Raw genomic sequence first — 41,210 nt, 5'->3', positions numbered from 1 at the left:
GAAAACATCTCACCAGAGCTGAGTGATCTGCTCGACTCGCTCTCCAGCCCCCTGGCCGCCGCCGTGGGAGGACAGGGCACACGGATTACCTACGACGGGCCGATAATGTCCGGATCCTGGGAGAAGACGTTCTACTTCGTACCACCGGCGGAAAGCAGCTTCGAGGACGTCCGGGAGCGGGCCCGAGGCGTTCTCGACTCGATCGCGACCAACCGCGCGGCGGGAACGCCAGTCTCGTTCCCCGGGAGGGACGGCATCGATGCCACAGCCTTCCGGGCCTTCTTCGCCGCCACCCGCGCCCTGGAGTCGATCTCGCTCGTGATCGGTCCGCTGGTCACGGCCCGGGTCGGGGACGAACTCCGGGGCACGGTCCTCACCGCCGAGGAACTGCCGGACGCCGACGAGACGTACCCCCCACGCGAGGCCACGACAATAGTCACCCGAATCCGGGAACGCGCCTCGGAACGGGAACGCACTCCGGAGCGGGACCTGTCAGAATGGATGCGGGCGACGCGCTCGGCCGCCGACCTTTTCCCTGATATTCCAGAAATTCCCGCCCCACGGGACGACGAACGAGGGCCGGACGAACGGCCGTGACGGATACTCCGGATCACTGTTCGCGCCACTCCCGGAGAAGGCCCGCAGCCGTCCGCGTCCACGGATGGTCATGGCCAAGAACTTCCTGGCAGCGCACAAACGCCTTCTCAGCGGCCGTTCGGGCCGGCCTCCGGTCATCGTGGGCGTACAGGTCCATCGCCGTGTTGATGGCGGAGGCGAGCGTGTCGGGATGATGGTCACCGAGAACCCGGCGCCGGCGCTCCCAGACATCCTTGTTCAGGCGCAGCGACTCCGGGTGGCCACCGAGCAGGTAATGGCATCCAGCAAGGTTCGCCGCGCTGGAAAGGGTATCCGGGTGGTCATCGCCGAGAACCCGCCGCCGACGTTCCCACGTGTCCAGAGCCAACATATACGCCTCGTCGAAACGGCCCAGGGCACGCAGATCCATGACAATGCTGTTGGCTGACGCCAGGATGTCGGGATGGTCGGCCGGAAGAATCCGCCGCCGCCGACTCAGGATATCCTGGTCCAGCTCGTAGGCCCTCTGGTGGTCGTCCCTCTTCAGGGCGAAGAGAGCACGGGCCAGATGATGACCCGCGGCCAGGGCGTCGAGGTGGTCGGGGCCGAGCACCGGTAGCCAGTGGCGGCGGGCACGTTCGGCGAGGTCACGGCTCTCGCCGAACCGCCCCCGCGCGTAGTGGTAACGACAGAGGTCGAGAAGAAGACGACGGAATTCAGGCGGTTCGCCGGCCGTCGCGGCAAGCCGGCCGGCAACGGCCAGGACGTGGGGGGCCGTGGCACGAGAGACCAGAGCCTCATATGCGGGCCAGTTGGCCGGCTCGCCGGGACCGCCGGGGTTCTCGGTTCCCAGGCGGCGGAGCTCGTCGGCGTCCCGGCCACCGTCGAGATCCGTGCGCGTCCCCACCCGGGTACGGCCAGAACATGTGGCCGGTTTCGAGGACGGAATGCCCGGAAAAGTCGAGGGCGCATCGCCTCCGGCCCCGCCTCCAGTCCCCGCCGGGGCGATATCCGCATCGTTCGACAGCCCTGACCCGGGCCCCGGAGCTCCCCGCTCGGTCGCGCGGGCTACCCGTTCCGGGAACGGCATCGGACCTGCCGGTCTCAGGCGGCCTGCCGTGGCCTGTTTCCGGACCGGTAACGTGGGCGGGCTGTCCGGCCTCCTCCGCCCAGCCTGTGCGTCCCGCAGCCCGTCGAGCAGCCGGATCCGCGCCACCTGTTCATCAGCCGGCCCCGACAGATCCGTCAGGTCGATCCGTCCGCGTGTCCCCAGCATTCCGAGGCTGCCCGGAGCACAGGTTTCGATCATAATCGGGACCAGCCGCCGGGTATCTCCTTTCAGGTCCGATTCCCGTACCGCCTGCCACTGCGCGCCGCCGTCATCCGACTCGAGATAGGCCGGTGTCACCACCGCCAGCAGCCGGCTCGCTCGGCGCAGGCCCTCCTGTTCGAGAGCGGACCAGACAGTCCCCGGGACGGACTCCCATGCCCTGATCAGAACCCGGTACCCGTTCTCCTCCAACGTCCAGGCGAGCCACTCCGCCCATTCACGATCCGCCTCGGCATACGAGACGAAGAAGTCCCAGCGGCCCTCATCGGCGCCCCCGTCGGTCACGTGCCCAGCATCCCACCAACAACGGATGGGGAGCGTAGGTGGTTTCCGTCGCCATAACGACTATTTCCACCCACGGCTTCCACGTCTGTAGGTGGAAAGCGCCGTCATACCGGCGGTTGCCACCTACACCTTCCGCTAATCTGAAGCAGATGTCACTGCCACCAGCGGAGTTCTATGCGACGCTCCCGCGCTCGATCGCCGGGGCCAGCGCCCTCTTCCATGATCCCGATGGCCGGATCCTGCTCGTCCAGCCGTCCTACCGCACCGACTCCTGGCTCCTGCCCGGCGGTCACATGGAGGAGGGAGAGTACCCGTGGGAGACCGCACGACGGGAAATCAAGGAAGAGCTGGGGCTGGACCTGCGGCCCGGACGGCTGTTGGCGGTCGACTGGATACCGCCCCAGGACAACGGACGGCCAGCGCTGGCCAACTTCGTCTTTGACGGCGGGGTGCTCACCCTCGATGACGCCGAGCGACACCTGCGCCTACAGGCCGACGAGCTGATCGCATGGCGGCTGTGTACCCCCGCGGAACGCGACCAGCTTCTCGCGCCATACATCGCCCGACGCGTCCACGCCTGCGCTGACGCCCTGCACACCGGCCAGACCGCCTACCTCCAGCACGGCCGGCCCCCGACGGCCGCACCCGGCTGACCGGCCGCACACCCGTCAGGACGATCGGCCACCGGTTCGCACGCACCCCGACGATGGCCGTCCTGGTCCGGCTCGAACGCGACGGCCGTCGACCTGCCCGCCCCTGGCCGTATACCCGTGCGGGGCCACCCACACAAACCATGATCTGGACAAGTTCGCCGCTGTGCGCGCTTTTCCGCTCCTCACCGGACCGCCCCGGCCAGGGCGCCCGGGCTCCCCCTCGATGCCCTTGGCCGCCGCCCGCGCCACCGGCCGCCCACCAACCCCACCGGACCGGCCACACATCCTGTTTCCTGACCGGCGAGCGGGAACGAGGGTGCGAAAGAAGAGCCCGCGAACGGAGCGGTGACGTGGTTTCCGCTCCCCCTCACCCCCGCGTTCTCGACGCCGCGGCTCCGTTCGCGGGCACTGCCGGCCGCGCCCCGCCTGCGACGTTGTCGCACCTGCGGATACGGTCATCTACGGGGAATCCGTATCTGCGTATGGCGGTGTGGTGCGCCGTCGCAGCAATGATCCTTTCGTGGCAGCGTACGGGTATGGCGCATGAACAGCGTGTCCCGGACGCCAGCGGTCACCCTCGTCCTGACGATGCTCATCCCCGCGACGCTCATTCTCGCGACGCTCGCCATCCTCATGACGCCAGTGGTCACCGTTCACATGACGCTGATGGTCACCGTGACTGCGGTGACCATGCTTCCCATGGTCACCGTTCCGCCCACAGCGACCACCCCGCCCATGGTCACCGTTTCGTCCGCTTCATCCACAGGGACCGTGGCGACCGTTCCCGCGGTGACCGTAAGCAGTACCACGGTGACCATAAGAATGGTCGCCGTCATGACCACGGCCACGGTGGTGGCGGTGATCATGAAGGTAGTGGCGGTGGTGGCGACAGCGGTGGCCACGGGCATGGCGGCGGTGGGCGCGGACGCGGACGCGGAAACAGTCGTCACGATGACCACCATCACGGTCATGGTGACAGTGGCGCCGGGGACGGCACGGTACACACGCATGACGTGTGGCGGCGACGACTGCCTCACTGGCTGGTGCCGCACTCCCATGATTCGGTGAACCGGGTGGACTCGGCGGTGGAGACGTCCGCCGCAGGGATCCGTGCGCTGTGGATATCGCTGGCCGTGCTCGGGACGACCGCTGCTCTTCAGATGGTCATCGTCATGCTGTCCGGATCGGTGGCGCTGCTCGGGGACACCATCCACAACGCGACGGACGCGCTGACCACGCTGCCCATCGGCGTCGCGTTCGTCCTCGGCCGACGGCCGCCCACCCGCCGCTACACCTACGGTTACGGCCGCGCCGAGGACCTGGCCGGCGTCGCCGTCCTCGCGACGATCGCCGCGTCCGCGGGCTTCGCCGCCTACGAAGCCGTCGACCGGCTGCTGCATCCCCGTGTGGTCACCCATCTGCCGGCGGTGGCCGCGGCCGGGCTGGTCGGGTTCGCCGGCAACGAGTTGGTGGCTCGACACCGGATCCGCATTGGCCGGCGGATCGGGTCGGCGGCGCTGGTCGCGGACGGGCTGCATGCCCGCACCGACGGGTTCACCTCGCTGGCCGTGCTGCTGGGCGCCGCCGGTGTGGCCGTGGGCTGGGACACCGCCGACCCGGTCATCGGCCTGGTCATCACCGTCGCGATCCTCGCCGTGCTCCGCGACGCCGCCGGCGAGGTCTACCGGCGCCTGATGGACGCCGTCGACCCGGATCTGATCGACGCGGCCGAGGCCGCGCTACGGGCCACCCGGGGTGTCAGCGCCGTCGGCCGGGTCCGGTTGCGCTGGATCGGCCACCGCCTGCACGCCGAGGCCGACATCGTCGTCCCCGGGGAGCTCACCGTCGTCGACGCGCACGCGATCGCCATGGCCGCCGAGCGTGCCCTCACCCACGCCGTGCCGCGGCTGATCAGCGCGACCGTCCACACCGACCACCCAGCGGCACACGAACCGGCAGCGCGCGACTTGGCAATGTATGACCTTCATGATCCGTATGACACGCGTGACGCTGACCACCGGTGTGCACTGTTCGCCCGTCACGGCGTTCTCGCGCACTCCCGCACCGGTGACACCAGCCAGTGAGACGCCAGCTCGTAGGACACCCGTGGACGCCAACCCACAGGGCACCAGCCTGTGAGGCGCTCCCGGGGCAGCCGGCGGCACGCGGTACGGCGAGAGTTGTCCACAGCCCACCGGGCCACCCGGCGTACCCGCGCGGCCAGCGGGCCGACGGCAATGGTCAGCGTCGCGTCGATGGATGCCGATCATGACCTGTGTGGATGGTTGCGGACGGGATTCGCGCTACTTGGCCAGCGCTCAAGGCGCTTGCTGCGGCCGCGTTACCTGGTGCGGTCGCGTGCCGTGAGCAGGTCCGGCAGTGAGGCGGCCGGATCTGCGCCGGGCTCGGCGCGGGCCCAGGCCAGCAGCCGCGCGAGGTCAGGCTCGTCTCCGGCCCCGGTCGGGGCCACGACGGGCAGCACGCCCCCGAACACCTCGCCCGCGGCGGCGTCCACGGTCACCTCGGTGCCCGCCAGGCCCATCAGCGTCCCGGTGCCGCAGCCGACCACGCAGGGCACGCCAAGCTCGCGGCTGACCACCGCGGCGTGCGACGTCGCGCCACCGAGCTCGGTGAGGATCGCCGCGACAGCCGACATCGCCGGCACGTCCTCGGGGTCGGTGGTCGGGCGGGCCAGCACGACGGCCTCACCGGCGTCGGCGCGGTCCTGAGCCGCCTCGGTGTCGCAGACCACGACGCCGCTGACGACCCCCGGGCAGGCGGGACGTCCCGAGGCCAGCACGCGTGCGGCCGCGCGCGCGTGCGGCTCGACGTGCGGGCGCAGCACGGCGGCGACCTGTCCGGGAGAGACCCGGTCCAGGGCCTCGCGCTCGCCGATGAGCCCCTCCTCCGCGAGCGCGACGGCAAGCCGCACGGCGGCGGCCGGCGAGCGTTTCGCGGCACGGGTCTGCAGCAGCCACAGGCGCCCGGACTCGACAGTGAACTCGATGTCCTGCACGTCACGGCACTCCCGCTCGAGCGTCGCCGCGAGCGCCATGAGCTCGGCGTGCACGGCGGGCTGCGCCCGCGCCAGCTCGGTGAGGCGCAGCGGGTCGTGGGTGCCCGCGACCACGTCCTCCCCCTGCCCCCGCGGCAGCCGCTCCCCGAAGGGCTCGGGATCCCCGGTGAGCGGGTCGCGGGTGAACAGCACACCCGTCCCGGACGCGTCGTCGAGGTTGCCGAACACCATGGCCTGCACGGTCACCGCGGTGCCCGCGTCGTCGTCGAGTCCGCGTTCGCGCCGGTAGGCCAGGGCGCGGCGCGAGTCCCACGAGGCGAACACGGCGCTCACCGCGGCCTCGAGCTGCGCGGCCGGCTCGGCGGGCGGCGCGACACCGACGACCGCCTCGAACTGGCGGGTGAAACGCCGGGCGGTGTCGGCCGCGAACCGGGCGTTGCCTGTCGAGACGGCCAGCGCCACCTGCACCCGCGGCGTCATCCCCAGGTTCAGAACGGTGTCCATCATTCCGGGCATCGAGACGGCCGCGCCCGAGCGCACCGACACCAGCAGCGGCGTGGGCCCGCAGCCGAAGGTGCGGCCGGTGGCCTCCTCGAGGTACGCGATCGCCGCGGGCAACGCCGCGCGCACGTCGGCGGGCAGCCGGCCGCCGACGACGCGGTGGCGCGCGCACGCCTCGGTGGTCACGACGAAGGCCGGCGGCACCGGCACCCCGAGCGCGAGCATCCGCTGGATGCCCCACGCCTTGCCGCCCAGCAACGCGCGGTCGCCGTCGGGGTCGGGGACGAGCGGGCGCACCGCGGTGGTGATCGTGGTCATCCGGTCGTGGCCTCCTCGCTCGCCCGGTCGCGTCCGGTCGCGCCGTAGAGTTCCTCGTGCAGCTCGTGGAAGACCGTGTGGTAGCTGTCGACCATCGGATGCGTCAGGAAGCGCCGGTCGCCGCCGTGCAGCCGGACGAGCGCCATCTCCAGCCGGCCGGGATAGCGGCGCAGCCGGGGGACGATGGCGGCCGCCCGCGTCGCGAGACGGCTCACATCGCCGTGCAGCGCCTCGACCCGGGCGATGATGGCGGCGTCGTACGCCGCGTCGGAGTGGTCGTTGGGCTCCTCGTCGCGCAGCTGCCAGTCCCGCAGGATGACCTTCAGCCTGTGGTCGTGCGCGCTGAACTCCTCCCAGACCAGGTCGAGCGCGGTCACGTCCAGGCCCGCGCGCTCGGCGGCCAGCGCCACCCGCAGCATGTCGCGCCCGCCGGGCATGAGCCGATAGCGGCCGCGGCGCTCCTGGACGTGCCCTGCCACCACAAGCGACTCGAGCGAGCGGCGCACGGCGGCCTCGTCGCCGCCGGCCAGCCAGATCACCGTGGACGCGTCCGCCAGCCCGCCCTTCAACCGCACCGCCTGCAACACCGCGAGATCCATCAGGCCACCTCCTCGGATGGAACTGCTGCCCGCTCGGACGGGGCGCCGGGCCGCTCGAACGAAGCGCCGGCCCGCTCGGGCGGGGCCACGGCCCGGCCTCGCGGGCTCCCACCGGCCTCACGCGCTCCCACCTCACGCGCTTCCGGCTCGCCCGTGCGGCCGTCCAGCGGATCGAGGGTGATCCGCACGCCGGCTTCGACCAGCGCCCGGCGCACCTGCCGCGGGCTTTCGTACAGGACGCCGACCATCCCCAGGTCGCGCGCGGGCACGAGGTTCTCGGGGAAGTCGTCGACGAAGGCCACCTCCCGTGGCCCACGGCCGAGCATCGCCAGGAGCCTGCGGTAGATCGTGGGATCGGGCTTGCGCAGCCCCAGCTCCGACGAGTCGCCGTAGACGTCGATCGTGCCCGCGGGCAGCAGCGTGTGCAGCCAGTCACGCCGCTCGGCGAAGATGTTCGTCAGCAACGCGGTCTGGTAGCCGGCCGCCTTGACCTCGACGACCAGCGCGACCATCTCGGGCCGGACGCTGTCGCCCATGCACGCCCACAGCATCGCGTCCAGACGCTGCGCCGGCACATCGACATGATGTTTCTCGGCGATCGCCGAGGAGCACCGGCGGTAGAACTCGGCGATCGACATCCGCCCCGTCTCGCAGCGGGCGAACAGCTCGCCGCCTCGGACGAAGGACATCACCGTGCCCGCCGGCAGGCCGTACTCGGCGTCGACCTTCTCGAACTCTCCGACGGGACTCGGGCACAGGACCCCGCCCACGTCGAAGACGACCGCCCCGATCATGCCCGGCGGGGCGGCGAGCCCGCGTGGACGAACTGCGTGCCACGGAACACGTCGACCTTGTGGATGTAGCCGTTCTGGGTGAACAGCGGGAACTCCCGCCCCTCGGGGTCAACGAAGATCGCGTAGTAGTCCTGCATCGTGGCGGCCCAGTTGGGAGCCTCCGGCCCGACCTCGGCCTCCTGCATCGCCACCGCGACCCGCCCCGTCGGACGCACCAGGTCACCGGCGATGCGGTGCCCGTTGGAGAACTCGAGCTCGTAGTGCTTCGGGCAGGCGGTCGCCTCCTTGTGGTAGACGCCGCCCACGCAGGGGACGAGCGTGTGCGCGTCCGACCACCAGCCGGCGACCGGCATGGGAGCCGGCTCGGGCAGTTCGTGGCTGCGCAGCGCGATGACCGAGAAGACGCTGTCGTCCGGCAGGATCGCCGACAGGAGGTCCCAGCCGGTGTTCCACATGAGCTGGGTCTTGCGCCGGCCCCAGCCGCGGTCGCGCCAGCCGAAGCCGGAGAACGCAAGCTCCGGCCCGCCGCGCCAGCGCATCGTCCCGTTGGCCGTGACGACCTGTTCGGTGTGGCAGTAGACCTGCCCGCTCTCCCCGGTGGCGTAGTAGCCCCTGAACATGGTGTCCCACAGGGGCGCGAAGTGCTTCCCCTTCAGCGTCAGGTCGAACTCGACCTCGTCGAGGCTGCCGACCCACCGCAGCTCGTGGTTGGAGTCCCAGGAGAGGTTGACCATCTCCAGCCGCGCGAGCTCGTTGCCGACCTGCCGGTCGTTGTGCGTCCCGTCGGTCCGCAGCACCTGGATGACCGATTTGTTGCCCTGCGCAACGCCGATGGCGCACCGGGTGTTCGGCGAGCGGTTGGCGCTGACCGTCATGTGCATGTTGATGTTCGCGTTGAGGGCATCATCGCGGACGGTGATGAAGAAGGTCTCCTTCCACGGTAAGGACTCGTCGCCGAAGGGCTTGTGTAACAGCTCGTCCTCGGGGCGGGGCAACCATTCCGCCGGGACGCCGCGGGACGACACGGTGGCCGTGCCGGTGGTCGCACTGGTGGCCGTGGGAGTGCTCATGCGGTGCTCTCCAGTTCACTGTCACGGGTCACACTGCCACTTTCTGTGCTGCCACTTTCTGTGCTGCCACGGGTCACGCCATCGCGGTCCGTGCCTTCCGCGGCCCGCCTGAGGATCTCCACCGTTCCCTTGTTGCCGTCGACCCGGACGCGGTCGCCGGTGCGCAGCACCCTGGTGCCATTGCCCGTACCGATGACGCACGGCACCCCGACCTCACGCGCCACCACGGCGGCGTGGCTGAGCAGGCCGCCGATGTCGACCACCAGGGCCGAGGAGAGGAACAGCACCGACGCCCAGCTCGGGTCGGTGGTCACACACACGAGCACCTCGTCGGGCTCGATGTCGTTGAAGGTCGGGTCGTGGACCACGCGTACGAAGCCCTCGACGATCCCGCCGCTGGCACCGATGCCACTGACAGCGGCCTGCGCGGCCTGCGCGGCCTGCGCGGCCGAGGCGCCAGACGTGTCGTCCGCGGGCGCCAGCTCGAAGGGCGCGGGCCTGCCCTGCCAGTGCGTGGGGATGTCGTAGCGCAGGAAGTCCGCGCGCTGGGCGCGCCGCCGGGCGGCGATCTCTTTCGCCCCGGCGGGTAGCCCGTCGACGAGATCGGAGACCTCGAACAGGAACACGTCCTCGGGATCGTCGAGACGCCCGTCCGCGGCCAGCAGTGTGCCCAGCCTCCGAGCGGCTCCGCGGGCGACGTCGAGAGCCTGCAGGTAGGCGGCCTTGGCCACCCCGCGCAGCGGGATCCGCGACACCGCCAGCTTCAGCACGAGTTTCGCCCCCGGCCGCTGCGCGGCGGGCAGCCCGGCCAGCAGCTCACGCTCGGCCCGCTCGCGCGCCCGGGTCCGCTCCGCGGCGGCCAGCGCCGGGTCCTGGGTGTCGTCGCGCTCGCCGTACTGCGCGGCGAGGCGGAGCACCGGCGTGGGGTCCTCGCGCCAGACCCGCCCGGAGACCTCGCCCTCGCGGGGTCCGTGATAGCCGTGCCTGGCAAGAAAGGCGTCGAGATCCAGCTCCCCACGCCCCATCCGCCACAGGTCGAAGATGATGTCGGTCTCGGCGTGCGAGCCCTGGCCGGCGACGAGCGCGTTGGCCTGCGCGTGGTCTAGGCCCGCCTTCTCGATGAGGGTGAGCAGCTGGTCGTACACCGCCTGCACCCCGATGAACACGCCACCGGCCTGCACTCGGATCATCTCCGTGAAGCGGTCCCGGCCCTCGGCCAGCGCGTGCCGGGCGCCGGCCTCGTCGAGGGTGTCGAAACGCGGTACCCACGCCTGCCACCAGGCCTTCGTCGGCCCGGTCCGCGCAATCACGTCCCGGCGGATGGTGGCCAGCGCGTAGGGCATTCTGACCGCGACGAACGGCAGACGGCGCCTGGAGCGGGCCAACGGGATGCCCGCCGGGACCTCGCCGAGCAGCTGGCGCGCGATCGCGTCCGGCCCCGAGCCGGGCAGCAGCCCACCCATCTCACAGAAGAAGTTGACGTTCAGGGCGGCGCGGCCGTAGAAGACGGCGGCGACGGCGTCGTTGGGATCGTCCTGTACACGGACATCACCGGACGCGAGCGCGCCCATACGCGCGAAGCAGTCACGGACCCCGACGTCGACCGCGGGGCCCCACAGCGACCAGCCCAGGGGTGTCGCCACGCCCGGGAGTGCCTCCCCCACGTTCGTCGTGCTCCAGAAGCGTTCAGGTCGTGACTGCGTGTGTAAAGGACCGCTCGGGTCCACGTTGATGGTCATGCGGCTCCTCTCCTGGTCTGGTCTCCCGCTCCGGCCCCGGCCCCGGCCAACAAGGCGGTGAGGCTGCCTGCTCGTCGGGTGCAGTCAGCGTTTACAAACAAGTGTTTGTTGTCAAGAGAGGGCTCGTCGGATGCGCACGAAAACAACCGACAGACACGGGTGGAGCTGGGGAACGGCGGATGGGTGAGCCGGGTGCGCGGGGCGTACCCGGCGGCCAAGCTGGCGTTCGAGCCGGGCCGGGCTGTGCGGGAACCGCGCCAGCGGCGCGGCTGGCGCCAGGCTGAGCTGGCCCGCGCGGCAGGCATGACGCAGCCTGGGCTACACGCACCACGTGACCCCCGCCTGTGTGGCGGGGGTCATCTCGATCGTGACACGCAGGGCGGCTGAAGCGGTACACGGCCAGGCACAGAACTCCAGACCGCCCTGCTCGAGGCCCCGGGGAGGCCCCGAGTAGGCCCTTACCTGGGGCTTCCCTGCTTCCCGACAAAGATCGGACCGGGCCGGGTCTCGGGGGCCGGGATGGCCCCGTCGACAGAGGCCGTCCCGTTCACCGGCACCGTCGGGTTCGGCGCGACGGCCCTGGTTGCCGGAACGGTGCCGGTCTCGCCGTTGACCGAGACCCCCGCAAGCGCGGTGCTCTTTGCCCCGCCGTTCGAGCCCGTCCAGCCCTCCGGCGCCGGATCACCCCAGCGCCAGCCGGGGATGATGTGGCGTCGGTAGAACTGCCGGAACTCACGGATGGCCGGGCCGTCTGGCTTGACCAGCAGAGGTTTGGCCGGTGGATTGCGCATCCACTTCAGGACTTCCATGTCGGAGTAGTAGTTCCAGCGAACCAGGAAGAACATGAAGCGGGCGAACGCCTTGTTCAGTGGCATGAAATAGCGGTCCGGACCGATCTTGCGGACGGCGATGCGCCAGGAGAAGGTGAACAGGCCCTCGCGGATCGGGGTCGCGGCGGTGAGCACCGTCAGCAGCGGGGTCTTCCTGTTGATTTTTGTGCTGGTCTGGGTTCGATAGACGCCGATACACGGGGCGGCCATCTCACCGAAGGCGTGGGTGCTGATCGCCTGAAGTCGGGCGTCTCCGGCGTTGCTCAGTGGGTGGAGCTGGAATTCGAACCGGTTTCCCTCGTTCGCCAGCACGGAGTACTCGACCGGCACTTTGATTTTGTGGCTGTACGGGAAGTGATAGGAATCGACAATGTGTTCCGAAATACGTTCGGGGTCGCCACGGCCGATGTATATCTGACCCTTGACGTTCTCGAACCGGTCGGATTCGAAGTGTGACAGGTCGACGAACGCGCGGACGGGTTCCGGGCCGTACCAGAAGTAGATGTTCCCGGCCCGTTCGATCACCGGGATTGAGCGCTGTCGCGCTCGGGCCGGAATCTTGTCCGCCGGCACACGCGACATGGATGTGCAGCGGCCGTCGGTCTCGAACTCCCAGGCGTGGTATCCGCAGGCCAGCCGGTCCTCGGTCACCCAGCCGGATCGGGCCAGGTCGGCGCCGGCGTGGCAGCACAGGGAGTCGATGATGCCGACCTTGCCGCTCTTGGTGCGAAACAGCGCCCACTGGTGTGACATCAGCTCGAGCGGAACGACGTCGCCCGGCTTGAGATCCTCACCGTAGCGGGCGAAGTACCAACCGACCGGGTAGTCGGTGCGCTGTTCCTCACTGACGGGCTGGTTCGCCAGCAGGCGTCGGTCATAAGCCTTCAGCCGTCGTCGCCGAGCCGACACAGGGCCTCCTCTGGATTGTTACCAAATCAATAATGACATCGCTTGGTCGGGTCGTTCCCATCCGGTGCACGGGAATGCCGCGCCATCTGTAGCACCCTGCTTTTCAGGTCAGATGGCTCAGGGGAATCGCACCCCTGGGCTCCCGCAGAACGGAGCGTGACAGTCTCCCGTTGCTCCGCTCCTGCCACCCTCATCAGCCCTCGCGCGACATACCCGGCACGCAGGCCAATATGAAGACAGAATAGTGTCTTCTCCGCGTCGGTCAGAGCAACCTTCATCTCTGACAGATCTCCGTGACGTGAAAAAACCGCTGCCTTCCGGAGGATCTCCCGTTCTTCCCACAGCTGCCGATTCTCCTTCTGGAGCCGGTTCGGCTCGTCGCGCTCCGCGGCGGCCAGCCCGTCGGACCGAATCCCATCCGCGCGTTCGTCCTGGTGTACCCGGTCACGGATTGACTGACCCGACGGGCCATATTCCGCCACCGGCTCCTCAGGTGATCTTCCGGCTCGGACGAGCTCGATCATCTGCCGGCGGAACTCGGCGGTGTAGGGCGGTTCTGATCTCGGCACCTGCGATCCTCCTCGAAACCACTGTCCCAAAGAGCCCAGGTGCGTATGAAATCGGGTCAACTTCACGTGCACCAGATCGCTGGATGCGGCACTGGGTGAGCTGCGGACGGCGGGCTGACCAGCCCCGAAAGACCCCGACGTGGGCGAGGACGTCGAACTGAACGGCACAGACAGCATCGCTAACGTCCCCCGCCCGGCCGGGCGAAGCCCGGCACCGGGGGTTCCAGGGGGTCGCCCCCTGGACAGACATCGCGGCCCCGGCGAAGCCGAACACAGTTCGGCAAGCACGCTAAACAAGCCCGTGGACCTGGGTGGACTTGAACCACCGGCCTCTTCCTTATCAGGGAAGCGCTCTGACCGACTGAGCTACAGGTCCTTGCTGGGCTCCACAGTACCGGATGCGCGGGATGTTCGGGGCAGGCACCCGGGCTGGAAGCCCGTCACGGTCGACGTGTCGCGGCTAGTCGCCCAGGGTGACTTCGATGCCGCCGACCATCTCGGTGCACAGGTTGTAGAGCAGCGCGCCCAGGGTCGCCAGGGCCGTCATCAGGATCACGTTGATCGCGCCGACGAGCAGGCCGATCTCCATGGCTCTGGTGAACGACAACCAGGCGCGTACGCCGCCGTTGCTGCCGTCGGTGAGCGTGTCCGCCGCTTCCACGACGCTGTCGAAGACGCCGATCGAGTTCAGTACGAACCACAGCACGGCAGCGGCAATCATCAGTACGACGAACACGCAGAGGGAGAACGCGAACGTCAGCTGGGCCACCGACAGGGGGTTGACCCGGGTGATGCGCAGCCGGGCCCGCCGTCCCTGCCCGGGTGGGCGCATCGCGGACGGCCCGGTGGCGGTGCCTGTCATCGGCCCGGTGGCCGCCGGCTCCTTCACTCCGCCCCGTTCCCGTACGGGGATCTGGGAGGTGCCGGACGCGCCCGCGCCGGTGGGGTCGGTCGGCCGCTTCACGAGGGGATCCCGAGTACCTGTGGTCCCACCGCGCACCAGCGGGCCTGTTGTGGCACGACGATTAGACGATGCGGGCGTAGCCCGATCGTCACTGTGTGGATGTCCACCGTCCACCCGTTTGAAGGCCTCCGTCTCCGAAGCCTGCGCCGCCGCGGCCGCCGGTCCACGTTTCGACTGTCCCACACCACCGGCATCCCCGCCCGGCGCGCCGCGCGTGACCTGGCCGTCAGTTGCCGGGCGGGCGGCCGGCGATGCACCGGTACCGGTTGAACCGCCGATTTTCTTCGCCGGGCGGCGCAGCGAGATCGTGTCCGAATCGAGCCGGGGCCGCCCGCCGGTGGATGTCGAAGCGGATGCCAGGGCGATGGCTTCCGTGTCGACGCTGTCGGTCACGGTGGGAGATCCTGCCGCTTGACGCGGCGCGGCCGGGTCGCCGGACGGGGTGCCGGCCGTGGTCGGATGTGGCCCGCGCGTCCCCGCCGACGTGCTGGTGGCAGGCCCGGCCGAGCCTGTCGAGCCGGTGGCGGCTGACGTCGGTGATGTCGCCGACGTGGACGATGTGGACAATGCGCCCGGCCGTGGGCCCGCGGCACCCGCCGGGGTGGTTGGGGAGCTCACGGGCCGGCCCGGGGTCGGGCGCCTGGAGGAGGCGTTCGAGCCCGTGGTCGCGGCTTTCCCGTCCGCCCGGCCGGGCTGGGAGCCGGTGTCCGCCTTCTTCGGCGTGGCCGGCCGGGGGGACGGGGATGCCGATGAGCTGGGGGCCGCCCGCTGCGAGGTCCTGGCACCACGGGTGTCACGGGCCTCCCGTGGCATCCGCAGTTCCCGGAGCACCGAGGCCGGCTTCTGCACCTGCGTCCCGTCGTCGTTCGGCCCCGGGCTCGCCGTGGAGCCTGCCCCGGCACCGGAGCCTGGTGACGTTCCCGACACCGATGGTGTCGGGAACGTCGGGGGGGTGGAGGGTTTCGCGGCTCCCGGGCCAGAACGGTCCTGGCCCGGGGCGGCGCGCTGTTCGTTACGGGGTTCCCCGACCCGTCCGGGCGGTTGTTCCGGCCGCGGCGGAGAAGATCCACGGAAGGCCGGTGACCGAGTGGTCCGGTCGTCGTCGCTGTCGCTCACGGTCCATCTCCCGCCTTGCCGCCCGGCCGCCGGTCATCCGTTCTCAGGCTGGGTTTCCCCCGCCGGGAGCGGCTGTCGGACCGCCGTTGGCGTTGTCTTCCGCATCGGCATTACGTGCTACTCCGACGACCTGTACGCCGGCTTCAAGATCGATGAGACGGACCCCCATGGTCTGCCGCTGGGCCCGGCGGACGTCGCGCGCGACCGTCCGCAGCACGCCACCGTTGGACGTGATCGCGTAGAGCTGGTCGTCCGGGCTGACCACGAGGGCGCCGACCAGGCCACCACGGGTGGAGACGATCTTCGCGGTGAGGACGCCCTTGCCGCCGCGCCCCTGCACCGGGTACTCGCCCAGCGACGTCTGCTTGGCGTATCCGCCGCTGGTGGCGACGAGCAGGTTCGCCTCCGACTCCGGCGGGACGACCTCCATCGCGAGCAGTTCGTCGTCGCTGTCGAAGCGCATCCCGATGACACCGGAGGTGGCCCGCCCCATCGGGCGCAGCTGCTCGTCGTCGGCGTGGAAGCGGATGGACTGCGCCTGCCGGCTGACCAGCAGCAGGTCGTCGCCGGCGGAGACGAGCCGGGCCGCGATGAGCTCGTCGTCGTCCCGCAGGTTGATCGCGACGAGCCCGCCGGAGCGGTTCGAGTCGAACTCGGCCAGCGCGGTCTTCTTGCACAGCCCCCGCCTGGTCGCGAGCACCAGGTACGGGGCCGCCTGATAGTCCTTGATCGCCATGACCTCGGCGATGCGCTCGTCCTGGCCGAACGCGAGGATGTTCGCCACGTGCTGGCCCTTGGCGGTGCGGGCCTGCTCGGGCAGCTCGTGCGCCTTGGCCCGGTACACCCGCCCCTTGTTGGTGAAGAACAACAGCCAGTGGTGGGTGGTGGTGACGAAGAAGTGTTCGACGATGTCGTCCTCGCGCAGGGCCGCGCCCTGGACGCCCTTGCCGCCGCGGCGCTGGGAACGGTACAGGTCGGTCTTGGTGCGCTTGGCGTAGCCGCCGCGGGTGACGGTGACGACGACGTCCTCGCGGGCGATGAGGTCCTCGACGGACATGTCGCCCTCGAACGGGACGAGCCTGGTCCGCCGCTCGTCGCCGAACCGGTCGACGATCTCGGTGAGCTCCTCGCCGATGATCTCTCGCTGGCGGGCCGGTGAGGCAAGGATCGCCTCGAGCTCGGCGATCTTCGCCCGCAGCTCGGCCGCCTCGTCAATGATCTTCTGACGCTCGAGCGCGGCGAGCCGGCGCAGCTGCATGTCCAGGATGGCGACCGCCTGGATCTCCGACAGGGAGAACCGGTCCATCAGCTGTCCGCGCGCGGCGTCCGCCGACTCGGCGTTGCGGATCAGATTGATCACTTCATCCAGGTGGTCGAGGGCAATCAGCAGACCCTCGAGCACGTGCAGGCGCTCGCGGGCCTTGCGCAGCTGGTAGCGGGTCCGCCGGACGATCACGTCCACCTGGTGGTCGACGTAGTAGCGCACCATCTGGTCCAGCCGCAGGGTGCGCGGCACCCCGTCGACGATCGCCAGCATGTTCACGCCGAAGGTGTCCTGTAGCTGGGTGTGCTTGTACAGGTTGTTCAGGACGACCTTCGCGACCGCGTCCCGCTTGAGGTCGATGATCAGACGCTGGCCGGTGCGCGCGGAGGTCTCGTCCCGGATGTCGGAGATCCCGCTGATGCGGTTGTCCCGGACCAGTTCGGCGATCTTCTCCGCGAGGTTGTCCGGGTTGACCTGGTACGGCAGCTCGGTGACGACGAGCTGGGTGCGGCCCTTGTTCTCCTCGACCTGCACCACCGCCCGCATCCGGATGCTGCCGCGGCCGGTGCGGTAGGCGTCCTCGATGCCCTGGCGGCCGACGATGAGGCCGGCGGTGGGGAAGTCCGGCCCCTTGATCAGCTCGAGCAGGGCCTCGAGCAGCTCGGAGTCGCTGGCGTCCGGGTGCGCGAGGAACCACTTCACGCCGTCGGCGACCTCCCGCAGGTTGTGCGGGGGGATGTTGGTGGCCATCCCGACGGCGATCCCGCCGGCGCCGTTGACCAGCAGGTTCGGGAAGCGGCTGGGCAGGATCGTCGGTTCCTGCGAACGGCCGTCGTAGTTCGGGGCGAAGTCGACCGTGTCCTGGTCGATGTCGCGCAGCATCTCCATGGCCAGCGGCGCCAGCCGTGACTCGGTGTACCGCATGGCCGCCGGCGGGTCGTTGCCCGGGGAGCCGAAGTTGCCGTTGCCGTCGACCAGCGGGTAGCGCAGCGACCAGGGCTGAGCGAGCCGCACCAGGGTGTCGTAGATCGCCGAGTCGCCGTGGGGGTGGTAGTTACCCATGACGTCACCGACGACGCGCGAACACTTGAAGTAGCCCCGGTCCGGACGGTAGCCGCCGTCGTACATCGCGTACAGGACGCGGCGGTGCACCGGCTTGAGGCCGTCACGGACCTCTGGCAGCGCCCGGCCGACGATGACCGACATCGCGTAGTCGAGGTACGACCGCTGCATCTCGACTTCGATGCCGATGGGCTCGACCCGGTCGCCGGGCGGCGGAGGTAGTACGTCGGTCACGCGGGTCCTTCCATACGGGGATGGTGCGGGTGGTCAGCCATGGATGGTACAAAGTGTCTGTAACCGGACATTCGGGGTGCCGAACCGACTGGACCGCCGCCGGTCGGCTCGCCGCGGTGCCCGCGGCCGCGCGCCTCGCGGCCGGTCAGATGTCAAGGAAACGGACGTCCTTGGCGTTGCGCTGGATGAAGGAGCGCCGGGCGTCGACGTCCTCACCCATCAGGACGGAGAACAGCTCGTCCGCCACGGCGGCGTCGTCCAGGGTCACCTGCAGCAGGATGCGGCGGTCGGGGTCCATGGTGGTGTCCCACAGCTCGGTGGCGTTCATCTCGCCGAGGCCCTTGAAGCGCTGGATGGCGTCCTTGGGCAGTTTGCGGCCGGCCTCGATGCCGTGTTCGATCAGGCCGTCGCGCTCCCGGTCGGAGTAGGCGTACTGCCAGTCCTCCCGCCCCCATTTGATCTTGTAAAGGGGCGGCTGGGCGAGGAAGACGTAGCCGGCCTCGACCAGCGGGCGCATGAACCGGAACAGCAGCGTCAGCAGCAGCGTGCGGATGTGCTGGCCGTCGACGTCCGCGTCCGCCATCAGGACGATCTTGTGATAGCGGAGCTTGCTGGCGTCGAAGTCGTCGTGGATACCGCAGCCGAGCGCCTGGATCAGCGCCTGGACCTCGGTGTTCTTCAGCACCCGATCGATACGGGCCTTCTCCACGTTGAGGATCTTCCCGCGCAGCGGGAGGATCGCCTGGAACTTCGAGTCCCGGCCGCCCTTGGCGGAGCCGCCGGCCGAGTCACCCTCGACGATGTAGAGCTCGCAGCGCTCCGGGTCGGTGTACTGGCAGTCGGCGAGCTTGCCGGGCAGGCCGGTGCCCCCGAGCAGGCCCTTGCGCCTGGTCAGGTCGCGAGCGGCGCGGGCTGCGATCCGCGCCCGCTGGGCGTCCAGCGCCTTGCTGACGATCGCCCGGGCCTCGACCCGGTTGGCCTCGAGCCAGTCCTTCAGCGCCGAATAGCACATCTCCTGGATGAACCGCTTGGCCTCGCTGTTGCCGAGCTTCGTCTTGGTCTGGCCCTCGAACTGCGGCTGCGCCAGCTTCACCGAGATGATCGCGGTCAGGCCCTCGCGGATGTCGTCGCCGGCGAGGCGCTCGTCGGCGTTCTTGCCGTTGGACTTCGGGGGCTTGAGCAGGTTCTGGTCCTTGGCGTAGGCGTTGACCGCGCTGGTCAGCGCCGCGCGGAAGCCCTCCTCGTGGGTGCCGCCCTCGTGGGTGTTGATGGTGTTGGCGAACGTGTAGACCGACTCGTTGTAACCGGAGTTCCACTGCATCGCGAGCTCGGCCTCGATGCCGGTGCCCTTGGAGTCCAGCGAGATGACGGTCTTGTGGATCGGATCCTTGCTGGCGTTGAGGTGCTCGACGAAGTCGACGAGCCCGCCGGCGTAACGGTAGGTGACCTCGAGGGGCTCCTCGGGACGCTCGTCCCGCAGGCTGATCGTCAGCCCCTTGTTCAGGAAGGCCATCTCCTGCAGCCGGCGGGAGAGGGTCTCGTACTTGTAGTCGGTCGTCTCGAAGATCGTGTCGTCGGCCCAGAAGGTGACGGTCGTACCGGTCTTCCTCGTGGGGGCACCCTTGGCCAGCGGCGCGGCCGGACGGGTGTTCTCATACGGCTGGAACCAGGTGAAGCCCTCCCGGCGGATCTCCACCTCGAGCCGGGTGGACAGGGCGTTCACCACGCTCACGCCGACCCCGTGCAGACCGCCGGAGACCGCGTACGACTTGCCGTCGAACTTCCCGCCGGCGTGCAGCGTGGTCAGGACGACCTCGACCGCCGGGCGCTTCTCCGTCGGATGCTCACCCACCGGGATACCACGGCCGTTGTCGGAGACCCGGACACCGCCGTCGGCGAGCAGGGTCACACCGATCGTGTCGCAGTAGCCGGCCAACGCTTCATCCACAGCGTTGTCCACAACCTCGTAGACGAGATGATGAAGACCACGCTCACCGGTGGAGCCGATGTACATACCCGGACGCTTGCGAACCGCGTCGAGACCCTCAAGAACCTTGATCGAACTTGCATCGTAGGCCACGCGGTTATGTCCCCTCGTCCTCAACTGCGCACAACGCGAGAAGCGTCTTCTGAGTCTACCTGGCGTACCGACCAGAAGGACGCGGGGTGGCCCCTGGCATCCGCGCAGCGTCCCGAACAGCTTTCCATCGAACCCCCGTACGCAGGGGTTACCCGCACGACGCCTGTGGGCGATCCGGAGACCCTGCGTCCGGGCCGCGGGCAACCTCCGGGACGCCCTGAACGTCCGGGATGCCCGCGACGCCCGACTGCGGGCCGAGCGGTGCGGCCGGGTGCCCGGGCGGCCATGGCACAACGGCGCCGTCCGGGCACCGTCGGCGGCCACGACGCCCGTCCGGCTGTCACTGTCCACAGGCCGCGGCCCGCGGACGCGGCCCCATGCGGCGCGCGGGCCGTGGGGCCGGCCGGCCCCACGGCCCGACCTGCTCGAATCCCGATCCTGTCGAGCGGGGCCGGCCGGTTCAGCCGTAGGTGTCACGGGGGCCGCGCCCGCCGGGTGCCTGCAACGGGCCGTGCCGCCAGCTCGGCGCGGTCGGGCCCCGGACAATGATCCGGCGCACGACGTCCGGCCCGAGCTCTGTGCGCAGGGTGGCCAGCAGCTGCCGGGACAGCAGCCGCAGCTGGGTCGCCCAGGCCGTCGACTCGGCGGCGAGTTCCAGCTCGCCATCACGCAGGGAGACCGGATGGCAGCGTGCGGAGATGTTCGGGCCGACCAGGGCCTCCCAACGGGCCAGCACCGACGCGTCCGTCGCCTGGTCCTGCCAGCCGCGTTCGGCAAGCAGCCGTTGCACCGTGGCACCCAGCGTGACTGGTTCGACCCATTCCCGGCCGGGCGCGGCCATCCCGGGCAGCCGCGGCCGGCGCGCCGGCCGCCGTGCCGGGTCGGACCGGCCGTCACCGCTGGCCGCGCCATCGCCCTCACCCGCGCGCCCGCCACCGCGACCAGCCGCCCGTGCCCTCGCCCGCGCATCCTCCTTTGCCCGAGCCAGGACGAGACGGGCGAGATCAGCCCCGCGCGCGGGCTGCTCGCCGGACCCGCCTTCGTTCTCGTTACGTTGAGTCCCGTCACGTTGAGCGATTTTGTTACGTTGAGCGATGTCGGCCTCGTGTGTGGGCTCGTCACCGCTGGGCGAGCGTCCGCGACGGCCAGCGACCGACCCGCGGCCAACGGGTGGCGATCCGCTGTCAGACGTACCGTCGCTGGGTGACTTCTTGTGGTCATCCGATGCTGCCTGGTGCCTGTCGGGAACCGGCGCACGGCCAGCGGATACCGGCCCGCGGCGGCCGGTGGTAGCGGCCGCCGGCCGATCGCCGGCGGTAGCCCCACCCGGGGTATCCGGATCATCCGGGGCATGCAGGGCATTCGGGTCATCCAACACGGCTGACCTTCCCGTCCGCCACCGTGAACCGCGCCCCGGCCAGGGCGGCGGGCACATCCGCCTCGACCGCGGCGGTCACCAGCACCTGCTCGGCCGAGCGGATCAGCTCCGCCAGCCGGTCGCGACGATGCGTGTCGAGTTCGGCGAACACGTCGTCCAGCAGCAGGACCGGTTCGCGCTGGTCGTCCTGGAGCAGCTCGAACGACGCGAGCTTGAGCGCGAGAGCCAGCGACCACGACTCGCCGTGGCTGGCATAGCCGCGCGCCGGCCGCCCGCTGATCGACAGCAGCAGCTCGTCACGGTGCGGGCCGACCAGGGTCACCCCTCGTTCGATCTCCTGCTGCCGGACCGCGGCGAGCTCGGCGAGCATCGCCTCCGCCAGGACCGTCCGGTCGGGAACCGGCTCGCCACCGGCCTGACCGCCCACCGGGTCACCTGTCCGGTTACCTGTCTGATCAGGCACCGGGCCGCCGGCCCGCTCGGCCACGCGCGCGACCACGCTCGAGCGGTATTCCACACCGGTCAGCTCCCGCTCGCCGGCCGGTGCCACCACCGAACCAGCCACATCGGCCGCGGCGGCTGATCCGTCCGGCGTGCCCGGCGCGTCCGCTCCAGCCAGCATGTCCGGTTCCACCGTCGCGCCCGGTCCGGGCGGTGCGACCGGTGCGACCGGTCCAGGCTGCCCGGCCGGTACGGCCGGTACGGCCGGTACAGCTGACGGCCGGGGGACCGGCGCGGACGCGACCGCGCGGTAGGCGGCCGCCACCCGTGGCCGCAGCTGTTCGACCAGCGCCAGCCGCGCGGCCAGCAGCTCGCAGCCGTGCCGGACCAGGTGGGAGTCCCACACGTCCAGGGTGCGCAGATCACCGGCACGGCCGGAGCGCCGTGCCGCCCCGGCCGTCCGCAACAGCGTCGACCGCTGGCGCAGGACCTTGTCGTAGTCGGCGAGCACACCGGCGAGCCGGGGGGTGCGGGCCACCAGCAGATCGTCGAGGAACCGCCGGCGCCCGGCCGGATCCCCCTTGACCAGGGCCAGGTCCTCCGGAGCGAAGAACACCATGACCAGCAGGCCGAGAACGTCGTGGGAGCGGGCGAGGGGAGCCCGGTTGAGCCGGGCGCGGTTCGCCCGGCCCGGGATGATCTCGATCTCGACCAGCGCGGCGCGGTCGCCCCGCGCGATCCGGGCCCGCACCGCGGCGCTCGTGGCGCCCTCGCGGACCAGTGGGGCGTCCGAGGCCACCCGGTGGCTGCCGAGTGTCGCCAGGTAGCCGACGGCCTCCAGCAGGTTGGTCTTGCCCTGCCCGTTGGAGCCGACGAACGTGTTCACCCCGGGTGCGAGCAGCAGATCCAGTGCCGGGTAGGACCGGAAGTCCACCAGCGACAGATGGGTGAGACGCACGTCACCCGGACAGCCGGATCGGCATGAGCAGGTACCGGTAGTCCGGGACCTCACCGTCGTCGGGCGCCTTGCCGGTGAGGATGGCGGGCTTCTTGGACGCCTCGTCCGGGTCATCAGCGCTGGCGAACCCGACGTGGACGACATCGGACTCCAGCGCACCCAGGCCGTCGAGCAGGTACGACGGGTTGAAGGCGATCGACAGCGACGGTCCGTCGTAGCCGATCGTCAACGTCTCCTGGGCCTGGGCCTCACCGCCGGCCCCGGCCTCCAGAACCAGTTGATCGTCGGAGAAGCTCAACTGGACCGGGGCGGTGCGGGCGGCGACCAGCGCGACACGCTTGACAGCCTCGGCGAACGGGGCGATCTCGACCTGGGCGGTCAGCGGTGAGCTGTCGGGCAGCAGCCGCTGGTAGGGCGGGAACGAGCCGTCCACCAGGCGGGTCGTGGTCTGACGGCCGCCACCGGCGAACCCGGCCAGCGCCTCCCCGGAGGGACCCGAGCCGAGGGAGATCGCGACCTCCACACCGGATCCGGACAGAGACTTCGCCGTCTCGCTCAGTGTACGTGCCGGCACCATGGCCACGCCGTCGGCCGTCTCGGACGCCGGGCGCCATCGCAGCTTCCGGACCGCCAGCCGGTAGCGGTCGGTAGCGGCCAGGGTGAGGACATCGCCGTCGATCTCGACCCGCACACCGGTGAGGACGGGCAGGGTGTCGTCCTTGCCGGCGGCGACGGCGACCTGCGAGACGGCCCCGGCGAACGCCGCGCCCTCGATGTGGCCGGTGACCGCCGGCATCGGCGGCAGCGCCGGGTAGTCGTCCACCGACATGGTCGGCAGGGTGAAACGCGCGTTGCCACAGGTGAGGACCACCCGCGCGCCGTCGGTGTACAGGTCGACCGGCGCGGACGGGAGGGCCCTGGTGATCTCGGCGAGCAGCTTGCCGGAGACCAGGGCCCGGCCCTCCTGCTCGATCGTCGCGTCCACACCGGACTGGGCGGCCACCTCGTAGTCGAAGGCCGCGACCGACAGCGACGGCCCGGTGGCGTCCAGCATGAGGCCGGCCAGGACCTGAAGCTGGGAGGTCGCCCGGGTCGGCAGTGTGCGCGCCGTCCATGCCACGGCATCGGTGAAGTCGTCCCGTTCAACCCGGAACTTCATGATTCGCCCTTCTGAACCGTTCGTCCTCGTGACCACGCCGACCTGTCATGCCGGCTGCTGCTGACAGGTGCGGGTTCCGCCAGATGCTGCCGGCGGCCCGACGACCACGTTCGCAGGTCCGACCGCTGTCGTGCCGCTGCCTGTCGTTGTCGAACCACTGTCGAGCCACTGCCAGGCCACCATGCCGCATCCGGTACGGCGTTCCAGCATCGCAGGCTTCGGCCGGCGGCTCACAGCGGGGCCTGACACGAGGCTGGCGCGAGGCCCGGCATGAGGCTGGCACTGCCGCGGTGGCCCGCTGTGCGTGACGAGATCCCGGACGGCGATCCAAAGGCGACGCGCGGACGATCATGCGAGGTTGTCCCCAGGCCCAACTTCCAGTGGGGTTGTTCATTAAAAAACGATCTAGTTCGTCGTGTCAGTAGGGGCGGTGGATACTGGGGACAACTTGCGTTTTCGCAGGTCAAGAGCTTGAAGGGGGGTGCGGATCGTGTGGAAACCGCTGTGCCCAGCTCCAGTGGATTTCCACCGCCGGCCTGTTTGTCCCCCGCTCGTCCCCTGTTGTTCGCAGTCTGTCCCCCGGCTGTGCACAGTTTCCACACAGCCTGTCCCCCGTTACGCACAGGCCGCCGCGGGCCTCCGCCCACGGATTCCACAGGGTTTTCCACAAGCTGTGCACAAGACTCCACAGGAACACCGGCGCGGATCCGGCTACCAGCAGTAGCTCCTACCCCTGCTTCGCCCGGGTCATGCCTGTCGGGCCTGTCGAGTCGGGCGTGCCTGTCGAGCCGGTCAGGCCTGTCGGGTCTGTGCCCGGATGCGGTTGGTCAGTTCGGTGACCTGGTTGTAGATCGCCCGGCGTTCGGCCATCAATCCCCGGATCTTGCGGTCGGCGTGCATCACCGTGGTGTGGTCCCGGCCGCCGAAGTGCTGGCCGATCTTCGGCAGCGACAGGTCGGTCAGCTCCCGGCACAGGTACATGGCGATCTGCCGGGCGGTGACCAGCACCCGGCTGCGGGACGTGCCGCACAGGTCCTCCATGGACACGCCGAAGTACGTCGCGGTCGCGTTCATGATCGCGGCAGCGGTGATCTCCGGGTCGGCCGCGTCCGGGATCAGGTCCCGCAGGACGATCTCGGCCAGCGTCCGGTCGACGTGCGACTTGTTCAGGCTCGCGAACGCAGCCACCCGGATCAGCGCGCCCTCCAGCTCCCGGATGTTGCGCTCGATGTGGGTCGCGATGTACTCCAGCACGTCGCCGGGGACCGGCAGTCGCTCGGTGGCGGCCTTCTTCGACAGGATCGCGATCCTGGTCTCCAGGTCGGGCGGGGTGACATCGGTGATCAGGCCCCACTCGAACCGGCTGCGCAGCCGGTCCTCCAGCGCCGAGAGCTGCTTGGGGGAACGGTCGGAGGAGATGACGATCTGCTTCTCGGTGTCGTGCAGCACGTTGAAGGTGTGGAAGAACTCCTCCTGGGTGCGTTCCTTGTTCTCCAGGAACTGGATGTCGTCAACCAGGAGCACGTCAGTGTCCCGGTAGCGGCGTTGGAACGCCTGCTGCCGGTCGTCCCGGATCGAGTTGATGAAGTCGTTGGTGAACTCCTCCGAGCTGACGTACTTCACCCGCGATTCCGGATACAGCTTCAGCGTGTAGTGGCCGATCGCGTGCAGCAGGTGGGTCTTGCCGAGCCCGGAGTCGCCGTAGATGAACAGCGGGTTGTACGCCTTCGCCGGCGCCTCGGCGACGGCCACCGCAGCCGCGTGCGGGAATCGATTGCTGTCACCGATGACGAACGTCTCGAACACGTAACGTGGATTCAGCCGGGTCGGCTCGTAGGACCGGGGCGCCGGGTCGCGTCCGAGGCCCGGGGTGATCCTGGCTGTGTCCGCAGCGGACGCAGCGGACACAGCGGGCGTGGCAGACACGGGGGATACCGGGGAGGTGGGCAGCGGTAGCTGGATCGGCCCGGTCATCGGCTCCGGGTCGGGCAGGTGCTCGACGGTGACCGCCACCCGGATCTCTCGTCCATAGGCTGTGGACAAAGCTGTGGACAGAAACGGTCGGAGGCGCGAGTCGAGCAGGTCCTTGGTGAACTCGTTCGGGGCCGCGAGCAGCGCGGTGTCCTGGACGAGGCCGAGCGGACGGGTCAGGCGCAGCCACGCCCGCTGCTGGGCCGACAGGGTGCCGTCCGCGACCCCGGCGACGGCCTGTCCCCACACGGCGGACAGGTCCGGTTCCTCGACAGGCACCCTGCCTGACATGCCGGCGGAGGGATCGGCGCTAAGGTCTGTCACGAGGCGGGCTCCTCCGAAGACGTCGGACGGGTGGACAGGGCCGAACCGGGCGCCTGCGACCACCCCTGCCGGGGCAGTTCTCCACATGGTCGTCCACAAGCTGTGTACGACCATGACACCGCACCGGCAAAGCCGCTTTCGCGCCGCCCCCACCCGGCGCGCCAGCGCGGCCGGCCGACACCCGCCGGCCCGCCCCCGCACGGCGGGGCTTGATAGTCTCAGGCGTCGGGTTGCGGCGACAGTGCGCTCTCGGGTGGGTGTCTCCACCGCGTTCTGTACCGTTTCCGTGGCTAGTGTTGTCCTTTGCCCGTCTGGCGTCCGGAGTCCTCTGTGAGCAAGCGCACCTTCCAGCCGAACAACCGCCGGCGTGCCAAGACGCATGGTTTCCGGCTCCGGATGCGGACCCGTGCCGGTCGTGCCGTGCTCTCGGCCCGTCGCCGCAAGGGCCGCAGCGAGCTGTCTGCCTGAGATCCACCCGCGTCCCGGTCCTTTTCGCGTCATGCTGCCCGTTCGGAACCGTGTCCGGACCAGGGCCGAGCATGCCTCGATCAGTGGCGCCGGCCGTCGCGGCCGCAGCGGCCCACTGGTCATCCACAGTCTGATTGTGGACAACCACGCTGTGGACGGTGGTCCGGAGCCGGTCGTCACACTTCCGCCACGGGTCGGTTTCGTCGTGGGACGCAAGGTGGGGAACGCGGTCGTGCGCAACCGCGTCCGCAGACGCCTGCGGGAGCAGGTCCGTGCCCGCCTCGACCGCCTCCCCGCCGGAACACTCGTGATCGTGCGAGCCTTACCGGAGAGCGCCACCGCATCCTCGGACGAACTGGGGCGGGCGCTTGAGCGGGGCCTGCGCGGCCGTCTCGTCCCGGCCACCCCTGGCACAGCCGGGGCAGGCATGGCTGGGACGGTCACAAGGCCCACCGGCACCACCGGTACCGCTGGCACCGCGGACCGGCAGTCACGATGAGCCGCGGTGGCGTTGCGCTGGCCGCGGGCCTGGTCGTCGTGATCGACCTGCTCGCCGCCACCCGCCTGGCCGGGCGGCTCGCGCCACGGATGTCCCGTGGCCGGGACGGCGTGGTGCGCAGCCCGCTGGCCTGGGTACTGCGCATGATGATTGCTTTCTACCGGGCCGTCTGGTCCCCACGCAGCGCGGGGCTCTGCCGCTTCGAGCCGTCCTGCAGCGCGTACGGGCTGGAGGCGGTGCGTCGTTACGGCGGGGTCCGGGGCGGCCTGCTGGCGGCCTGGCGGCTGCTGCGCTGCCAGCCGCTGTCGGCCGGTGGCCACGACCCGGTGCCGGCGCGTGCCGACACCCCGCCAGGCCGCCCCGGGCGCTTCGGCGGGCCGGCCGGTGAACGCGGTGTCCCCGCCGGTGAGCAGGCCGCTCAGGCCGTGGCCGCGGGTGCGCGGCAGCGGCTGGACCCGCACCCGAACTCGCCCGAACCGACCGCGTCCCGCTGTGGCACGAGGGTCTAAGGAGACGAACCAGTGCTGGATCCCCTCTACCATCTCGCGGCGAACGCGATCGTCTTCTTTCACGGGGGCTTCGGGCCGATCTTCGGCCGGGACAGCTTCTTCGCGTGGGCGCTGTCGGTCGTCCTGCTGGTGATCTGCGTCCGGATCATGATCTTTCCGCTGTTCGTCAAGCAGGTGAAGGCCCAGCGGACGATGCAGCTGATGCAGCCGAAGATCAAGGAGATCCGGGACAAGTACGGCCATGACCGGCAGCAGATGAATGCCAAGATCATGGAGTTGCAGAAGGAACATGGCAACCCGCTGCTCGGGTGCCTGCCGATCCTGCTCCAGATCCCCCTGTTCATCGCGCTGTTCCACGTCTTCAGCCACCTGCGGCCGGTCGACCGGCCCGGCGGCGTGCTGGAGTGGGCTCCCCGGGTCGGGCTGACCGCCCAACAGGTGCAGCAGATCGCCGAGGCCAAGCTGCTCGGCGTCTCGCTGTCCACCTCGTTCACCTCGTCGTCGAACTTCCTGGAGTTCGTCCAGGCGAACGGGACGAACGTCAAGATCTTCGCGGTCACGCTGATCGTCCTGATGGGTGCGACGACGTTCCTCACCCAGCGGCAGATCATGGCGCGGACCGGGCCGGTCGATCCGCAGCAGGCGATCGTGCAGAAGGTCCTGCTCTACGGCTCCCCGATCATGCTCGCGGTGTTCGGCTTCCAGTTCCCGATCGCTGTCCTGCTGTACTGGCTGACCACCAACCTGTGGAGCATGGGCCAGCAGTTCTTTGTGATCAAGAAGATGCCGCCGCCGGCCGTGCAGGGCGCCGGTGGGCAGGTGCCGAGCACCCGGTCGGCGCCCGGGGCGAAGAACGCGTCCGGGACGAAGAACAGGACATCGCAGCCGGCGCCGGCCCGTCCCGCACCAGGTGCCCGGCCAACCAACAAGGGTAAGAACCGACCGGGTGCGGCCTCGCCGGCCACGGGCTCGACCGCCGCGTCGACCGACAGGACGCCGGGTGGCGCAGGCCAGGCCGAAACCGGAGCCGGCAAGACGGCGAACTCCAACAAGGCCGTGCGCAAGGCTCCGCCAGGAACCCGTTCCCCCCGAGGCGGCTCCGCGCAGTCCTCGCAGCCGGCCCAGCAGCCGGCCCAGCCGAAACAGCCGACTCAGCCCGCCCGCCCGTCGAAGGCATCCGACGCGGCCGAGGCCGGCGAGGCGGTACCGCAGCCGGCGCAGACACAGAACGGGTCCGCTCCGGCCGGTGACGACGCCCAGCCCCGGGCGGGAAAGCCCCATGCCACGGCGGGCGTACGCCGGCATACAGGTGGTTCCCGGCCCGCCAAGCGACGTGGCAAGGGCGGCCGCCCCGGAGGCCGACGGTGACCGTTCCCGCGGTGACCATTCCTGCCGGGAATCGGCGCCGGGCTCGCCCGACCCGCGATCCGCAGACGTCCACCCGTGTAAGGAGCTGCTCTGATGACCGGTTCCGCATCTGACCTGGCCGCCGCCGACATCACGGTCAGCGGGGTCGAACAGGCCGACGGCCTGTCCACACCGGCCACCTCCCGGCCGGCGCCTCCCGGCGGGGAGGACAGCCCCGCCCCGCCGGCGGTGAACGGCCGGCAACGGATCGCCGACCTGGAACAGGAAGGGGAGATCGCCGCCGACTATCTGGAGGCGCTGCTCGACATCGTCGACCTGGACGGCGACCTCGACCTGGACGTCGAGGGGGAGCGAGCCGTGGTCGCCGTCGTCGGTGACGGGCTCGACCTGCTGGTGGGCAGCCGGGGGGAAACGCTCGAGGCGCTCCAGGAACTCACCCGGCTGGCGGTGCTCCAGAAGACCGGCGTGCGCAGCCGGCTCATGCTCGACGTGGGCGGGCACCGCGCGCGGCGGCGGGCCGAGCTGCGCGACCTGGCCACGGCGGTCGCCGAGCGGGTGAAGGCGGGAGCCCGGCCGGAGAAACTCAAGCCGATGACACCGTTCGAGCGCAAGGTCGTCCACGACCTGATCGCGACCATCGACGGCGTCGTCAGCGAGTCCGAGGGCGAGGAGCCCCAGCGCCGCGTGGTCGTCCTCCTCGCGAACTGACACCCCGCCAGCCGGTGATGGAGTGCTGAACGCTCCTTCCCGCGGACCGGCTCCGACCCTTCCACATGCGAGGCAGTCGCATGTGGAAGGGTCGTATGGGGGGAGCAAGGAAGAGGATTGGCGGATGCAAAGACGGCGAGCTCAGAGCCGTCGCGCGGCGCGGGGCTGAGGCCCGCGGCCCGCGTCCACCGGTTCCTCGTCCGGACGCGGGTACCGGCGGGTCGAAGTACGGAATCTTCGGGGGCTGGGACGGATCGTGGTGTCCGCCGGGTGGCCCCGCCGGGCACCGGGGGATTAAAGGGCGTTACGGCGGCGCGGCTGCGGGCGCCCACACCCACAACCTGGCACCCGGCGCCTCCAGACCACGCCGGAGCAGCCAGCACACCGGCCGGGCAGCCCCGTAACCAGAAGAACGAGTACGGAAGTGGCTGCTCCAGCAATCACTTGTTCCCTCGCTTTCATGATTCGGTTGTGCGACGGCGAGCAGGGCGGGTGGGTGTTCGCCTGGGTGGAGGTGGGGCCAGGTCCCGGGTGGTTTTGTTCGGAGTGCGTGTCGTCGGGCGGTGACGGTGCAGGTGGTGGCGGTGCGGGCAGCGGCGGTGCGGGCGGTGATGGATGTGGACGGTGCTGGGCATGGTCCCGGAAGCCGTGAGCGACGCGGTGCCTGATCAGATGGCCCGCGTCGGGGTGGGCTGTGTTCCCCGTTCGGTCGTTGCCAGGGGATCCCGAGTGGTCGGTGTTGGTGTGCCGCTCGGTGTCAACGCTGTTCATCGTTACCAGCCTCGATACGGTCTCTCGCCATGACCGGTGGCCCGGATGCGGGATGCACACGGACGCGTGTGATCGAAGCCCTGACGGACCTGCTGGTGACCACCCGGCCGGACCAGGTGCTCCGGGTGGCCGTCGACGGGCCGGACGCCGCGGGCAAGACCACGCTGGCCGACGAGCTCGCGCGGAGCGTCACGCGCCTGGGCAGGCCGGTGGTGCGCGTGAGCATCGACGGTTTCCACCACCCGGAAGCCGTGCGCCGTCGCAGAGGCGCGCTGTCGCCGGTGGGCTATTTCTTCGATTCGTTCGATTATGCGGCTCTTCGACGTCTCGTCATCGACCCGCTCGGGCCGGGTGGCGACCGGCGTTTTCGCAGTGCCATTTTCGATCATGGGTACGATGCCGCCCGCAGCGTGCCGGAGCGGACCGCCGCACAGAACGCGGTGTTGCTGCTGGACGGCGTTTTCCTGCTGCGTGAGGAACTGCGCGCCTGCTGGGAGGTCAGCGTCTTCGTGCGGGTCAGCCCGGCGGAGTCGCTGCGCCGCGGGCTGGGCCGGGACGTCGCCTTGTTCGGGTCGACGGACGCGGTTCGCGAGCGCTACGAACGGCGCTACCTGCCAGGGCAGGAGCTCTACCGGACGCTGGCCGCGCCCATGGACGTCGCTGACGTGCTGCTGGACAACGAGCGGCCGGACCTCCCGGTCATCCTGCGATGGCCGGGGCAGGAGGCCTGATCTGCGACCCAGGACCAGGGCCCGGGGCAGCTCACGGGTACCGGGGGTGGCGGGCATCGGAGGTGTCCTGGCCGTCGGCGCGGTGGCCGGGCCGCCTGATCCCTGTCGGTCGTGAATCCGCGAGATCGCGAATGCCGTCCGGCGTCCCGCTGGCCCGTGCTCTTTCGGGCGCTCGTCCAGACCGACTCCGGGACAGGCTGCCGGGTCTGCCGGGTCTGCCGGGTCTGCCGGGTCCGCCCGGAGCGGATCCCCAGGCCGCTTCTCGGGCCTGCCGGGCCGGCGCAGTCGATCCGGTGGGAATTCCGGAGCGTGCCGAAGGCTGGTTGCGCCGTTTGTGTCCCGCTGTCGAGCATGCTGGTCGGATGGTGCCTGTGTACAATCCTCCGTCCGTCGCTCCCGAGGTCTTCGGAGCCGGTTTCGAGCTCGCCCGCGTCTATGCGGACCTCCTTGCCACCGCTGGTGTCGAACGCGGCCTGATCGGCCCTCGAGAGGCCGACCGGCTCTGGGAGCGTCATCTGCTCAACAGCGCGGTCGTGGCGGAGGCGATCGATCAGGCGGCAGCCGTCGTGGACGTGGGCAGCGGAGCCGGCCTGCCCGGGATACCGCTCGCCCTCGCTCGTCCCGATCTGCGGGTGACCCTTCTCGAGCCGATGCAGCGCCGATGTCTGTTCCTTCAGGAGGCGGTGGGCCGGCTCGGTCTTGAGGGGCGGGTCACCGTGCTTCGCGGACGCGCGCCCGACGCTGCCGCTACCGTGGAGACCCACGCGTTCGACGTTTGCCTTGCACGGGCCCTCGCGCCCCTGGAACGGCTGGGCGCGATGCTCCTGCCAATGGTGAAACCGGGCGGTGTCATGCTTGCGCTGCGCGGGGCAGGCGTTGTCGAGGAGCTGTCGATCGCGCGAGGTGAGCTGGAGGCCCAGGGCTGGCGTGATGTGGCCGTCGTGAAGTGCGGGGTCGGAAGGGTGACTGATCCGACCACCGTATTGCGCGCCGTCCATGCCGCACCACAGCCTGGGCGCCGGCAGGGAAGTGGGAAAACGCGTGAAACGCGGCGAGGACGGGAGGCGCAACGTGCAGGTGGGCGCGCACGTTCCACGTGAAACAGCGCCAGGAGGAAGCAGCAGATCCATGCGCGCGGTGCGGAACGGGGTTCAGCCCGCCGACACGTCACTGGATACGAACGATCAATCCACCCCTATCGGAGCGGCGGCAGCAGCGGCAGTGGAAGCCTTGACAATGGAACGACGGCGGCCGTTTCCGCGGCCGACGCGACAGCGCATCGCCACCGTGGCGAACCAGAAGGGCGGGGTGGGGAAGACCACCACCACGGTCAATCTCGCCACGGCCCTCGCCATGCACGGATGCCGGGTCCTCTGCATCGACCTGGACCCACAGGGCAACGCATCGACGGCTCTCGGGGTCGACCACCGTTCCGGTGTCCCGTCCATCTACGAGGTGCTGCTCGGGGACCGGCCGCTCGAGGAGGTCGTCGTCAGGTCGTCCGAGGCCGAGGGGCTGTACTGCGCCCCGGCCACGATCGACCTCGCCGGCGCGGAGATCGAGCTGGTGTCGGTGGTGGCCCGGGAGACCCGGCTGCGCCGGGCGATCGCCGGGCTGCGGCAGGAGGTCGACTACATCCTGGTGGACTGCCCGCCGAGCCTCGGGCTGCTCACCGTCAACGCCCTGGTGGCCGCCAAGGAGCTGCTGATCCCCATCCAGTGCGAGTACTACGCGCTTGAGGGGCTCGGACAGCTCCTGCGTAACGTCGAACTTGTGCAGGCACATCTCAACCCGGAACTCCGACTGTCCACCATCATCCTGACCATGTACGACTCGCGGACGCGGCTGGCGGACCAGGTCGTGCACGAGGTCAAGGAGCACTTCGGCGACCGCGTCCTGGGCACGACCATCCCGCGTAACGTGCGGATCGCCGAGGCGCCGAGCTACGGCCGCTCGGTGCTGACCTACGACCCCGCCTCCCGCGGGTCACTGTCCTATCTGGCCGCCGCGCGTGAACTCGCCGAACGGGGCTTCGAGCCGAACGGAGTGGGAGTGTGACCGCGCGCCGGGGTGGGCTGGGACGCGGCCTGGGAGCACTGATCCCGACCGGGACGGAGGGCACCGGCGGGATCAGCACGGGCATCGATGACGGTTTCGGGCTGCAGGTCGGGCCGACGCCCGTCCACGGCGCCACCTTCCGGGAGGTCCCGGTCGACTCGGTGACGCCGAACCCCCGCCAGCCGCGGACGCACTTCGACGAGGACGCCCTGGAGGAGCTGGCCGCGAGCCTGCGTGAGGTCGGCCTGCTCCAGCCCATCGTCGTCCGCGAGATCATGCCCGGACGCTACGAGCTGGTCATGGGCGAACGGCGCTGGCGGGCGTCCAAGCTCGCGGGCTTCAGCCAGATCCCCGCCATCGTACGAGACACCGCCGACGACGCCATGCTGCGCGACGCCCTGCTGGAGAACCTGCACCGCCAACAGCTCAACCCGCTGGAGGAAGCGGCCGCCTACGAGCAGCTCCTGCGCGACTTCGGCGCCACCCACGAGGAACTCGCCGGGAAGCTCGGGCGCTCCCGCTCCCACGTCACCAACATGATCCGACTGCTGGGGCTGCCGCCGGCCGTGCAGCGACGGGTGGCAGCCGGCGTGCTCTCGGCCGGCCACGCCCGGGCGCTGCTGTCGCTGGAGGATCCCGATGCGCAGGACCGGCTCGCCACCCGCATCGTCGCCGAGGGGCTGTCCGTGCGGGCCGTCGAGGAGATCGTCGCGCTGGGCGAGGAGGGGCCGCGGCGGACGCCGCCCCGCCGGCCGCGGGTCACCTCGCCAGCCCTGCACAAGCTCGCATCCCGTCTCTCCGACCAGTTCGACACACGGGTGAAGGTCGACATGGGTCGGAACAAGGGGAAGATCACCGTCGAGTTCGCGAGCGTCGAGGACCTGGAGCGGATCGTCGCGGTGATGACGGCGTCGGGAGCCGCTTCCTCGTCTTCCTCGTCCGGGTGAGGGCTCCCGGCCCGGACAAGGAAGACGAGGAAGCGCCGCTGTTTCACGTGGAACCTCGTGCCCACGTGAAACAGCACGGCCGCACACGGGGCCTTCACCCGCCCCGGAGGGCTGACCGAACACCGTCGCGGGGACGCTCGAAGCGCGGGCCCCGGATGTTCCAGGCGCCTGATCGCTGAGCGCGGGGCGGGTGCGCGTCGATGAGCATGTTCGTAGGCGCGAGCCCTCGGATGCCTGAGGCCCCTCAGGGCCGGGGCGCCCGCGGTCATGGATCGCCCCCCGGCCCCCGGCCCGCTCCCGCGCCCGGGCGCTCGGGATATGGCCCAGATGCGGAAAAGCCCGGAAAAACACGGCCGTGCTGGTGAGCGTTGACTGACGCGGCACCAGGGCGTGCCTGATGGCTGTATCGATCGCGCGGGCGGTGTCCAGACAGCCCCCGCCGTGTCGCCGCCGCCCATAACTCCGCTGTGCGCTCCTCCTCCGCCTTGCGGGAGTCCGCCTGGATCGCCGCCCACATCGACCAACAGCCATCGGACACGCCCTGACCGAGCCCGACACGGCTGGGCGGATCCGGGGCAGGCCGATGAGGATCCGGGCAGCCGGGCTAGTCTGGCCCTGTGCGAGATGTCAGCGTTGCCGTCGCCACCAGGACCCGGGCCGGGTGGATCGTCGAGCTATGAGCCGCCGCATCGCCAACATCACTCTCGACAACATCGACGATTTGCCGGTGCGATGTCGCCGATGCGTCTTCTGGGAGCTCGACCCCGTCGCCCGTAGCCGTGCCGAGGAGGCCGGAGACACCGCGCTGGAGAAGGAGGCGTGGGTGTCCTCCACCCTCCTCGAGTGGGGAAGCTGCGGAAAGATCGTATATGTGGACGGCGTCCCGGCCGGTTTCGCGATGTACGCGCCGGCCGCGTACGTGCCCCGGGCGGTCGCCTTCCCGACCAGCCCGGTCAGCCCGGACGCCGTCCTGCTCATGACCGTGAAAATCATGGAGGACTTCGCCGGGCAGGGCTTCGGGCGCATCCTCGTCCAGACGATTGCCAAGGACGTGTTCCGGCGTGGTTTCCGCGCCATTGAGGCGTTCGGTGACCTCAAGGGCGAAGGCACCCGGTGCGTGGTGCCCGCCGACTACCTGCTCGCCGTCGGCTTCAAGACCGTGCGGCCCCACCATCGGTGGCCACGGCTGCGGCTCGAGGTCAAGAACACCGTGAGCTGGCGGGAGGACGTCGAGGTGGCCCTGGAACGGCTGCTCGGGTCGATGGCGCCCGAAGGGATGCTGCGTCAGGTCGGAAGCGTCGCCGGGACCGTCCCTGCGAGCTGACCTCGGCCGTCCGGCCGTCTTCCGATGGCCTCGGCCGCTCCTGTTCTTCCGATTCCCGTGGTTGCGCCGTCCGTCCCGCCGACGCATCCCCCGGCGCGAGCGGGCCGTTCCGTCGTCCGCCGGCCTGTCCTAACAGCGCGGGACGGCGCGGGACGGTCCTAACGACGCCGGGCCGTCCGGACGGCACCGGATGGGGCGGACCGGCGAGGGGAAAGGCCTCCATGCCCTCCAGAACGTCCGGGGACCGGGGAGGCCCCTGGCGGCAGGCTCCCGGTCAGCGGGGGCGGCGAGAGGCGAGGGTCGGGACCCGCAGCTGGCCGGTCGGTGGGTCGAGATCCGGCGGCAGGAACAGCCGCTGCACCGCGGCGAGGATGGCCTCGGCGACCGTGTCCCGGAACTCCGGCGACCCCAGCGCGGCGGCGTCGTGCGGGTTCGTCAGATATCCCAGATCCGTCCGGATCGCCGGCATCCTCGTCCACCGGAGCAGCTCCCACGTCTTGGCGTGGGTCCGGCAGTTGACCAGGTCCGTGCGGGACACCAGCTCCTTCTGGACGAGCGTGGCAAGACGTTCGCCCACGGCGGACGAGCCCCGGGCGTTGCCGAAGTAGTAGGACGACACCCCCTGGGCCTGGGGTGACTTCCCCGCGTCCAGGTGCAGCGACACCAGCAGGTCCGCGCCGATCTCGTTCGCGCGGTGCGCCCGTTCGACGTCGTCCGGGGACTCGTGCGGGCCGTGCAGGAGGTAGGCCTCCAGACCGGAGGCCAGCAGCCGGGCCTCCAGCCGGGCGGCGAGATCGGCGATGAGATCGCGCTCGCACAGGTCGCCGACGGTGACTCCAGGGTCGTTCCCGCCGTGGCCGGGGTCGACCGCGACCACGACACCGAGCAGAGACGGGCCCCGCTGGAGCAGCCGCACCGACTCCCGCAGCACGTCCGGGCGGCCACCGACGACGGTGCGCTCGAGCTTCTTCAGCTCCCGCAGCGTCAGCGGCCCGCACCGGCCGTCGGGCTCCAGCGCGCGGTTGTACTGGAAGTCCCTGAGCGCCGCCTCGGTCCGCGGGCCGAAGATGCCGTCCGTCCGTCCCACGTCGAACCCCATGTTCGACAGCCGTTCCTGCAGCGACGCCACGTCATCCCCGATGAAGGGGTGGTTGACGCTGTAGAAGAGCAACCGGTCGCCCAGTTTGCGACGGGCCTCCTCCAGGGCGCGGAAGGTGTCCGGGCCGACGATGCCGTCCGCGGACAGTCCCCGGCTCTGCTGGAACGCCCGGACGGCCCGGTCCAGGGCGGCGTCGAACTCCAGGGCGGCATCGAGTTCGCGGGCGGCGTCGAAGCGGGCTGCCGCCGGCATCGGCGTGTCGGGTGCCCCCGCCCGTGTGCCGCTTCGTGGTCCGCCGTCCGGCAGCCCGGTGCCTGGCGGGGCGGCCGGGTGCGGCAGATCCGTCCCGCTCGGCCGCGGCCGGCCGGCCGCGGGGGCTTCCTGCTGGTGCGGCGCGGCCGGCAGGAACGACAGGGAGATCAGCGCGGCGCGTATCTCGGCGACCGAGGGGTCGCGGTCGCCGAGACGCAGGAGTTTGATCCTGCGGTTACCACTCGAACCTGCTCGCGGACGGGTCACGGAGACACAGGCTAGCGGCTCGTCCTGCCGCCACCGCCGTGGTCGTGGGGCAGCCGGGTGGCGGCGGTGGATTTTCTCGTGCTGTCGGCTGTTCGGCCTGTGCGGCTCCTGACGGGCAGGGGCGGCGCGGTCGTGTTTCTTTCACACCTGTGGCCTGTCTGGATCAGCGGACCGATCCAGACAGGCCACAGGTGTGGTGGGACGCGGAGGCCACGGGCGCGCCCCTTTCGAGTGGGCGTCGTCCGCGGGCGCCTCAGATGTACGCGGAGAGATCCCGCAGCAGGGCGGCCTTCGGCTTCGCGCCGACGATGCTCTTGTCCACCTCGCCGTTGACGAACACGGCCAGGGTGGGGATGGACAGTATCTGGTACTGCCGAGCGGTCTGCGGGTTCTCGTCGATGTTGAGCTTGACGACCCGCAGCTTGTCACCGTGCTCGGCGGCGATCTCCTCGAGGACCGGGGCGACCAGCCTGCAGGGCCCGCACCACTCCGCCCAGAAGTCGACCAGGACAGGCACCTTGCTCTTCAGTACCTCCTCGGTGAAGCTGTTGTCGGTGACGGGCTGGGTGGCTCCTGCCATAGTGATCTCCTCCTGGTTGTTGTCGATGCTTCCGGTTGCCGCCGCTGGGCCGATCGTCATCGATGGACGCCGCGTGGACGGTTGTGCTGGCCTGGGACGCTGCGACCGGAGCCGCACCCGGTCAGCACAGGCATGATCGATTTGTTGGCGGGGCGGTCAGGACGCGGCCGCCCCGGCGACAGCCTCGGCGGGCGCCCGGGGCGGCCGGCCGGCTTCGCCCTCACGGGCAGCCAGATGGCGTTCGGCGTCCAGCGCCGCGGCGCACCCGGTGCCGGCCGCCGTGATGGCCTGCCGGTAGATGTGGTCCACGACGTCGCCGCAGGCGAACACACCGGGCAGGTTGGTGCGGGTGGACGGATGCTCGACCGCGACGTAACCAGCGGCGTCCAGGTCGAGCTGGCCGCGGACGAGCTCGGTGCGTGGCTCGTGGCCGATGGCGACGAACAGCCCGCTGGCGGCTATCTCGCTGGTCTCGCCGGTCACGGTGTCGCGGACCTGGACGCCGGTGACCCGCTCCTCGCCGAGGATCGCCACGACCTCGGCGTTCCAGCGGAACCGAATCTTGTCGTTGGCGAACGCGCGCTGCTGCATGATCGCGCTTGCCCGCAGCCGGTCCCGCCGGTGGATGACGGTGACGGACCGGCCGAAGCGGGTCAGGAACGTCGCCTCCTCCAGCGCGGAGTCACCGCCGCCGACGACGAGGATGTCCTGGTCCCGGAAGAAGAAGCCGTCACAGGTCGCGCACGCGGACACCCCGCGTCCCAGCAGCCGCTCCTCGTCCGGCAGGCCCAGCCGGCGGTACGCCGAGCCGGTGGCGATGATCACAGTGTGGGCGCGGTAGGTCTGGTCCTCGACAGTTACGATCTTCGGGTCGGCCCGCAGGTCGACCGCGGTGACGTCCTCGGCGAGCAGTTCCGCGCCGAAGCGCTCGGCCTGCCGGCGGATGCCGTCCATGAGGTCGGGGCCCTGGACACCCTCGGGGAAACCGGGGAAGTTCTCCACCTCGGTCGTGGTCATCAGCGCGCCGCCGGCCGATACCGCACCCTCGAAGACCAGCGGGCGCAGGTTCGCGCGCGCCGTGTATATCGCCGCGGTGTAGCCGGCCGGACCGGATCCGATGATGATGACATCTCGGACATCGGGATCCCGGGCGTCCGGGATGCGCGATTCGTTCCCGCTGCTGTGCGCGGTCACATTTCCACCTGTCCCTTCAGATCGCCGGCTGTCGCCGGTGAGGCCGTGCGCCTCCCACAACTGTCCCATTGCGCACCCGATTCCCTCGGCTGTGCTCCCGTACCGCCGCCGGGCCCGCCCGCCTGCGCTCCCGCGGCGCCACCAAGTGGGCCCGACCGGCGCTCCGGCGCCACCGTCGGGGGCTGCCCGGCGGTGGCGCCGGAGTTGTCGAGGCAACGCCAGAGCTACTCCGAGGCGGGCCGGGGATCGTTACTGGCACACCGATGACCAGCGGTTGGGCATGATCTGGGCCGTGTCCGACGGATGTCCGGCCGCGCGGGCGGCGCCCACGTCGACCAACATCCGGCAGCCGCGGCCCAGGTGACTACCGCCGGGATGTGGTGGTGCTGTACCACATCGCGGCTGCGATGTTGGTCACTCCGCACCGCTCGTCAAGAACGATCACTTGCAGCTTGTCGGGATCGGTCGGGACGGACAGCACGACCAGCACCGCCGGCCGCCCGCCGAAGGCAACGAGATCCAAAGCGATGATGTTGCCGCCGGTCTGGGTCGCCAGGCTGAGATAGCAGGTGCGCAGATCCGGCTGAGTCAGCTCGGTGATGAGGGCCGCCGCCGCGGCGGGTGGCACCGCGGGGGCGGCGCCGTAGTTGCGCAGCGGCGCCTGGAACGTCCCCTTGATCCGCCCGGACAGCAGGTCGAGGGTGTGCCGAGGGATGTCGGAGATGCTGAGCAGATGCCCGGTGTGCGCGAATATCGCCGCCGTGGCGGTGGTGGTCTCCCCGCCGCCAGCCGCCGTTGCCGCGGGGGCGGCGGCTGGCGGGGCCGCCGCGCTGCCGCTTGAGTCGGCCCCCGCCGCGCGGCGCGTCCCCTCGGACGATCCGGTGATGTCGGCCGACAGCGGTGCCACGGCCTGGCTGACGGCCTCGCCGACGCTGCTTCGCCCGGTGTTGCGGCCCAGTGCCCCCACAAGGCCGACCACCGCGACGATTACTGTCAGGCAGGCAGCTGCCGCGCTCAGCCACGGTGGGACCTGCCCCACCCGCAGCGGCCGCCCGGCCGGCCGGCCCCGGCCACGCGTCCATCCCGGCGCCCCGGGATACGACCGGGTGCGTGCGCGGGATGGCCGCAGTGGCCGCAGCCAGCGCACCGGCCGGCGTGGCACCGACCGCGGCGGCATCAGCCCGCGCCCGTCCGCCTCAGCCGGGCCGGGGTGGGCGCCGCCGTCCAGGCCGGCCGGCCGGTACCGCTCCTGCTCGCTGACCAGGGCGGCATACAGCCTGGTCGCGACGTCCTCCGGCATGGTCACCGAGGCCAGCGCGGCGAGGTCGTGGCGCACCCGACGCAGCGCCGCCACGGTTTCGCCGCACTGCGGGCAGCCGTGGACGTGGAGTTCCACGGCGGACGCCGAAAGGTCCCCACCGGCGTAGGCATCGAGGTGCTCCACATCCGGATGCCGATCAGTGGTCATCGCCGACACCTCCTCCGACCGCTCCAGGCGTATTGACGTGCCTGCTCTGACTGACGGAATCGAGCGGCGCAGGGTTCCCGGGACGCAGGTAGTCGAGCATTACAGCCAGCTTCGAGCGCCCCCGCGCGCAGCGGCTTTTCACCGTGCCCACCGGGACCGCGAGCAGCCTGGACGCGTCCGCGACCGACCAGCCCTGGATGTCGACGAGTATCACCGCCAGCCGCAGCGGTTCCGGAAGCCGGCGGAGCGCGGATTCGACGGCCAGCCGCGTCTCACCTTCGACGATGGCGTCACGCGGCTCGGCCGGCTCGTCGCCGCCACGACCGCCACCGTGGCCATGACCGCCGTCACCATCGCCACCGGTGAGCAGCGGGACCTGTGGGCGGGCCGCGCGCCGGCGCAGCCGGTCCAGACAGGCGTTGACGACGATGCGGTGCAGCCAGGTGGACACCGATGCCTCGCCGCGGAAGGCCGCGGCACCGCGGTAGGCCGACAGCATCGCCTCCTGAACGGCGTCAGCGGCGTCCTCCCGGTCCCGCAGCATGCCCAGGGCCACCGTCCACGCGCGGCCGCTGTGGGCCCCCGTACCAGCTCGGTGAAGGCGTCCGGGTCCCCGTCGACATGTCGGCGGAGCAGTTCCCGGTCGCGCTCCGCCGGCGTCACCGGGGCGGTCGCCGCGCTTACCGCATTCGCTGGGTTCACCGCGTTGGCTGGGTTCACCGCGTTGGCTGGCCCAGCTGGGGTAAGCGCGGCCGGAGCCGGGGTGATGGTGCCGGCGCCGGCCGCGGTCTCGTCGGTCGCGCCGTCCGGCGCGCCGTTGCCAGGGG

33 protein-coding genes and 1 tRNA gene are annotated in these 41,210 nt (G+C 70.5%); 13 read left to right on the top strand and 21 right to left on the bottom strand.

All coding sequences use genetic code 11. The features are described from left to right. On the top strand, positions 1-597 hold a 597-nt coding region (locus CM1CMNOD_RS22075; RefSeq protein WP_165001368.1), incomplete at its 5' end, for a hypothetical protein. A gap of 13 nt (positions 598-610) precedes the next feature. On the opposite strand, the gene CM1CMNOD_RS21275 is transcribed toward CM1CMNOD_RS22075, so the two are convergent. Then, on the bottom strand, positions 611-2,191 hold the full coding sequence (locus tag CM1CMNOD_RS21275) for a tetratricopeptide repeat protein (RefSeq protein ID WP_013871614.1): 1,581 nt from the start codon (positions 2,189-2,191) through the stop codon (positions 611-613). Positions 2,192-2,340: 149 nt separating this feature from the next. Here CM1CMNOD_RS21275 and CM1CMNOD_RS21270 point away from each other — a divergent pair, with 149 nt between their 5' ends. Beyond that, positions 2,341-2,844, top strand: coding sequence for an NUDIX domain-containing protein (locus CM1CMNOD_RS21270; RefSeq protein WP_043602601.1), 504 nt, complete (start codon positions 2,341-2,343; stop codon positions 2,842-2,844). Between the two features lie 653 nt (positions 2,845-3,497). Here the strand turns inward: CM1CMNOD_RS21270 and CM1CMNOD_RS22620 are convergent. Further along, entirely contained in the window at positions 3,498-3,794 is a 297-nt protein-coding gene (locus tag CM1CMNOD_RS22620) for a hypothetical protein (protein WP_202797650.1), read from the bottom strand. Positions 3,795-3,857: 63 nt separating this feature from the next. Here CM1CMNOD_RS22620 and CM1CMNOD_RS21265 point away from each other — a divergent pair, with 63 nt between their 5' ends. Then, entirely contained in the window at positions 3,858-4,928 is a 1,071-nt protein-coding gene (locus CM1CMNOD_RS21265; RefSeq protein ID WP_202797649.1) for a cation diffusion facilitator family transporter, read from the top strand. Between the two features lie 257 nt (positions 4,929-5,185). Here the strand turns inward: CM1CMNOD_RS21265 and CM1CMNOD_RS21260 are convergent, their stop codons facing one another. The 14 genes from CM1CMNOD_RS21260 to dnaA all read right to left on the bottom strand — a co-directional run bounded on the left by CM1CMNOD_RS21260 (position 5,186) and on the right by dnaA (position 26,140). Then, a complete protein-coding gene (locus CM1CMNOD_RS21260; RefSeq protein ID WP_131774146.1) occupies positions 5,186-6,679 on the bottom strand; it encodes a pyruvate, phosphate dikinase in 1,494 nt (497 codons plus the stop codon). Further along, positions 6,676-7,278, bottom strand: coding sequence for a hypothetical protein (locus CM1CMNOD_RS21255; RefSeq protein WP_013871609.1), 603 nt, complete (start codon positions 7,276-7,278; stop codon positions 6,676-6,678). The genes CM1CMNOD_RS21260 and CM1CMNOD_RS21255 overlap by 4 nt, the downstream gene beginning before the upstream one ends. Next, positions 7,278-8,072 carry an HAD family hydrolase gene (locus CM1CMNOD_RS21250; protein WP_013871608.1) on the bottom strand — a complete coding sequence of 265 codons (795 nt, stop codon included), beginning with the start codon at positions 8,070-8,072 and terminating at the stop codon, positions 7,278-7,280. The genes CM1CMNOD_RS21255 and CM1CMNOD_RS21250 overlap by 1 nt, the downstream gene beginning before the upstream one ends. Beyond that, a complete protein-coding gene (locus tag CM1CMNOD_RS21245) occupies positions 8,069-9,142 on the bottom strand; it encodes a hypothetical protein (RefSeq protein WP_013871607.1) in 1,074 nt (357 codons plus the stop codon). The genes CM1CMNOD_RS21250 and CM1CMNOD_RS21245 overlap by 4 nt, the downstream gene beginning before the upstream one ends. Further along, positions 9,139-10,881 carry a PEP-utilizing enzyme gene (locus tag CM1CMNOD_RS21240; RefSeq protein ID WP_013871606.1) on the bottom strand — a complete coding sequence of 581 codons (1,743 nt, stop codon included), beginning with the start codon at positions 10,879-10,881 and terminating at the stop codon, positions 9,139-9,141. Before CM1CMNOD_RS21240 ends, CM1CMNOD_RS21245 begins: the two co-directional genes overlap by 4 nt. 458 nt (positions 10,882-11,339) lie before the next feature. Then, positions 11,340-12,620 carry a Rieske 2Fe-2S domain-containing protein gene (locus CM1CMNOD_RS21230; protein ID WP_013871605.1) on the bottom strand — a complete coding sequence of 427 codons (1,281 nt, stop codon included), beginning with the start codon at positions 12,618-12,620 and terminating at the stop codon, positions 11,340-11,342. An 871-nt stretch (positions 12,621-13,491) separates the two neighbouring features. Next, positions 13,492-13,565 (bottom strand) — tRNA-Ile (locus CM1CMNOD_RS21225). 84 nt (positions 13,566-13,649) lie between these two features. Continuing rightward, positions 13,650-14,153 carry a DUF3566 domain-containing protein gene (locus CM1CMNOD_RS21220; RefSeq protein ID WP_013871603.1) on the bottom strand — a complete coding sequence of 168 codons (504 nt, stop codon included), beginning with the start codon at positions 14,151-14,153 and terminating at the stop codon, positions 13,650-13,652. Between the two features lie 1,159 nt (positions 14,154-15,312). Continuing rightward, entirely contained in the window at positions 15,313-17,829 is a 2,517-nt protein-coding gene (gene gyrA, locus CM1CMNOD_RS21215; protein ID WP_013871602.1) for a DNA gyrase subunit A, read from the bottom strand. 145 nt (positions 17,830-17,974) lie between these two features. Next, positions 17,975-19,909, bottom strand: coding sequence for a DNA topoisomerase (ATP-hydrolyzing) subunit B (gene gyrB / locus CM1CMNOD_RS21210; protein WP_013871601.1), 1,935 nt, complete (start codon positions 19,907-19,909; stop codon positions 17,975-17,977). 460 nt (positions 19,910-20,369) lie between these two features. After that, positions 20,370-20,750 (bottom strand): DUF721 domain-containing protein, encoded by a 381-nt coding sequence (locus tag CM1CMNOD_RS23465; RefSeq protein WP_237702919.1) that lies wholly within the window; start codon positions 20,748-20,750, stop codon positions 20,370-20,372. A gap of 526 nt (positions 20,751-21,276) precedes the next feature. Then, positions 21,277-22,686 carry a DNA replication/repair protein RecF gene (locus tag CM1CMNOD_RS21200; RefSeq protein WP_131774145.1) on the bottom strand — a complete coding sequence of 470 codons (1,410 nt, stop codon included), beginning with the start codon at positions 22,684-22,686 and terminating at the stop codon, positions 21,277-21,279. A 1-nt stretch (position 22,687) separates the two neighbouring features. After that, on the bottom strand, positions 22,688-23,845 hold the full coding sequence (gene dnaN / locus CM1CMNOD_RS21195) for a DNA polymerase III subunit beta (RefSeq protein WP_013871598.1): 1,158 nt from the start codon (positions 23,843-23,845) through the stop codon (positions 22,688-22,690). 792 nt (positions 23,846-24,637) lie between these two features. Next, a complete protein-coding gene (dnaA, locus tag CM1CMNOD_RS21190) occupies positions 24,638-26,140 on the bottom strand; it encodes a chromosomal replication initiator protein DnaA (protein WP_013871597.1) in 1,503 nt (500 codons plus the stop codon). A 330-nt stretch (positions 26,141-26,470) separates the two neighbouring features. On the opposite strand from dnaA, the gene rpmH reads away from it, so the two are divergent. The 10 genes from rpmH to CM1CMNOD_RS21140 all read left to right on the top strand — a co-directional run bounded on the left by rpmH (position 26,471) and on the right by CM1CMNOD_RS21140 (position 35,523). Next, positions 26,471-26,608, top strand: coding sequence for a 50S ribosomal protein L34 (rpmH, locus tag CM1CMNOD_RS21185; RefSeq protein WP_013871596.1), 138 nt, complete (start codon positions 26,471-26,473; stop codon positions 26,606-26,608). 31 nt (positions 26,609-26,639) lie between these two features. Continuing rightward, positions 26,640-27,107, top strand: a complete 468-nt coding sequence (rnpA, locus tag CM1CMNOD_RS21180; protein ID WP_013871595.1) for a ribonuclease P protein component — start codon at positions 26,640-26,642, stop codon at positions 27,105-27,107. Further along, positions 27,104-27,616 carry a membrane protein insertion efficiency factor YidD gene (gene yidD, locus CM1CMNOD_RS21175; RefSeq protein WP_013871594.1) on the top strand — a complete coding sequence of 171 codons (513 nt, stop codon included), beginning with the start codon at positions 27,104-27,106 and terminating at the stop codon, positions 27,614-27,616. Before rnpA ends, yidD begins: the two co-directional genes overlap by 4 nt. Before the next feature lie 12 nt (positions 27,617-27,628). Then, positions 27,629-28,984: a membrane protein insertase YidC gene (yidC, locus tag CM1CMNOD_RS21170; protein WP_013871593.1), complete on the top strand. Its 1,356-nt coding sequence runs from the start codon at positions 27,629-27,631 to the stop codon at positions 28,982-28,984. A gap of 93 nt (positions 28,985-29,077) precedes the next feature. After that, on the top strand, positions 29,078-29,692 hold the full coding sequence (locus CM1CMNOD_RS21165; protein WP_013871592.1) for a protein jag: 615 nt from the start codon (positions 29,078-29,080) through the stop codon (positions 29,690-29,692). A gap of 839 nt (positions 29,693-30,531) precedes the next feature. Further along, positions 30,532-31,194: a uridine kinase gene (locus CM1CMNOD_RS21160; protein WP_013875638.1), complete on the top strand. Its 663-nt coding sequence runs from the start codon at positions 30,532-30,534 to the stop codon at positions 31,192-31,194. Between the two features lie 362 nt (positions 31,195-31,556). Beyond that, positions 31,557-32,294 carry a 16S rRNA (guanine(527)-N(7))-methyltransferase RsmG gene (gene rsmG, locus CM1CMNOD_RS21155; protein ID WP_013875637.1) on the top strand — a complete coding sequence of 246 codons (738 nt, stop codon included), beginning with the start codon at positions 31,557-31,559 and terminating at the stop codon, positions 32,292-32,294. Beyond that, positions 32,191-33,252, top strand: coding sequence for a ParA family protein (locus CM1CMNOD_RS21150; protein ID WP_431307102.1), 1,062 nt, complete (start codon positions 32,191-32,193; stop codon positions 33,250-33,252). Before rsmG ends, CM1CMNOD_RS21150 begins: the two co-directional genes overlap by 104 nt. Continuing rightward, on the top strand, positions 33,249-34,199 hold the full coding sequence (locus CM1CMNOD_RS21145) for a ParB/RepB/Spo0J family partition protein (protein WP_013875635.1): 951 nt from the start codon (positions 33,249-33,251) through the stop codon (positions 34,197-34,199). Before CM1CMNOD_RS21150 ends, CM1CMNOD_RS21145 begins: the two co-directional genes overlap by 4 nt. A 676-nt stretch (positions 34,200-34,875) precedes the next feature. Further along, the gene (locus CM1CMNOD_RS21140; protein WP_043604248.1) at positions 34,876-35,523 is read left to right on the top strand and encodes a GNAT family N-acetyltransferase; all 648 of its coding nucleotides are present in this window, start codon (positions 34,876-34,878) and stop codon (positions 35,521-35,523) included. Positions 35,524-35,797: 274 nt separating this feature from the next. Here CM1CMNOD_RS21140 and CM1CMNOD_RS21135 read toward each other — a convergent pair whose 3' ends face one another. The 5 genes from CM1CMNOD_RS21135 to sigM form a co-directional block, all read right to left on the bottom strand. Further along, positions 35,798-37,102 carry an N-acetylmuramoyl-L-alanine amidase gene (locus CM1CMNOD_RS21135; protein WP_043607478.1) on the bottom strand — a complete coding sequence of 435 codons (1,305 nt, stop codon included), beginning with the start codon at positions 37,100-37,102 and terminating at the stop codon, positions 35,798-35,800. Between the two features lie 292 nt (positions 37,103-37,394). Beyond that, the gene (gene trxA, locus CM1CMNOD_RS21130) at positions 37,395-37,721 is read right to left on the bottom strand and encodes a thioredoxin (RefSeq protein WP_013875632.1); all 327 of its coding nucleotides are present in this window, start codon (positions 37,719-37,721) and stop codon (positions 37,395-37,397) included. A gap of 156 nt (positions 37,722-37,877) precedes the next feature. Beyond that, positions 37,878-38,915: a thioredoxin-disulfide reductase gene (gene trxB, locus CM1CMNOD_RS21125; protein ID WP_013875631.1), complete on the bottom strand. Its 1,038-nt coding sequence runs from the start codon at positions 38,913-38,915 to the stop codon at positions 37,878-37,880. 364 nt (positions 38,916-39,279) lie between these two features. After that, positions 39,280-40,383 carry an anti-sigma factor family protein gene (locus tag CM1CMNOD_RS21115; RefSeq protein WP_013875630.1) on the bottom strand — a complete coding sequence of 368 codons (1,104 nt, stop codon included), beginning with the start codon at positions 40,381-40,383 and terminating at the stop codon, positions 39,280-39,282. Next, positions 40,373-40,927 (bottom strand): RNA polymerase sigma factor SigM, encoded by a 555-nt coding sequence (gene sigM / locus CM1CMNOD_RS21110; protein ID WP_237702917.1) that lies wholly within the window; start codon positions 40,925-40,927, stop codon positions 40,373-40,375. The genes CM1CMNOD_RS21115 and sigM overlap by 11 nt, the downstream gene beginning before the upstream one ends. Positions 40,928-41,210 lie beyond the last annotated feature (283 nt).

The sequence above is a fragment of the Protofrankia symbiont of Coriaria myrtifolia genome, assembly GCF_900634755.1.
Classification (GTDB): Bacteria; Actinomycetota; Actinomycetes; order Frankiales; family Frankiaceae; genus Protofrankia; species Protofrankia coriariae.
The sequence above is the reverse complement of the archived record's forward strand: the minus strand, read 5'-3'. Positions and strand labels throughout refer to the sequence as shown.

What these genes read in the sequence shown, in the direction of transcription:
- CM1CMNOD_RS21270 (WP_043602601.1), top strand. Translation starts at nt 2,341, where the DNA reads ATGTCACTGCCACCAGCGGAGTTCTATGCGACGCTCCCGCGCTCGATC.
- CM1CMNOD_RS21260 (WP_131774146.1), bottom strand. Translation starts at nt 6,679, where the DNA reads ATGACCACGATCACCACCGCGGTGCGCCCGCTCGTCCCCGACCCCGAC.
- CM1CMNOD_RS21255 (WP_013871609.1), bottom strand. Translation starts at nt 7,278, where the DNA reads ATGGATCTCGCGGTGTTGCAGGCGGTGCGGTTGAAGGGCGGGCTGGCG.
- CM1CMNOD_RS21250 (WP_013871608.1), bottom strand. Translation starts at nt 8,072, where the DNA reads ATGATCGGGGCGGTCGTCTTCGACGTGGGCGGGGTCCTGTGCCCGAGT.
- CM1CMNOD_RS21245 (WP_013871607.1), bottom strand. Translation starts at nt 9,142, where the DNA reads ATGAGCACTCCCACGGCCACCAGTGCGACCACCGGCACGGCCACCGTG.
- CM1CMNOD_RS21240 (WP_013871606.1), bottom strand. Translation starts at nt 10,881, where the DNA reads ATGACCATCAACGTGGACCCGAGCGGTCCTTTACACACGCAGTCACGA.
- CM1CMNOD_RS23465 (WP_237702919.1), bottom strand. Translation starts at nt 20,750, where the DNA reads ATGGCCGCGCCCGGCCGGGAATGGGTCGAACCAGTCACGCTGGGTGCC.
- dnaN (WP_013871598.1), bottom strand. Translation starts at nt 23,845, where the DNA reads ATGAAGTTCCGGGTTGAACGGGACGACTTCACCGATGCCGTGGCATGG.
- rnpA (WP_013871595.1), top strand. Translation starts at nt 26,640, where the DNA reads ATGCTGCCCGTTCGGAACCGTGTCCGGACCAGGGCCGAGCATGCCTCG.
- yidD (WP_013871594.1), top strand. Translation starts at nt 27,104, where the DNA reads ATGAGCCGCGGTGGCGTTGCGCTGGCCGCGGGCCTGGTCGTCGTGATC.
- CM1CMNOD_RS21165 (WP_013871592.1), top strand. Translation starts at nt 29,078, where the DNA reads ATGACCGGTTCCGCATCTGACCTGGCCGCCGCCGACATCACGGTCAGC.
- rsmG (WP_013875637.1), top strand. Translation starts at nt 31,557, where the DNA reads ATGGTGCCTGTGTACAATCCTCCGTCCGTCGCTCCCGAGGTCTTCGGA.
- CM1CMNOD_RS21150 (WP_431307102.1), top strand. Translation starts at nt 32,191, where the DNA reads ATGCCGCACCACAGCCTGGGCGCCGGCAGGGAAGTGGGAAAACGCGTG.
- CM1CMNOD_RS21140 (WP_043604248.1), top strand. Translation starts at nt 34,876, where the DNA reads ATGAGCCGCCGCATCGCCAACATCACTCTCGACAACATCGACGATTTG.
- trxA (WP_013875632.1), bottom strand. Translation starts at nt 37,721, where the DNA reads ATGGCAGGAGCCACCCAGCCCGTCACCGACAACAGCTTCACCGAGGAG.
- CM1CMNOD_RS21115 (WP_013875630.1), bottom strand. Translation starts at nt 40,383, where the DNA reads ATGACCACTGATCGGCATCCGGATGTGGAGCACCTCGATGCCTACGCC.
- sigM (WP_237702917.1), bottom strand. Translation starts at nt 40,927, where the DNA reads ATGCTGCGGGACCGGGAGGACGCCGCTGACGCCGTTCAGGAGGCGATG.